52 protein-coding genes (1 of these 52 running past the window's edge) are annotated in these 57,671 nt (G+C 42.1%); 23 read left to right on the top strand and 29 right to left on the bottom strand.

All coding sequences use genetic code 11. From position 1 onward, the window contains the following. Positions 1 to 260: the 3' portion of a hypothetical protein gene (locus RMX89_RS21940; RefSeq protein ID WP_322690430.1), read on the top strand. The gene continues 67 nt to the left of window position 1, outside the view; the window shows 260 of its 327 coding nt (coding positions 68-327); its start codon lies off the left edge, out of view; its stop codon occupies positions 258 to 260. A gap of 108 nt (positions 261 to 368) precedes the next feature. On the opposite strand, the gene RMX89_RS21935 is transcribed toward RMX89_RS21940, so the two are convergent. The 4 genes from RMX89_RS21935 to hetZ all read right to left on the bottom strand — a co-directional run bounded on the left by RMX89_RS21935 (position 369) and on the right by hetZ (position 6,047). Continuing rightward, on the bottom strand, positions 369 to 1,109 hold the full coding sequence (locus tag RMX89_RS21935) for a Shedu anti-phage system protein SduA domain-containing protein (protein WP_322690429.1): 741 nt from the start codon (positions 1,107 to 1,109) through the stop codon (positions 369 to 371). A gap of 103 nt (positions 1,110 to 1,212) precedes the next feature. Then, on the bottom strand, positions 1,213 to 3,516 hold the full coding sequence (locus RMX89_RS21930; protein ID WP_322690442.1) for a DUF3488 and DUF4129 domain-containing transglutaminase family protein: 2,304 nt from the start codon (positions 3,514 to 3,516) through the stop codon (positions 1,213 to 1,215). A 355-nt stretch (positions 3,517 to 3,871) separates the two neighbouring features. After that, on the bottom strand, positions 3,872 to 4,849 hold the full coding sequence (locus tag RMX89_RS21925) for a PatU (protein ID WP_322690428.1): 978 nt from the start codon (positions 4,847 to 4,849) through the stop codon (positions 3,872 to 3,874). Then, positions 4,842 to 6,047 (bottom strand): heterocyst differentiation protein HetZ, encoded by a 1,206-nt coding sequence (hetZ, locus tag RMX89_RS21920; protein WP_322674232.1) that lies wholly within the window; start codon positions 6,045 to 6,047, stop codon positions 4,842 to 4,844. The genes RMX89_RS21925 and hetZ overlap by 8 nt, the downstream gene beginning before the upstream one ends. Positions 6,048 to 6,252: 205 nt before the next feature. On the opposite strand from hetZ, the gene RMX89_RS21915 reads away from it, so the two are divergent. Continuing rightward, the gene (locus RMX89_RS21915; protein ID WP_322690427.1) at positions 6,253 to 6,726 is read left to right on the top strand and encodes a hypothetical protein; all 474 of its coding nucleotides are present in this window, start codon (positions 6,253 to 6,255) and stop codon (positions 6,724 to 6,726) included. 553 nt (positions 6,727 to 7,279) lie between these two features. Here RMX89_RS21915 and sds read toward each other — a convergent pair. Next, a complete protein-coding gene (gene sds / locus RMX89_RS21910) occupies positions 7,280 to 8,251 on the bottom strand; it encodes a solanesyl diphosphate synthase (protein WP_322682950.1) in 972 nt (323 codons plus the stop codon). A 967-nt stretch (positions 8,252 to 9,218) separates the two neighbouring features. Between sds and RMX89_RS21905 the strand changes: the two genes are divergently transcribed. Further along, positions 9,219 to 9,371 carry a hypothetical protein gene (locus RMX89_RS21905; protein ID WP_322690443.1) on the top strand — a complete coding sequence of 51 codons (153 nt, stop codon included), beginning with the start codon at positions 9,219 to 9,221 and terminating at the stop codon, positions 9,369 to 9,371. Between the two features lie 72 nt (positions 9,372 to 9,443). Here the strand turns inward: RMX89_RS21905 and murI are convergent, their stop codons facing one another. The 5 genes from murI to RMX89_RS21880 form a co-directional block, all read right to left on the bottom strand. Continuing rightward, entirely contained in the window at positions 9,444 to 10,310 is an 867-nt protein-coding gene (gene murI, locus RMX89_RS21900; RefSeq protein WP_322674235.1) for a glutamate racemase, read from the bottom strand. A gap of 129 nt (positions 10,311 to 10,439) precedes the next feature. Beyond that, positions 10,440 to 12,353: an N-acetylmuramoyl-L-alanine amidase gene (locus tag RMX89_RS21895; RefSeq protein WP_322690426.1), complete on the bottom strand. Its 1,914-nt coding sequence runs from the start codon at positions 12,351 to 12,353 to the stop codon at positions 10,440 to 10,442. Then, on the bottom strand, positions 12,350 to 12,505 hold the full coding sequence (locus RMX89_RS21890) for a hypothetical protein (protein ID WP_322690425.1): 156 nt from the start codon (positions 12,503 to 12,505) through the stop codon (positions 12,350 to 12,352). The genes RMX89_RS21895 and RMX89_RS21890 overlap by 4 nt, the downstream gene beginning before the upstream one ends. A gap of 349 nt (positions 12,506 to 12,854) precedes the next feature. Then, positions 12,855 to 14,729 carry an N-acetylmuramoyl-L-alanine amidase gene (locus RMX89_RS21885; protein ID WP_322682947.1) on the bottom strand — a complete coding sequence of 625 codons (1,875 nt, stop codon included), beginning with the start codon at positions 14,727 to 14,729 and terminating at the stop codon, positions 12,855 to 12,857. Positions 14,730 to 15,349: 620 nt separating this feature from the next. Further along, the gene (locus RMX89_RS21880; protein ID WP_322690424.1) at positions 15,350 to 16,828 is read right to left on the bottom strand and encodes a cation:proton antiporter; all 1,479 of its coding nucleotides are present in this window, start codon (positions 16,826 to 16,828) and stop codon (positions 15,350 to 15,352) included. Between the two features lie 325 nt (positions 16,829 to 17,153). Here RMX89_RS21880 and RMX89_RS21875 point away from each other — a divergent pair, with 325 nt between their 5' ends. Then, positions 17,154 to 17,897, top strand: coding sequence for an SIMPL domain-containing protein (locus RMX89_RS21875; protein WP_322690441.1), 744 nt, complete (start codon positions 17,154 to 17,156; stop codon positions 17,895 to 17,897). Positions 17,898 to 18,035: 138 nt separating this feature from the next. Here the strand turns inward: RMX89_RS21875 and RMX89_RS21870 are convergent, their stop codons facing one another. Beyond that, entirely contained in the window at positions 18,036 to 18,398 is a 363-nt protein-coding gene (locus tag RMX89_RS21870) for a single-stranded DNA-binding protein (protein WP_322682945.1), read from the bottom strand. 375 nt (positions 18,399 to 18,773) lie between these two features. On the opposite strand from RMX89_RS21870, the gene RMX89_RS21865 reads away from it, so the two are divergent. The 4 genes from RMX89_RS21865 (at position 18,774) to ribD (ending at position 22,912) form a co-directional block, all read left to right on the top strand. Next, positions 18,774 to 19,781 carry a rod shape-determining protein gene (locus RMX89_RS21865; RefSeq protein ID WP_322674271.1) on the top strand — a complete coding sequence of 336 codons (1,008 nt, stop codon included), beginning with the start codon at positions 18,774 to 18,776 and terminating at the stop codon, positions 19,779 to 19,781. Between the two features lie 101 nt (positions 19,782 to 19,882). Next, positions 19,883 to 20,677, top strand: a complete 795-nt coding sequence (gene mreC / locus RMX89_RS21860; protein ID WP_322674239.1) for a rod shape-determining protein MreC — start codon at positions 19,883 to 19,885, stop codon at positions 20,675 to 20,677. A 25-nt stretch (positions 20,678 to 20,702) separates the two neighbouring features. Beyond that, positions 20,703 to 21,320, top strand: a complete 618-nt coding sequence (gene mreD / locus RMX89_RS21855) for a rod shape-determining protein MreD (RefSeq protein ID WP_322682943.1) — start codon at positions 20,703 to 20,705, stop codon at positions 21,318 to 21,320. A 350-nt stretch (positions 21,321 to 21,670) separates the two neighbouring features. Further along, positions 21,671 to 22,912 (top strand): bifunctional diaminohydroxyphosphoribosylaminopyrimidine deaminase/5-amino-6-(5-phosphoribosylamino)uracil reductase RibD, encoded by a 1,242-nt coding sequence (gene ribD / locus RMX89_RS21850; protein WP_322690423.1) that lies wholly within the window; start codon positions 21,671 to 21,673, stop codon positions 22,910 to 22,912. A gap of 130 nt (positions 22,913 to 23,042) precedes the next feature. Here ribD and RMX89_RS21845 read toward each other — a convergent pair whose 3' ends face one another. The 3 genes from RMX89_RS21845 to RMX89_RS21835 form a co-directional block, all read right to left on the bottom strand. Next, positions 23,043 to 23,261, bottom strand: a complete 219-nt coding sequence (locus RMX89_RS21845; protein WP_322674241.1) for a hypothetical protein — start codon at positions 23,259 to 23,261, stop codon at positions 23,043 to 23,045. 367 nt (positions 23,262 to 23,628) lie between these two features. Then, a complete protein-coding gene (locus tag RMX89_RS21840) occupies positions 23,629 to 25,443 on the bottom strand; it encodes a protein kinase domain-containing protein (protein WP_322690422.1) in 1,815 nt (604 codons plus the stop codon). A 270-nt stretch (positions 25,444 to 25,713) separates the two neighbouring features. After that, positions 25,714 to 26,763: a hypothetical protein gene (locus RMX89_RS21835; RefSeq protein ID WP_322690421.1), complete on the bottom strand. Its 1,050-nt coding sequence runs from the start codon at positions 26,761 to 26,763 to the stop codon at positions 25,714 to 25,716. 484 nt (positions 26,764 to 27,247) lie between these two features. On the opposite strand from RMX89_RS21835, the gene RMX89_RS21830 reads away from it, so the two are divergent. The 9 genes from RMX89_RS21830 to RMX89_RS21790 all read left to right on the top strand — a co-directional run bounded on the left by RMX89_RS21830 (position 27,248) and on the right by RMX89_RS21790 (position 37,231). Then, positions 27,248 to 29,176, top strand: coding sequence for an alpha-amylase family glycosyl hydrolase (locus RMX89_RS21830; RefSeq protein WP_322690420.1), 1,929 nt, complete (start codon positions 27,248 to 27,250; stop codon positions 29,174 to 29,176). Between the two features lie 154 nt (positions 29,177 to 29,330). Beyond that, entirely contained in the window at positions 29,331 to 30,005 is a 675-nt protein-coding gene (locus RMX89_RS21825) for a hypothetical protein (protein ID WP_322690419.1), read from the top strand. A gap of 81 nt (positions 30,006 to 30,086) precedes the next feature. Further along, positions 30,087 to 30,524, top strand: coding sequence for a DUF29 domain-containing protein (locus tag RMX89_RS21820; RefSeq protein WP_322690418.1), 438 nt, complete (start codon positions 30,087 to 30,089; stop codon positions 30,522 to 30,524). Between the two features lie 280 nt (positions 30,525 to 30,804). Further along, positions 30,805 to 32,379, top strand: coding sequence for a type II CAAX endopeptidase family protein (locus RMX89_RS21815; RefSeq protein WP_322690417.1), 1,575 nt, complete (start codon positions 30,805 to 30,807; stop codon positions 32,377 to 32,379). Between the two features lie 530 nt (positions 32,380 to 32,909). Beyond that, a complete protein-coding gene (locus RMX89_RS21810) occupies positions 32,910 to 33,035 on the top strand; it encodes a hypothetical protein (RefSeq protein ID WP_322690416.1) in 126 nt (41 codons plus the stop codon). 144 nt (positions 33,036 to 33,179) lie between these two features. Then, positions 33,180 to 33,455, top strand: coding sequence for a TM2 domain-containing protein (locus RMX89_RS21805; protein WP_289798872.1), 276 nt, complete (start codon positions 33,180 to 33,182; stop codon positions 33,453 to 33,455). Between the two features lie 179 nt (positions 33,456 to 33,634). Next, entirely contained in the window at positions 33,635 to 33,838 is a 204-nt protein-coding gene (locus RMX89_RS21800) for a hypothetical protein (RefSeq protein WP_322690415.1), read from the top strand. Between the two features lie 216 nt (positions 33,839 to 34,054). Further along, positions 34,055 to 36,544 (top strand): heavy metal translocating P-type ATPase, encoded by a 2,490-nt coding sequence (locus RMX89_RS21795; protein ID WP_322690414.1) that lies wholly within the window; start codon positions 34,055 to 34,057, stop codon positions 36,542 to 36,544. A 255-nt stretch (positions 36,545 to 36,799) separates the two neighbouring features. Then, a complete protein-coding gene (locus tag RMX89_RS21790; protein WP_322674251.1) occupies positions 36,800 to 37,231 on the top strand; it encodes an FHA domain-containing protein in 432 nt (143 codons plus the stop codon). An 80-nt stretch (positions 37,232 to 37,311) separates the two neighbouring features. Here RMX89_RS21790 and RMX89_RS21785 read toward each other — a convergent pair whose 3' ends face one another. After that, on the bottom strand, positions 37,312 to 37,659 hold the full coding sequence (locus tag RMX89_RS21785) for a hypothetical protein (RefSeq protein ID WP_322665545.1): 348 nt from the start codon (positions 37,657 to 37,659) through the stop codon (positions 37,312 to 37,314). Between the two features lie 422 nt (positions 37,660 to 38,081). On the opposite strand from RMX89_RS21785, the gene RMX89_RS21780 reads away from it, so the two are divergent. Continuing rightward, entirely contained in the window at positions 38,082 to 39,002 is a 921-nt protein-coding gene (locus tag RMX89_RS21780) for a TIGR01777 family oxidoreductase (RefSeq protein ID WP_322690413.1), read from the top strand. Positions 39,003 to 39,151: 149 nt separating this feature from the next. Here RMX89_RS21780 and RMX89_RS21775 read toward each other — a convergent pair whose 3' ends face one another. The 3 genes from RMX89_RS21775 to RMX89_RS21765 form a co-directional block, all read right to left on the bottom strand. Then, entirely contained in the window at positions 39,152 to 39,397 is a 246-nt protein-coding gene (locus RMX89_RS21775) for a hypothetical protein (protein WP_094352470.1), read from the bottom strand. Positions 39,398 to 39,553: 156 nt separating this feature from the next. Continuing rightward, on the bottom strand, positions 39,554 to 39,976 hold the full coding sequence (locus RMX89_RS21770; protein ID WP_322674253.1) for a hypothetical protein: 423 nt from the start codon (positions 39,974 to 39,976) through the stop codon (positions 39,554 to 39,556). Positions 39,977 to 40,062: 86 nt separating this feature from the next. Then, positions 40,063 to 40,419, bottom strand: a complete 357-nt coding sequence (locus RMX89_RS21765; protein WP_322665540.1) for an iron-sulfur cluster assembly accessory protein — start codon at positions 40,417 to 40,419, stop codon at positions 40,063 to 40,065. 319 nt (positions 40,420 to 40,738) lie between these two features. On the opposite strand from RMX89_RS21765, the gene RMX89_RS21760 reads away from it, so the two are divergent. From RMX89_RS21760 to RMX89_RS21745, 4 genes are all read left to right on the top strand, one after another. Further along, complete coding sequence (locus tag RMX89_RS21760) at positions 40,739 to 42,370, top strand: DUF6930 domain-containing protein (RefSeq protein ID WP_322690412.1); 1,632 nt, start codon at positions 40,739 to 40,741, stop codon at positions 42,368 to 42,370. Between the two features lie 2,185 nt (positions 42,371 to 44,555). Continuing rightward, positions 44,556 to 44,732 (top strand): CopG family transcriptional regulator, encoded by a 177-nt coding sequence (locus RMX89_RS21755; protein ID WP_322674255.1) that lies wholly within the window; start codon positions 44,556 to 44,558, stop codon positions 44,730 to 44,732. A gap of 276 nt (positions 44,733 to 45,008) precedes the next feature. Continuing rightward, positions 45,009 to 46,448, top strand: a complete 1,440-nt coding sequence (zds, locus tag RMX89_RS21750) for a 9,9'-di-cis-zeta-carotene desaturase (RefSeq protein ID WP_322690411.1) — start codon at positions 45,009 to 45,011, stop codon at positions 46,446 to 46,448. Between the two features lie 88 nt (positions 46,449 to 46,536). Next, on the top strand, positions 46,537 to 46,980 hold the full coding sequence (locus RMX89_RS21745) for an SRPBCC family protein (RefSeq protein ID WP_322690410.1): 444 nt from the start codon (positions 46,537 to 46,539) through the stop codon (positions 46,978 to 46,980). A gap of 156 nt (positions 46,981 to 47,136) precedes the next feature. Here RMX89_RS21745 and RMX89_RS21740 read toward each other — a convergent pair whose 3' ends face one another. From RMX89_RS21740 to RMX89_RS21720, 5 genes are all read right to left on the bottom strand, one after another. After that, complete coding sequence (locus RMX89_RS21740; protein WP_322690409.1) at positions 47,137 to 47,532, bottom strand: hypothetical protein; 396 nt, start codon at positions 47,530 to 47,532, stop codon at positions 47,137 to 47,139. A 169-nt stretch (positions 47,533 to 47,701) separates the two neighbouring features. Next, on the bottom strand, positions 47,702 to 47,911 hold the full coding sequence (locus RMX89_RS21735) for a type II toxin-antitoxin system HicB family antitoxin (RefSeq protein ID WP_322690408.1): 210 nt from the start codon (positions 47,909 to 47,911) through the stop codon (positions 47,702 to 47,704). 57 nt (positions 47,912 to 47,968) lie between these two features. Next, complete coding sequence (locus RMX89_RS21730; protein WP_322690407.1) at positions 47,969 to 48,205, bottom strand: 2Fe-2S iron-sulfur cluster-binding protein; 237 nt, start codon at positions 48,203 to 48,205, stop codon at positions 47,969 to 47,971. 167 nt (positions 48,206 to 48,372) lie between these two features. Continuing rightward, a complete protein-coding gene (cobQ, locus tag RMX89_RS21725) occupies positions 48,373 to 49,857 on the bottom strand; it encodes a cobyric acid synthase CobQ (RefSeq protein ID WP_322665527.1) in 1,485 nt (494 codons plus the stop codon). Positions 49,858 to 50,183: 326 nt separating this feature from the next. Next, on the bottom strand, positions 50,184 to 50,588 hold the full coding sequence (locus RMX89_RS21720; protein ID WP_322690406.1) for an Npun_F0494 family protein: 405 nt from the start codon (positions 50,586 to 50,588) through the stop codon (positions 50,184 to 50,186). 194 nt (positions 50,589 to 50,782) lie between these two features. Between RMX89_RS21720 and RMX89_RS21715 the strand changes: the two genes are divergently transcribed. Next, entirely contained in the window at positions 50,783 to 51,220 is a 438-nt protein-coding gene (locus RMX89_RS21715) for a peroxiredoxin (RefSeq protein ID WP_322674261.1), read from the top strand. 77 nt (positions 51,221 to 51,297) lie between these two features. Here the strand turns inward: RMX89_RS21715 and RMX89_RS21710 are convergent, their stop codons facing one another. The 6 genes from RMX89_RS21710 to RMX89_RS21685 form a co-directional block, all read right to left on the bottom strand. Then, positions 51,298 to 51,696 (bottom strand): hypothetical protein, encoded by a 399-nt coding sequence (locus tag RMX89_RS21710; protein ID WP_322674262.1) that lies wholly within the window; start codon positions 51,694 to 51,696, stop codon positions 51,298 to 51,300. 39 nt (positions 51,697 to 51,735) lie between these two features. Further along, positions 51,736 to 52,626, bottom strand: a complete 891-nt coding sequence (locus tag RMX89_RS21705; RefSeq protein ID WP_322690405.1) for an ABC transporter permease — start codon at positions 52,624 to 52,626, stop codon at positions 51,736 to 51,738. Positions 52,627 to 52,752: 126 nt separating this feature from the next. Then, entirely contained in the window at positions 52,753 to 53,772 is a 1,020-nt protein-coding gene (locus RMX89_RS21700; RefSeq protein WP_322674264.1) for an ABC transporter ATP-binding protein, read from the bottom strand. A 135-nt stretch (positions 53,773 to 53,907) separates the two neighbouring features. Then, positions 53,908 to 54,888 carry a choice-of-anchor A family protein gene (locus tag RMX89_RS21695; RefSeq protein WP_322690404.1) on the bottom strand — a complete coding sequence of 327 codons (981 nt, stop codon included), beginning with the start codon at positions 54,886 to 54,888 and terminating at the stop codon, positions 53,908 to 53,910. A 552-nt stretch (positions 54,889 to 55,440) separates the two neighbouring features. After that, a complete protein-coding gene (locus RMX89_RS21690; RefSeq protein WP_322690403.1) occupies positions 55,441 to 55,944 on the bottom strand; it encodes a DUF2059 domain-containing protein in 504 nt (167 codons plus the stop codon). 106 nt (positions 55,945 to 56,050) lie between these two features. After that, complete coding sequence (locus RMX89_RS21685) at positions 56,051 to 57,532, bottom strand: aminotransferase class I/II-fold pyridoxal phosphate-dependent enzyme (RefSeq protein WP_322690402.1); 1,482 nt, start codon at positions 57,530 to 57,532, stop codon at positions 56,051 to 56,053. Between the last annotated feature and the right edge of the window lie 139 nt (positions 57,533 to 57,671).

Here is a 57,671-nt window from a genome sequence, read left to right as displayed (position 1 = left end):
AACAGTGGCGAAATGCCATGCTTACCTTCAGTATCTATCCAGCGACTTTGGTTGAGGGAACGGTGAAGCTACTACTGTATAAGTTGATTCTATCTGGATTTGTGACTTATTTGCCGATTGAGGCATTGCGATCATTAGCTTTGATTCATTCTGTGCTAGCTGTGGCTGGGTCAACTACCGTGCTATTGGTTGGTGCAGGTGTGTTTTTCCACAGTTTACGTCGCTACTCCTCAGGCAATTTAATACAGATGCAGGGCTAAGTTCTTCCAGTGTTTAAAGTTGAGCTACCTTGAGGTAATTAATGAGACAATACACGATTTAACGTTTTAGAAGATTACTGATAAAGCAAAGTTTAGCCTAATGCTCATTTAAAATGGCGAATTTCCTTCATCTATATCAGTTTCTATTACATGGTACTGTACATCATCCCCAGGTTTAGTAGTCAATAAGTTTATTTGTAGTTTCTGTAACCAAGGCAGCTTGTAATAAATCTGCCCAGCCTCAGCTATTTTACGAATCAGAGCATCGTAGGTTCGGATTTGAAGATGAGGATTATTTTTATTATGACGTGCTTTTAATCTTCGTTTTTCTTCATTATTTTTAAACTCATGCTCCCTTCCAATGATTAAAACACCTTTCGGTTCTGTAAATGTAGTTATTCCATACGCACTTCTGATTGTTTCTTGATTAGTAGTGCAATAGTCAATGTATCTTGTAAGTTGATTAATTCCTCTATTCGCTGCATCTCCAAACCTGAAATCACCGTTTTTATCTTCAATCCAAATAGTCTCATTTGCTCCTTTTAACTCTAGAACCCACCATGTGATTCCATCGGAGTTCTCTCCTGCAAATAGATAGTCAGGTTTCAAACCTTTTGTTTGTGAGCCAACACGCGGACGAATAAGCTGTTGAGGAATAACCCAAGCGTTATGATGCCCTGTTAAAAAGAAAACAGAAACAAATGCTAGTATTTCCAGGTTTGCTCTCAAAAAAACATCGATTTCTGTCTCATCACAACTTCTGAATACAAGGAAGAGAAATTTATTTAATTGTTCTGGAGTAACGTCAAAACGATTAACTTGAAATTGCTCAGGTGGATAGACACTCATTACTTAGTAATTTACAATTTGAGGTTTGCTTCGGCTTCACTTCAGTGTTATTTACCACCAAGGTTGTCTAATGTACAACCTTTTTATATCATTTATCAATGAGTTACTTAGCAGCTTTTTTCAAACCTTGCCATCTTTGTCGCAATCGCTGCAAGTTAGGTGTATGACCGCCATAACGCCAGCCAACATAAGCTTGACAAATTTCATCTATGACCTCAGCAGTTGCTATAGAATGATGCTGGTATGAGACTTTGGCATACTCTAAAGGTGTTTGTGCTGGATGTTTGCCTAAACCTTTTTGGGTTGTCCATTGCAGCATTTGTTGATAAAGGCTCTCCATCGCTGGCAATTTCTTTAACCATCGACGATTGCGCCACTCTCGCCACTGACCCCAACCTAGCCAAGCGAAGAAAGCTGCTGTAGTTGACAAGATTAAGCCAGTCAATACACCGAACCAACCTTGGGAGAATAAAGCTAAAAACCAAGCGATCGCTCCGATCGCCCACTTAAATATTGTCTCAAATACATTATTCAACCAACCTGTCAGCGGAGAAGGTAGCCAGCCAGCAACCCAATGCCACAATTGGCGTAACACACTAAAAGTTTGAGTGTCTTCAATTGAAGGTGGTATCAGAGGATGATTGGGAATAGGGTCAAAGGCAAACCAACCATATTTCGGAAAATACACTTCCGTCATCGCATAAGCGTCAGTATTACGGACAACATATAACCCTGTAAATGGATTAAACTCTCCCGCACTAAACCCTGCTACCAACCGCGCTGGGATACCAATGGAACGCAACATTATTGTGAGAACTGTAGAGAAATGGTCTGGATAGCCTCCTTTTTGCTTAAACAAAAAAGTTTCTACCAAGTCTTCTTTTTCACTCAAATAAGGTAGTTCTAAGGGATTTTGGGGAACAGAGTAGCGTTGCTTTAAATATTGAGCTAAATAGAGAGCCTTTTCGTAGGGTGAATCCAGGCTTTTAGCAGACTTTGCGACTTTTTCTTGATTATAGTTAGCGAGGATTTCTTCGCTACGTTGCCGGACTTTTTCGGCAATTTCGGGAGGAATTTGTAGATAATGCTTTTTAATTTGTTCTGGATATTTAGTAGAAGCTTCACCTAATTTAGTGCGATCGCGATATGGTACTTCTGAAACTACTGTGTAGGTGAATCCTTCTGATAATTCTACAGGCGATCGCAATCCGTCTTCTTTATCAAGAGCGATCACTGGTGCTGGAAAATAAACTTCCTTGGGATTAGCCATCGCTGGAATTAGGTTAGGCAAATCCGATACCACTGTATAAGTTTGTACGACCTCTTGGGTTTTAGCAGTGAGTACAGATGGGGGAATAAAAATTTGGTAAGACCAAGGCGATCGCCTGATAGTTGTAACATTTTCATTCCGAGAAACCTCCCATCCCTTACCTGTATAGCGATCGAATCCTAATACTCGCCAAAAACCCTCAGCTTGCGATCGCACCCGCATGACAACCTTGGGTTTCATCTCGCCCCGCAGGTTTTGATTCATTTGGCTATTAAAACCGTAATAAAAATTATTATCTAATTTACCTGGTTCACCCGTTTTATTTTGTCCTGTACCACCGCTACCACTGCCTTGATTCTCACCTTTCCCTTGACGGACATAACCGGGATTAATGATACTACGACCTGTGAAATTACTTTTTACTTGAATAGCAGAACTTACAGGAAAATTCCGTAATTGATAGCCGGGAAATCTGGGTAAAACAGCAAAAATTGCCAGCCCCAGACCGACAATTAGTAAAAAAGTTAGAATTAAAAATTTAAAATTAAGACTTGAAGAATTCTTCTGATTAAATTTTTCCTTTTGAGTTTTTAATGGCTGCAAACCTAAGCGCGAGCGGTAATCTAGTACTAAAGTTGGCAGAGCGATCGCTAAAAATAACAGCAACACAGGTGCAAATGCTAAAGTCTGACTTAGGGTTGCTGCTACACCCAATAAAATCAGTCCGATCACAATCGAATAGCCCAAATTTTTCCGGCGCGGTGTATCAAAGCTGTGTAACACCTGGAGTTGAATTAATAACTCTGCCAAACCCAACCGCGTATCATTCAACTCTCCGACTAACCGCCCAAAGAAAGCACCCAGTGCTACTAACATTCCGATGGCGATGCAGAATTTAATTGCAATATTGCGATCGCGGCGACGATAATAACTCCAAATTGCACCCACAACACTCAGGGGTAACGCCCAAAAACTGAATGAAGTCTCAGCGGCAATATCCGTCGCCACAATTCCCAAAATAACCAACGCTAGCACCAGCACCCGCAATAAAATTGAATCTTCCACTTCAATCAAAGGCGACCCCTGCGGATTTTGCCGCCAGAAACTACCTACAGGGATACGCCAAAACCGATTCATCCTGGATAAGTTAAACATTTGAGTCTAGTAGAAGCAATGATGTAGATGCAAAAAACACAATGCGGGGGACGTAATTGCCTACCCTAGTACTGTGTCAAAAAAATTAATTATGGATAGGGGTAGAGATGGAGATACACGAGAAATGGGTGATACGGTGAATTGAGAAATAATCAAATACTTTCTCAATATCCCAATGTCCCCATATTCTCGCGTCCCTGTGTCTTTGTAATAACTGCTTCTCGTAGACACCCTAATGACCGCTTGTTGAAAAATAGGATGAGCTTCAAAACCAGGAAAATCCTCTTAATATATATCGGTGTTGATTGACATAGTGTGCTAGCGGTGGCAATTTCAACTAAATCGTGGGATTAATCACAAACAACAACGACTGTTCGTCTATTTCTGGAAATTCAACTTCTAGGGTATAAGTTGGGTTAAGTTGCTCGCAGCCTAACTCTACATTTAAATATCCCGAAGTCGAAGATGTTGTCATTGCTAAAGTGCCACTTCCTCGCAGCGTCAAAGTTCCTTTAACAGGTAACTCAGCTTGAACAAGCAACTTCGTAAGTTTACCTAGAGACTGGTATTCTACTCTGATGTTCAAAGCACCAACACTGGTTAGCCACTGTCTTTCTACTACCGGACTGGTTGCTGAAACTGGTAGAGTCAGATTTTCCAGCAGTTGTTTAGCTGCTAGCAACGACAAAGCCATCTGTTGACGCGGTTGTAAATCTGAGTAATCGCTCTGAATAGCGGGCATTGTCTCCAGAGTACTTGCAGACCGATAAGTGCTTCTTAGCACCAATCCAGCTATATCATTTAGTGCTTGAGACTCATTGGGAAAAAAGTTCTCCACCACTTGAACTAATTTTGCCCCCAATGGCACTGAAGATGTCACTAAAGCCTGACATTGTTCTAGCAATTGCTGGAAAACTCTTTCCGGTAAGCGGGTTGGCAAAGTCAACTTTGACTGTTGTACCATCCATCCCCAGCTAGGAACGAGTGTCATTGACGGCTCATCAACAAAATCAGGATATTCGATTAATTGTGTTTCCCAAGGAAACAATGGTGGGTGTTCTTGGGCTTGAATTTGTAACCGATGCTTAAGGACAGCTTGAAAACGATCTTGCACAGTAGGAATTTCTCCCAATTGAAAGGTCTGGGGCGTTCCTCCCAATTTTGGCTCACTGCTTTTTGAAGCAGTGGCTTCCTTGAGGAGGTTTTTTACCCCGTCATTTTCCTCACATTCTACCGATTGCTCGTTATTTTTGACATCATCTGTCAATAACCAATCGAGACACCGGTGTTGTAAGGATTCTGAGTCACTATTCATGAGTAGATGCACCCGATCCGGAAACTAATGAGTTACGAATTTCCCAAGCTTGCTCAAGAATCTTAAACCATCGTTTTTGCAGTTGTGCCATTGACAGCCCTAAAGTTTTTGCTATTTTTTCATCAGCTTGTCCTTGTTGCTTCAACTCTAATAAAGACCGTTGCTTATTGTCCAGCTGTGCTGTATATACTTGCCATTGCTGAGGAGTTAAACCCAAGTTTGTGTGTAAAGAAGCTTCCAGCCACTCGTGAACTAATTCCCAACGGTGCAACAGGGCGAAGCGAATCAAATGATACTTAAAGCGCTGCTGCAAATAATCTCTCTGACGAGGAGTTAAACCTAAAATCGACTCAATTTCCTGTGCTGATAAATCTTGGAGGCGGAGGGAAAAATAATCAGCGCAGTCAGATTGTTGTCGTTGTTCGAGATAATTCATTAATTCCGTAACCACAACGGAGCGCAAGGTGTCTTCTTCGGGTTCGGGTTCGGCTTGCGTTGCCATTGTCGAGCGCAATTGGTGAATTGCTGGTTCTTCCCAAGAACCGTCACCTTCATTATTGCTACCTTCTGCGGCTTGTTCTATATCTACGCTGGTTTCTGGAGGTTGCTGTTGGGAAAAAGTTTGTGCCCGGAGGATAATTAGCTGTTGCTGGCGACCTGGTAAGGGAATGCGTCGCTTGCCGTAGCGCTCGGTAAATGCCATATACTCGGACAATTCCAAGAGTGTCTGAGGGCGATAAGTGGCACCAAGCTGATTTTCTCGCCGGAAAGCATTTAATGCCTCTAAATAAAAACTTTGGAGAAAATCTTCAATTATCGTCAGCCGCCCTTGATAGCTCAATTGCTTCTGAGGAGGATTAATATATCGATAAATAATTGCACTCAGAGTACTGTGTAATTCGACTCTGCCCCGATTTGAACCCAACTGATAGTACCTGAGACACTGTTGCAGCCGATGCCGAGCCAAGGTCATCGCCGAGCTTTCTACAGATCCAGAAGCTTGGATACGTTTACTCTCATGACAAATCCGGTAGACTTCGGTGGTAATACGTCTTGCTACATCGTGGCAATTCTGTTCCGAAGCTTTAGTTGACTGCTGAAACTCCTTGGACAGGAGTTGAAAGATCGCCTCCACGCCTGTAGAATTTTCTCCCAGAATAGTTGCAGATGGAATAGTTGCGGTTGCGGCTGAATTCATAGTCTCGGTTTTCAAAAGACCCTAACTTAACTTAAATACAACCTGTAGGACTGTGGGTATTGGCTAGTTTGGTTTTACGTATAAGCTAAACGCAGGCCAATCCTATATTGAGGATATGGCTGATTTTATTATTCCCAATTCTGATGGGATTGTTCACACTTGATAGATGTTATTGCCATTACCCAGGAGCCGTATACAAGTCATTATGGATTTAGAAGCACAAATTCAATTGCTGATTGACAATGCACCCCGCGATGGTATGACACCACACCTTGTTGCAGCAATTGCTCCTGCCCTTAGAGCGATCGCTCAAAAATTACGCTACTCCCAGTACTATATTCTCCAAAATTCGGAGTCAAGCTGGGTTTTAACTACATTAAGCAATCGTGCTAACCCAGGATTGGAAAAACGTGTGATTTACGCTTTCCCTACCATACAGGATGTCTCTCTAATTTCCCCTGATGGGCTTGACCCTCAAATGCTAGCTAAAATTACTCCTGTCACCCATATTTTGTTCCAATTGGTGGCATTAGAACCCGTAGATAGTATCGTTTTTTTGGAGACGCCGGGTAAGACCACTCATACCGTCGAAGTTCGGCGAACTGAACTAGAAAAACTCATGCAGAAACAGTTACGACAACAGCGATCGCCTAAACAGATCCCCCCTGATATTGCATAGAAAAAATTTGGATGTGGGGTTTTTTAGATACAATCCCACATCCAAATTTTTAAATCTCAAATTTCTTTAAAAAAGTTTTTTAAATCAGTGAAAAAAGAAATTTTTTCTTTCCGTTACACCATACGATTGACTCAACTTTCGATGAAACCTAAAATTGATTAAAAAATAGTTATCAGTGAACATTTTCCCTTTTCAAATTTTAGTTTCCTAGTGAAGCAGAGTTTTATACTTAAGAACTTTCACATAAAAAATATCCCATTTTTGATTGGGAAGTACCCAGTAACCAAAAACGGGTAAGTCTTTAGAGTGAGCGCTCAGTCAAACACTATTCACTCCCCAAGTAGTAATTTATTTTTTGGAAATCCTTAAGAACCTCCAAATAAAAACCCCACTTTCTAGCTGTTCGATAAGTGGATTGAATTAAACATAAAACTGCTTTAGTGCATTAAAGCGTTAACACAACACAACATTTCAGGTTTTCGGTACGTTATGTAAGCCACAACACACCTACATCTAAATCCCCACTTTCTACCTGAGAACTTTGATAACTGATTTAATAGAGGCGACTCAGTGTGTACTCAGCGATGTTAATCAATGCCTGGTGTGATTCTGAGAATGGCAGAACTGCAAGATGTTCAATTGCCAACTTAGCATGATGAGCAGCTAACTCTCGCGCCTGCTGTATACCTTGACTATCTTGAATCAATGCTAGTGCTTGCTCTAAATCTCCTTCTTGAGCAAACTTTCGTTCAATCAGCACTTCCAAGGATGGTTTTTGGGCTAAAGCAAATAAAACAGGTGCAGTTAAATTACCACTTTTAAGATCCGACCCCACCGGTTTACCCAAGGTATCTGCTGTACTGGTGAAATCTAGAATGTCATCAACAATTTGAAATGCTATACCAAAATGACGACCGTAGTTATACAGATGCTCAACAGTTTCTTGTGAGACTTCACTGAGTAACCCAGCAGCTTTAGAACTGTTAGCGATTAATGAAGCTGTTTTGTAATAACTCTTCTGGAGGTAAGTATCAATAGAAATGCCAGCATCAAAACGATTTAATCCCTGCTGGATTTCCCCAGTAGCCAAATCCATAATTACTTCTGAGAGGAGTTTTACCACCTCCAAATTGTCCAAGTTTGCTAAATACCAGGACGATTGAGCAAAAAGAAAATCTCCTGCTAATATGGCAATGCGATTACCGAACAAACTATGAACGGTAGGAACGCCTCGCCGCGTATCTGATTCATCTACCACATCGTCATGTACTAAGCTTGCTGTGTGAATCATTTCTGTAATCTCAGCTAGGCGGCGATGACGCGGTGTAATCTCTTGAGCTAACATTGTAGCCCGCGATATTAGCAGGACAATTGCTGGTCTGATACGCTTTCCCCCAGCTCCGAATAGATGTTCGGCTGCCATAAACAGGATGGGGTGGCGATTTCCAACTAGCTGCTTTAGGTTATCTGCTAGTAGTCGCAGGTCTGCTTCCACAGGGGTAAACAGGGAGGTGGCTGGGGTCATGGATGGGCGGACTCTGACTTAGGTTACGAAAGTTTACATATCCTATACTCATTTTAAGATAACCCTGTGCCAGCGCAAAGTTTTCATCAGGTAATCCCGTTTTTATGAGTCTATGGGTGATAATTAAGGTTGCCAAGATTTTTGTCAATAAGCAATTGTACTTAATTAGTGGCTGCTCAAACTTTAAACTAACTTAAAACAAGAATTCTCAGTACACGACAAAAATGTTAGATTAAATTGTGTTAAGTAGTTTCTCATCTCACCTTTCTCGTCACAGTTCTGAAAATATTCAAGCAATATTACTTATTGACAAAAATGAAGTGATTTAAATTCGTCGCCAAGAGTAAGGCTAAATTTCTCCAGATTAAGGTGTAGCTCTTCAAAAAATTTGAAATTTAGCAGCCGAATAAGCTCAAAATTCAGGGTCGTTGTGTTACGCTAAAATATAGGAATTTTAAATTTTGTAAGATATTCGCAGCCCAAAAGTTAAGTCAGCTACTAGTTGATTTTACTTAATTGGTGCTGTGAGCCTAAAATAAATATTCGTCGGTTAGATTAAGGGAATAAATTCTTTAATTTTTCCTACGATGGGTAAAACTCCTGGTTTGGAGCTATGTGATATCCCTATGGGAAGCCGCTACACGTACTTAGCGCACGTAGAGCGCAAGCATTGCTCTTTATTGCAGCAGTTTAAGCAAAAATAAAGCAGATCGAGTAGACCGCTGAGAATCGTAGTTTTAGATTGCTAAACGGCAAGCTAACTGCTGTGGGATCTATGGTTTGCAAGAAGTCGCATTAGGTCATAAATTCTTTGTCCGTAGAGGATTTTATCTCTATAAGTAATTTTACCATAGGAAACTACAGTCATCAAGAATGTACTTGCTTGGCTGAGGTTCTACTAATTTTATGAAATTTTATATTCGTTTAGAAGGGTGCTAGTAGAACAATGATTTACGGAAGTATACCTATGATGATTTTTATTTTAGCCTCTGGATATTTGTTCACAGTCTACCTGTTATTAGCACTGGCGAAGCGAACGGGTACAAAGACTGTTCCTACAAGTTTTTCTTCATCTACCAAAGGAAAACATAAGCAGGAGATATCAGTTAATAGTCAATAGTCATTTGTCATTTGTCCTTAGTCCTTCGTCATTTGTTTCGATAAATGACTAAGGACTAGGGACTAATTAGTTTTATTGGAGTTGGGAAATAGCGATATCGGTGAAAGAAACCTCTTCAACCATTGGTGTATAGCCTAGCCACTGCACTCCTGACTGAGAAAACTGTTGCGGACAACCGCTGACGGCGAAGCGAGTTGGTAATGGTAGATGAGTATTTCTTAAGCCTAGTAAGTCTAGTTCTTGCGCACAAGCCGCCACAACATGAACAGCTGGATCGACCAACTGGACTTGAGAGGGGAGGAGCGATCGCAGTACTGGTGTAAGATGCGGATAATGGGTACAGCCGTGAACTAGGGTGTCAATTTCCTGCTCTAATAAAGGCTCTAGGTAGCCTCGTGCGACTTGTGCAGTGTAAGGATCGTGAATGCGGTTTTGCTCAATCAATGGCACAAACTCTGGACATCCAACTTGCCAGACTTGGACATCGGGAGCAATTTCGAGAATAGCGTGCTTATAAGCATTACTTTTAGCTGTAGCTGGAGTGGCAATTACACCAATCCGCTTTCCTTGTTGCACCGCAGCTTTTGCACCCGGTAGGATTACTCCCAAAATGGGTATGCTAAATTCTTGACGCACGGTTTCTAGGGCTAAGGCAGAACTGGTGTTACAAGCCATAATTACCATTTTTACCTGCTGCTGTTGTAGCCAGGTAATAATTTCACGTGTAAATCGTAAAATTTCTGCTTGTGAACGAATTCCGTAAGGAAGTCTAGCTGTATCCCCAAAGTAAACAATTGATTCATTGGGGAGTTGTCGATATATTTGTCGCAGTACTGTCAGCCCACCCACACCACTATCAAAGATGCCAATTGGGGCACGTTGGGGTTCTCGCTCGGAAAAATCGTCAAGATTTCCTTCAAAAATGGAAGATGAATACACAGGCAGATATATATTTAGGTTTTGGGATTTAAAATACAGAATTTAGCAGACAATCTCTAATTTGACTACTAAATTCTGCGCGTCAAAGAAGTTTAAATACTACCTCTTTAATTAGTAATTTGTACTATATTACCTCTGCTGTAAGTATTTTAGAATGCCACGAGCGATCGCTTCTGCCATCCGATTTTGATATTCTGGTGTTCCCAATCTGGGATTATCCTCGTAACCAGTCATATACCCTGTTTCTACCAAAATCGAAGGCATGGAGCTTTTCCTCAGAACATAGAATCTCGCTTTGCGGGTTCCCCGATCTTTAATAGTACCGATGTCCTGGAGAATGGTTTTACGAACTACTTCAGCCAGACCATAACCACTATCGAAATAATATACTTCTAACCCATTGACATCAGGGCGATTATCAACGGAATTAGCGTGAATGCTGACAAACAAAGTTGCATTAACTCGCTTGGCAATATCTACCCGTCCCTGAAGTTCTACGAAAAAGTCGGCATCCCGCGTTAGTACCGCTTGTACACCATTTTGCTCTAAAATTGCTCCTACCCTTTTCCCAATAGGCAAAATTACATTCTTTTCTAAAAGTCCTCCCAAACCAGGGGCACCTGAGTCTTTTCCACCATGTCCTGGGTCAATAACTACTAGCAATTTCCCTCTGGGAACTGAAGGGCGTGGCTGTGGCTGGGAGATTGGACGGGGATTATCTATGGGATTTGGTAATTGTCCTTGGTCTGGTAATGGCAGAGGAGGTAAAGCAATGGGTGGTGTGATGCTGCTACTACGTCGTAATTCTAAAGCTAAAAGCTGGTCGCCAACCTGGTTGAGTTCCCCAATTTGTACTCCGGCTGCTGGTTGAACCAAGACGGTGACAGTGTTGGATTCTTGTGGTTGCAGGCGTACCCGCAAAATCGGGCTATTAGGATTAAAAGTGGGGCCTGTGACTTTCGGAGCTAACTTAGCATTGTTGATAGTGATGCGGAACAGACCAGAGGTTCTATCCCAGCCTCCTGTAGCAGACAAAGTTTGGTCGGCTCGAATCAGCAGTTGTGTGCCATTATTAGCCAGTTGTACAGACTGAATGCTAGCAGGTGTGTTACTTGGTGCTATGGGACGTGGACTGTTACTTCCAGGCAATTGGGCAACTCCACGACTGGGTAGAATCACAAAACCACCAACACTGCTAGTGGTTGCTCGCCAATTTGGACTATTTTCATCTACTTGTAAAGTCAGGCGAACAACAGATGGACTAGTTTGCAGCTGGCTGAACTGGATACGGCTAACACCATAGCGATTAATTGACAAATCTCGCTGTTCTAAACTTGGTGATAGAGTTGCGCCAGCAATATCGATGTTAATTGCCTTTTGATCGTTGCTACGATTTACCTGAATCTGAGGATTACCACCATTGGTACGGACAAAAAAACCATCACCAGTGACTTGTAAGTTCTCAATTTGAGTAACTTTGGCGACAACCATTCTGTTGTTCAGCGCTCTGGTATTCAGTGGATTTACAGAGCCGCTTGTCACCACATTATAAATATTCCTTGAGGGAAATGTTGGTGTAGATGTTCTGGGTGAAGTATCAGAGGCTATAGCTTGTTCTGGTTGCCCTTCAGTGTTTCTTGCAGGTACATTGTCGGCTTCTGGTCTAGGTAATTGCACTGTCCAGCGATCGCCAGTTGTACCCACAAATTGCACTCGTTTGGGGTCTAAACTATAACCAGGAGTTAGTTCAACCACTATGCGCGTTGTTTGTTCGTCAAACTGTCCAACACGGATTGAACGAATTGCACCGCCCACTTGTTGGGTTAGCTGCGGGCGGCCAAATGTGGTTCCTGGTAAATCAATTACTAGACGAGTCGGGTTAAATATTAATTGTGCTTGGGGTTGAACATCCCCTTGAGTATTAATTTCCAGCTTGTTTTGATTGACATCAAAACGCCAAGATTCAAGTCTCGCGGCCATTGCCGGCGACGATAGCATGAAGATGGTTCCAATAGTACTGGATAGTAACCAGCGTAATTTCACAGTCTTTTCTCCTGATTCACATTTATGGGAGCCGTCAACATCTCAACATATTGGCTAATCCTCACACCGTCACCGCGCACACTTGAGTTTTGCGCTGTTATTAAGACACAGCTAATGGCGTAAAATATAGCACGCTCCTCTGATTTTGCCATGCCACTAGCCTATATAAATTTGACTGCCAATTTTAGATTTTAGATTCCCGATTTTAGTTTTCTGCCAGACTAGGGTCTTGCTACACTACCACCTGTTGTAGGTGATACAAATCCAAAATAGTTTGACTGAGTGTAGCCGTACCTTCCAAAGAAGCAAGCTACACATAGCGTTCCGCAGGACAATCTAAAATCCAAAATTTGTTGAATTGCAAAGTATCAAATGACAATAACAAAGAAGCTACTCTTATTCCGCCGCAAGAATACTTAAATTGTTTTACTACTAAATTGGATAAAAATGGTAAAGATTAGATGTACTTACTCAACAATTTAGAAATTTAGACTAAATTACTTATCTTCTCTTTAGATACTGAAGAACCCCACGAGCGATCGCTTCTGCCATTTGATTTTGGTAAGCTGAGGTTCTGAGCCTAGCCATATCCTGTCGACCAGTCATATAACCCGTTTCCACGAGAATAGAGGGCATAGAACTTTTTCTGAGGACATAAAATCTGGCTCGCCGCACTCCCCTGTCTCTGACATTCAGGCTTTGGAGAATACTGTTATGGACAATGCGAGCTAGACCCAAACCACTGTCGTAATAATACGTTTCTAACCCATTAACATCGGGACGACTCGCACCTGCGGAATTAGCGTGGATGCTAACAAATACATCAGCATTAGCTCGCTCTGCTAATTGCACCCGTCCCGGAAGAGTAACAAAATAGTCAGAATCGCGCGTCATAATAACCTGTACGCCATTTTGCTGCAAAATCTCACCTAGCCTTTTACCAATAGGCAAGATAACATCTTTTTCGCGCGCCCCACCTATGCCAAGCGCTCCTGAGTCTTTACCACCATGTCCGGGGTCAATAATAACTACCACTCGCCCATTGGTAACTCGGCGCTGTGGTTGTATTAGGGGTCGCGGATTTGGATTGTTTGGGTCTGGGAATGGCCCGCGGTTCGGCGGTGGTAGCCCAGGTAAAGCATAGGGTGGTCTTCCGGGAAGGGTGACAACTCGCCGAGAACCTTGTATTGGTACCAAAAGCTGGTCGCCGATTTGCTGGGGTTGCCCAATTTGCACTCCTCCTGCGGGTTGAACCAAAACAACCACTGTATTGGATGCTTGAGGTTGCAGACGTACCCGAAGAATAGGGCTATTGGGAGCAAAAGTAGGCCCTATAACTCTGGGAGCTAACTTGGCATTGGTAATTGTGACTCGGAAAATACCTAAGGATCTATCCCAGGTTCCCGTAGCAGATAAAGGTTGGTTGCCTCTAATTAGCAATTGTTTGCCATTATCAGCAAGTTGCACAGATTCAATTGTTGCTGGCGAGTTATTGGTAGATGCTCTACTGGGAAAGGAAACGGCTTCTGACTGATTGTCCGAATTATTACTTCTAGGCAATCTGACAACCCGACTAGGTAAAACAATCAAACCACCATCGCTACTATTAGTTGCTCGCCAATCTGGGCTATTTTTATCTACTCGCAAAGTTAGGCGGACACCAGGAGGTTGGCTTTGCAATGAGGTGAATTCGACGCGGCTAATACCATGTTTGTTAACGGGTATATTACTCTGCTGCGTCAGACGTGGTGATAAAGATGCACCAGAGATATCTAGAAAGATGGTAGCGCGATCGCGGCTACGAATTACCTGAATCGGAGGATTACCACCACTGGTACGAATGAACAACCCATCACCTGTTACCTGTAAGCTCTCAATTTGAGTTGCCCCTCGTGTAGTAGTAGCAACCCTTGAAATATTAGATTGACGTTCGGAGTCTGGGGTAACTACACTGTAAGCACTTCTAGGAGATGAAGCTACTTTTTCGACTTCTGGTTTCGGTAATTGCACCGTCCAGCGATCGCCAGTTGTACCAACAAATTTCACTCGTTTCGGGTCTAAACTGTAACCAGGAGTCAATTCGACAACTATGCGTGTTGTATCGATATCAAACTGTCCAACACGGATTGAGCGAATTCCACCACCCACCTGTTGAGTTAACTGCGGACGACCAAATGTAGTTCCCGGCAAATCAATTACCAGCCGAGTTGGGTTGAAAATTAGTTGTGCTTGGGGTTGAACTGCTCCCACAGTATTAATTTCCAGCCTGTTTTGATTGGCATCAAAGCGCCAAGATTCAAGTCTCGCGGCCATTGCTGGCGACGATAGCATGAAGATAGTTCCAATAGTGCTGGCTAATAACCAATGTAATTTCACAGTCCTTTCTCCTAATTCACATTCATGGGAGCCGTCAATATCTCAACTCATTGGTAAATCATCACACCATCACCACTTAAACTTGACTTCTGAATCCCTTGTTTGATTTTTAAGCCAGTATTTAGACACACTTAAATCATCGATCGGGTTTCAAATTAAGTTTAAATCCCCATGCGAAACCTTCCACCTTTACAGGTGGAGAACTCTGACTCCCAATAAAGCTAGAAAACTGATAATTGATAGCTGTTTACTGATAAGTGTTTGTTCTTTGCTGCCATCGATGCACTGAATAAATAATTCCCATTACTGTCAAACGATCTAGCAAAATTATGGGTGTTACTCCCCAATTATCTGGAAAATATTCAGATAAAGGCTCACAAGCCCAGGGAGACTAGAAATTAAGTAACATTCTGAATGCTGGTAGAAATTATAAACAAATGATTATTCTACAATCACACGGGACGGAGATTTGAGGATAGAAGTTTCCACTGCACAATTGGAGCAGAGGGGCAGGGGAGCAGGGGAGCAGGAGGAGAATAACTCCTAACTCCTAACTCATTACTCATTACTCATTACTCAGAACTCCTAACGCCCCATTCCCCATTCCCCATTCCCAATAATTAACGATCGCCAGAATCTGGAGTTACTCCCAAATTGCTGCTGTCATTTGATGCTGGCACCCTCGACTGAGGTGGTTCAATTACCAACGAAGTCCCAGAGGAACCGTCTAAAATTAGTTGCTCTGAATTTCCGTCCACGGTTTTTGGATCTGGAAACACAAATCGTAACAATGGAGGAGCTAAAAAGGTTGTCAAGATAACCATCATGATAATTGCTGCCCCTAATGGTTTCGAGAGAGCGCCACTGGCAGCGCCGACACCAGCAAACACTAACCCAACCTCGCCTCTAGGAATCATCCCCACACCGATCGCTAAACGGTTGATTTCCGGTTGACCAAACACGCTTAAACCTGTGATTACTTTACCGAGAATGGCTACTGTAATCAGGAAAGTTGCCATAATTAGACCTTCACGATTGTCGGGAATTGCTGGGTTTAATACTCCCAAATCGGTTTTTGCGCCAACAGTCACAAAGAAAATTGGCACTAATATATCGGCAATGGGACAGACTTGCCTTTGCAGTTCTTTACGCTTATCTGTTTCTTCTAGAACTAAACCAGCTGCAAAAGCTCCTAAAATTGCTTCTAACTGGATGACGGCGGCCAAGTATGCCATAGCAAAGGCGAAAATGAATGCTGGGATTACTAGTCCACCACGTGTTTTGAGTTGATCGGCGATCGCTACAAAGGACTTATTGAAAACATTCCCTAGTAGGATTGCTCCCAAAATAAAACCAGTGGCACTGATAATCAAATAAATCACTTTGCTGACATCCACCACGCCGTCTTTAGCTAAACTGGCAACTACCGCTAAAACGATGATTCCTAGTACGTCATCAATTACCGCAGCACCCAAAATAATCTGCCCTTCTTTAGAATTGAGCCGCCCCAATTCTGACAGCACTTTGGATGTCATCCCAATACTAGTGGCAGTTAAAGCTGCCCCGGCAAAAATTGCAGGTATAGCGCTAATCCCAAACAAAGTCATCAGTCCCACAGTCCCAGCAGCAAAGGGTACTGCTACCCCAACTACTGCGACAACAGTAGCTTGAATACCAACTGCCATTAAATCTTTTAAATTCGACTCCAAGCCGATTTCAAACAGCAAAATGATCACACCCAATTCTGCCAGAACGGAAATGACCTCGGACTGGGCTGCAAACACTGCTGGAGCGGCTTCAGGCGTTAAACCAGCAGTGGTTTGAAGGAAGGACACAATCAAAGAATTAGAACTGTCTGTGCCGCCTTCTGGAAACACTAAAAGATGGAAAACAGAGATGCCAACTACCACACCGCCAACGAGTTCGCCTAAAACAGGCGGCAAACCCACTTGGTTTGATAACTCTCCACCAACTTTGCTGGCGAGATAAATGACTACTAAGCTTAGTAGCACTGCTTCGACTACCATTGAACTGTCTGCGGCTTGTGTTGCGCTAGCCAGCAGAGGAAAAGAGAAGTTGATTGGTTCTAACAAATGCATTAGGTTCTCTGAAAATCCTTCTCTTTGATTTTGACGCGTTTCTGAAAAACATCCTATGGAGAAGCAATCCGAATTCAAAATGAATACGGCGTAAACGTTTCATTTAGGCTGTGCAGTACTAGTGTAATTTTTTTAGTTTCAAAAAATGTAACCATTTCAGCTTTTGACGATCGCAGTGTCAAAGTAAGAACATACGAATCGTATCTGGCGATCGCACTTAAGTTGTGAAAAACTTGTGGTGGCTGTTGGTTCTCAACGACCAGCAGCAGATTGCTATATACCTTTATTTAAAACATCTGTGGATACTTTGAGGAGTGCAAATATGATGACTAGAGCCGCTTTACCCGGTTCTCATTTTCCATCGGCAAACCTGTGGAAAATACTGCCTTTAGCAATGCTTGTATGTGCAACTTTTGCACTACCTGCATTCGCACAAGAAAAAGATAGATTGTCACGAACCCTTAGTGTCAGTGGTCGCGGAGTCGAAACAATTCCGACAACTCTGGCACAAGTTAGTTTAGGAGTGGAGATTCAGGGGAAAACAGCTCAAGAGGTACAGCAAGAAGCCGCTCAGAGGTCATCGGCGGTGGTTGCGTTTCTCAAGAGCAAAAATGTTGAAAAATTACAAACTACCGGTATCCGTCTCAATCCGGTTTACAGCTACACCAATAATGTCCAGCGGATTACAGGCTATGCTGCCACTAACACTGTGAGTTTTAGTATTCCTGTTGAGCAAGCTGGGACATTATTGGATGATGCAGTCAAAGCCGGTGCAACACAAATTAACGGCATTACTTTTGTTGCGAAAGATGAAGCGATCGCAGCTGCTCAAAAGCAAGCATTAAGAGAAGCTACTCAAGATGCACGGCAGCAAGCTGATGCCGTTTTTAGTGCTTTGGGTTTTAAATCCAAAGAAATAGTCAGCATTCAAGTTAATAATGCCAGTGCGCCACCACCACCACCAATGTTTTTACGGGCTGAGGCTGCGAAATCAGCTGATGCTTCCACCCCGATTGTTGGTGGTGAACAGCAAGTAGAAGCATCGGTGACGTTGCAAATTAGTTATTAGTCATTTGTCATTAGTCCTCTCTTACAAAGTTCTGATCGCCGGAAGCCGGCGCTCAGACTTTGCGCTTTGTCATTTGTAAAGGCAAAGGACTAATAATCAATGCCCACTTGCCCTGAGCGGAGCCGAAGGGATGCTCAATTAAAAATGTTCTGAAGACATATCTCCTGTACCGCCTTCTGCATCTCGCTTAGAGCCTAATAAATCAAGTTGATCTACTTGAATCACTGGTGAGGAGCGGTTTGCTCCTGTTTGGCGATCGCTCCATGTGTCAAACTTCAAAGAACCTTTGACAGCAATTTGCCTGCCTTTACGTACATAATTGCCTGCCACCTCCGCCGTTTTTCCCCATAGTTCCAAATTAAACCAGTCGGTATGTTCACCTTCTTTTGTGCGACGATTAACAGCTAGTGTTAATTTACACTTCACACTACCAGACTCAAAATACTTAATCTCCGGGTCGCCGCCTACACGACCAATGAGGGTGACAACATTGATACTCATCGTGTTACCTTTCAGTACAAACGTACTTAGCAATTTCGACTTTCATCATAGCGAATTGTGAAAGACTTGAAAATAATGTGTTAAACAGTTAACAATATAATTGACTTGAAAATTTATACACATTATTTGGAGTAAACACATAAAAGTATACGGATATACTAAGTTAACCAGGGAATATCAAAAAGTACGGCGCTTGAGACATACTAAATATTTCTGGGAATCATATAAAAATATTGTCTAGTTTACTCAACTTAGGATACAAACATAATCGAATCAAGCACGATTAACTCTTACCGTTGTAGTCAAAAAAAGTATCGCACATAGGGGGCTTACAGACGCGTGGGTATTTTTAGGAACTTTCGCACTTCATGGGATATGGGTATCGACCTTGGTACTGCAAACACCCTGGTTTATGTATCTGGTAAAGGTATTGTACTACAAGAACCTTCTGTAGTTGCTATCGATGTCAACGAAAAGGTTGCACTAGCAGTAGGAGAAGAAGCCAAAAAAATGCTCGGTCGCACACCGGGAAATGTGATTGCTTTGCGTCCTTTGCGGGATGGTGTAATCGCTGACTTTGATATAGCCGAGCTGATGCTCAAAAGCTTTATTCAGCGTGTAAATGAAGGTAAATCTCTAATCCTACCCCGAATTGTCATTGGTATTCCCAGTGGCGTTACAGGAGTAGAAAGACGAGCGGTGATGGATGCCGCTCACCAAGCAGGAGCCAGAAAAGTCTATTTAATCGATGAGCCTGTAGCTGCGGCTATTGGTGCAGGACTACCTGTTGCCGAAGCAACTGGCAACATGATCATCGATATTGGTGGTGGGACAACAGAAGTTGCAGTGCTGAGTCTTCAAGGTACGGTAATCAGCGAATCAGTACGCATTGCTGGAGATGAACTGACTGATGCGATCGTTCAGTATATTAAGAAAGTTCATAATTTAGTCATTGGTGAACGTACTGCCGAGGAAATCAAGATTCGGCTTGGTTCTGCCTATCCGACTAATGATGATAATGACGCGATGATGGAAGTCCGAGGCTTACACCTGCTTTCGGGTCTACCGCGAACTGTAACCATCAAAGCCCCAGAAATCCGTGAAAGTATGATGGAACCGCTATCAGTAATTATCGAAGCTGTGAAGCGGACACTAGAACGCACACCGCCAGAACTGGCAGCAGACATTATTGACAGAGGGATTATGTTAGCTGGTGGCGGTGCTTTGCTCAAAGGCATAGATACCCTTGTTAGCCATGAAACAGGGATTATTACCCACATTGCTGCCGATCCTTTGAGCTGTGTTGTGCTGGGAACAGGTCGTGTGTTAGAAAACTTTAAACAGTTGGAACGAGTTGTTATCGAAAGCTCTCGCAATATGTAACAAAAAAAATATCAGACTTGAGTTCTATTTGAGTTCTATTTGGGTTCTATATACATAGAATCCAAGTAGAACTTAATTTATATAAGTACATGTAGGTATATATGGTGACAATACGGCGTTGGTGGGATCGTAAAGGGTTGCAAATTGGCTTGTTAGCTTTAGTAGTTGGTAGTGCTTGGATATTGCGACAGACTCAAGGAGAACTAGTGCTTGAGACATATCAGGCAATTACCCGTCCATTAGAGATGTTGCAGTCAGGGCCAACTCCAGAAGAACGTCTTAGAGATGCCCGGATAATGGAATTGCAAACCCGTATAGTAGATTTGGAAAGTCAAAAGACAAAATTACAAGATTTATTAGGCTATGTGGAAAAAGAGCCACTAGCATCACGGCCAGTTCCAGCACGGGTGGTGGGACGTAGTGCTGACCAATGGTGGCAACAAGTGACGCTGAATCGCGGTGCAAATGCAGGGATTCAGGAAGGCTTCATAGTCAAAGCAGAAGGCGGATTGGTGGGTTTGGTGGAGAGCGTAACTCCTAATACTAGCCGCGTGTTGTTAATCAGTGACCTCAAGAGTCAAGTGGGTGTATCGATTAGCCGCACAGCAGCTAAAGGCGTTTTACGAGGAGATTCTTCTGCTGAAGCTGTATTGGAGTTTTATGAAAAAGTTCCAAATGTGAAAGTAGGAGATTTAGTTTCCACATCTACTTATAGTCAGAAATTTCCCTCCGGTTTGGCAGTAGGACGAATTAAGTCGCTGGATTTAAAGAAACTCCCAGCATCAGTGGCGAAAATTGAGCTTTTTCCGCCAATCCGTTCTCTTGATTGGGTAGCTGTTTATCCCAAACCAGAAAACCAAGAGTCGGCAAATCAAGTGCCGCAAAAGTCTAAGTAAATTCTTTGAAAAAATCACTAGAAAAATGAAGATTCCTGCATTTGGTGGTAGCAGGCAGAAAAAGCCAAAATCGTCAGAGCGAAAATCGAAATTCCGAATCCAGCCGCTGGCTCGTTGGCATCCCGGTATACGTCAGTTGTTTGGTTGGATAGTGACGGCTAGTTCTGTACTGTTATGTTTGCTGTTATTACCAACCCGATTCCCAGGTATGGAATTGTTAGGAATTGGCCCTAACTGGCTGTTAATTTGGGTGGTAGCTTGGAGTGTGAAGCGCACAGTGTTTGCCGGAGCATTAGCAGGTATAGTTCTGGGGCTACTCCAAGATTCGATGACATCACCTAGCCCGACTCATGCCATCAGTTTAGGGATAGTGGGGGCTTTAACTGGTCTGCTTCAGAAACAGCGTTTTATCGAAGAAGATTTTATTTCGATTGCTGTAATTGTCTTTGTTTTGGCAGTTTTGGCAGAAACTATCTTTGGGTTGCAATTAACTTTGCTGGGCAATGAGCGTAAGGTGACAGATATTTGGACATATTATCAGCGCGTCGCTCTTGCCTCTGCCATTCTGAGTAGTCTGTGGGCGCCTGTCGTCTATTATCCGTTGAATCTTTGGTGGCAGCGGATGAAATTATTGGAGCAATAGTAAAGTTAGAGACGCGATTAATCGCGTCTGTACAAGAATTAGGAGTAGAGACAGGATTAATCGCGTCTGTACAAGAATTAGGAGTTAGGAAGGGAATAGGTTACAGGTGACAGTAAAGAAAATTATCTTTTGTACCCTGTAACCTAAATCTTTATGAATTTGAGCAACCTCTGGCAATATGGATTCAAGTTACAGTGAACTGTAAGTCTGAATATTACAGACTCATGTAAGTTGAGACAGCCAATAATAGCGCCTAGATATTACTGTTTAATTATCAGGAGCAAAGCGCGATTCTCTTGTGGAGAGGCTGCGCGATCGCGTGCAGAATATTTACAGTGTTGCCTAAAATTATGGATAATTCCCCAGTAATCGCTCAAGCAGATGCATCCTTACCAAATTACACTCAGGAAAATACACCAATAGTGGAGTCAGCAGCTGGCTCGAATTCACCACCGAAGCAAAAGGTAGGAACTGACTTTGACTCTCGTATGATGCTGCGGTGTTTAGAACTTGCCCGTCGCGCTTTAGGGCGGACTTCGCCAAATCCTTTAGTGGGAGCAGTGATTGTCAAGGATGGCGAAATTGTCGGCGAAGGATTTCATCCTCGCGCAGGTGAGCCTCATGCAGAAGTGTTTGCCTTGAGGGCAGCAGGCGTTGGCGCAGCCTCTCCTCAGGAGAATCGCGCTCGTGGTGCAACAATCTATGTCAGCCTCGAACCTTGCAATCACTACGGACGTACTCCCCCTTGTTCGGAAGGATTGATCGAAGCAGGGGTGGCAAAAGTAGTAGTGGGTATGGTTGACCCCAATCCACTGGTGGCTGGAGGTGGCATCGCCCGTTTACGAGCGGCAGGAATTGAAGTATTGGTTGGAGTAGAAGAGGAAGCCTGTCGTCAGCTAAATGAAGCTTTTGTGCATCGCATTCTCTATAAGCGACCTTTGGGAATTTTAAAATATGCCATGACTTTAGATGGCAAAATTGCTACTACCTCTGGTCATAGCGCTTGGGTGACAAGTCAAGAAGCCCGCAGTGAAGTACATCTAGTGCGGGCGGCTTGTGATGCCATAATTGTCGGCGGTAATACAGTCCGACAAGATAATCCTTACTTAACCAGCCATCAGGTGGGGGCACATAATCCCCTACGAGTGGTGATGAGTCGCCATCTTAACTTACCGGCCAGTGCCCATCTGTGGCAAACCGCGGATGCTCCAACTTTGGTGTTGACACAGAAGGGTGCTAACCCCGATTTTCAAAACCTGTTGCTCAACCAGGGTGTGGAGGTGGTGGAATTAGCATCACTGACACCGGATAAGGCAATGGAGTACTTATATGAACGAGGTTTTTGTAGCGTGCTGTGGGAGTGTGGTGGTACTTTAGCTGCTAGTGCGATCGCTCAAGGAGCAGTGCAAAAAGTTTTGGCATTTATTGCCCCAAAGATCATTGGTGGTAGTATTGCTCCCACACCAGTGGGCGATTTAGGTTTTACTACCATGACTGAGGCGTTGTCTTTAGAACGTGTTCGTTGGCGTGTAGTAGGCTCTGACTGCTTAGTGGAAGGTTATCTTTCCCCAAAAGCTAATAGTCAACACTAATAACACTTGACGATCGATCTATTTATTTATCTTGATTTTGCGTTGGCGTAGCCCGCACTTCTCTGCGAGACGCTGCGCGTAGCTTGCTTCCACGAAGTGGTACGACAAAGCTCAGTGACCGCCGTAGGCATCATGAACACTGCCGTTCATGGGCAAGATCGCGTATGAGGGCTAGTCGAGATTGAATGTAGTGGCTAAGAAAATCAGTTTCGTTAGAATCTAACAACACTTGCGTTTCGGTTTGTTTCACTAACCACTGCACCAAGCTAGCATCATCCAGTTGTAAAAGGAGCTTGGCTTGAGCGGTTTCAACCACTGACCAAAGCTGACGTATGATTGTAGGAGTCATCAGACCTCAATTGAATAATTTAGCTTTGCTGTCTTCAGATTACACAATTCCAATCGAACTTTACGACATGAATGTAGAAGCTGAGACAAGTATTATTAAAAACTTAATAATGGTATTTATAACTTTATGAAGATTAAGAATTGAAAATAAAGAATGGGGAATGGGAAACACAGATTTTTATGGATTTAGTTGCAAAATCTAGCGAACAAATGCACTAATTCTAAAAATTGGGTTTTTGTGTTTGGGAAGACTGAAATTATCTTGATTGTAGCCGAATAAAGTCAGTTTTTGAATCACTATGTTGAATACTGAGTCTGTCTTGTAGGATACAAAAATCTAACTTTTGAGAATAATGTTTGCCAGAAAGTTAACACTGTTTGGCTGTAGATGGATTTACAAAATCATGTAAATCTGCATCCCAAATGCTGATGTAAATAAAATCACATTGTTGGCGGATAATTTGACCCTTGACTGAGCCATTTTTAAAACTAAAATTATCAGATTGACGCTGTTGTACCTGTTTGAGTCCCTGCTTAATTTCTTCAGTGGCTTGCCCTGCTAACATTCCATTCAAGGTAGTCTCCATTACTTCTGGATCTACCGATTGAGCAAAAGATACCTCAGTTTGACGCAGCGTTTTAGAATTGCGATCGAATAAGTAGCCAAGGTCAATTTTGTTTGGCACTAGTTTGTAAACGACAGCACGAGTTTTGCCCCATGCGCCTCTTAAATCTTGATTTGGTTTGCCGAGGGTAGCTTCTACGATGTTTCTTGTTGTACCTGTAGGGAATGCGGGAACGCTTTCTCTACTGGCAGTGGCAGCTAATTTACTGCGCGGCTTATTTTGTGGTGTAGAATGAACTTCTGGTTTAGGAACTGCGCTTACCTCATCCTTTGGTTCTGGCTGTGGTGTGGATACTGCTATCGGCGCTGGAGTATCTAAAGTGACAGGCTCTTTTTCTGGCTGTGGTATGGGTACAACTGGGGAATTAGAGGTTGGTCGCCGTTGTGGTGGTGAGCTAGGGATAACTGGAACTGGAGACGTTTGGGAGGAAACGGGCGGTTCGGTAGATGCAGAAGTAGGAAAAGATTCTGGCGATGGCGTGGGATTTGTGCCAATGGTTGTTTCTGGTTGTTGCTGACGAATGATGCTAGGAATTGCTACTGCACCAATCAAGCCGCCTATCAACAAACTACCAACAATCACAGCAGGTTTTTGCCAGTTTCCAGGATTGGAAGACTCTGGAATCGCAGAATTGTTTTGTGGAGAATATAATGGCTGAGTTTGCCGAGTCGATGCGGTGGGAGAAAAACTAACTCTAGAAGGATTTGCAGTTAACTCAGTAGGTATATTACTAGCAGATTGCAGGGCGTATAGCATTTTACTAGCAGTGCTGTAGCGATCGCCAGCATGAGGCTTAATTGCCTGATTGAGTACCGCCGCCAATTGGGCAGAGACGTTAGGGACGTGCTGCTGCCAAAGTATTTCCCCAGTTTTTAGATCGGTTACTAGTTCTTGCGGGTGTTTGCCAGTCAGTAGATAAATTGCCGTTAAACCTAAGCTGTAGATATCAGTGGCGTAAACTGGGCGACCAACGGCTTGTTCGCTAGGCATATATCCCGGCGTACCAATGACAAGCGATCGCGTGGGGTATCCTGGAGAATTCACCACTGAACGGATTGTTTCTTTGACTGCACCAAAATCAATCAACACTGGCTCGTTATCAACAGAACGCAGAATAATGTTATCTGGCTTGATATCCCGGTGAATAATGCCTTTACTGTGAACATAATCTAAAACTGAAAGCAGACTCAAGAGAATTTGCCGAACAGCAGTTTCACTCTCAAATCCTTTGGCTTCGACAATTTTTGTCAGAGTTTGACCGTGAATCCATTCTTGGACGAGGTAAAACTGTCCATTCTCAGAAAAGTAGGCGTAGAGTTTGGGAATTTGGTGACTACTTTCACCCAAATACTCCAAGGTTGCGGCTTCCCGTTCAAACCGTTGTTGGATAAGTTGGTAGGTTTGCGGGTCATTATTGGTTATTGGTTTTAGTTGCTTGATTACACAGCGACGGCGAGAAGGCATGTGGACATCTTCTGCTAGAAAGGTTTCGCCAAACCCACCAGCGCCGATTACCTGGATAACTTGATAGCGATTGTTCAGCAGGGTTATTGTCATGAAAAATTATAAGCGTAGACACCCAGTGCGGAGCCTGAGACTTCTTGTCTTCTCCAAACTTGTCGTCAGACATCGCCCTTTCCAAATGTACATCACATAAGCGAAGGCAAGGCGAATATACTCTGGTGAAATTAAATATGCGTTATCCAGAATCCTTGTAGAGACGTAGCAGTGCTACGTCTCTTCATTCTTATGTCTAATGCCAGCCAATGCATTGGTATTGCAGAATCCTGCCAAATTTAATTCGCCACGAATGAATGAAATACTGTACTAAGTGAACTCTATAGTCTCAACAAACTCTAAAATACTTTCTTTGATGTCTTCAGCCTCTTCCTCAACAGAATCAGGAGTTTCGCCGTTAATAAAGCTGTGCTGACTACTAACTATATACAAAAATTCACCACTGATAAAGGTGAGCAACCCCCGGTACGCATCTAATCTGATCGCAGTTCCATTATTTTCTTGCTTAGAAATTGTCGAACCTTTGGGCATATCAATTAACACGTAGTAAGCGCCTCGCAAAGTATTTTCCAGATATTCGGTATATTCCACAGAAGCTTCTGGTACATTAACGAAAATCGCTTGGGGTACATACTTGTCTACTAAAATTGTTTGTAAATATTCTTCTTGTCCAACAGACTCCAATTCCTCTAACTGTTCTAAGGGGAAAGGATAATAATCGATTCTCAGTAAAGTACCGATGTCATCAGAAAAGCCAACTACTCCTTCCTGGCTTTGAATTCTACCGCCTTGCTGCGGATCGACCGGAATCGGCACGGTAAAATTACCTAAAGGGGATTGATAGGTCTGTTCGCTAAAATCTTCGATGACTACTGTCTCATCTTCATCGTCTGCATATTCTTCATCTTCTGCTTCTTTAAAGGCTGCAATTACCTCCTTGATGATTTCCTCTGCTTCTTCATCTTCAAGTTCTAAAGCTGCTTGTAGCTTTTTCAGGTAGATTTGTTTCGATTTGGGGATGGCGAGGTCATCGTCTAAAAGCACTATTACCCCAGCTGCAAAACCATCTAGCACTAATTCGTCTGAGAGAGATACTTTGGCGGCATTAAACAAAGGCCCAATTCCCTCTTCTTCGGCAATGGAGATGAGTCTATCAACTATTTCTGCAATGTCATCTTCTGAGTATTCCTCGAAAACCTCGAATTCCCAGAGGATACCCGCTAAACTTTCTGCATCTACCTCTTCAATAAATGAATCAGCGATCGCAGTCACAGTTGCGATCGCCGCCACCGCTTCCTCTGGACTTAGTGATTCCTCTGATGTCTTTGGTGAGTTAAAAACCTTGTCATATTTAGTCATAATTGCTACCTAAATTAATTCCTTGATAGTAATAACAGATTGAAAGTGACAATGGTCAGTTTACCAATGGAGCGAATCTTCTAGAGAAAAAGTTGGCTGATACGTGGTTTACTCAGTATTACTCAGGTGTAACAACTAAACCTTATTGACAACTAATATCATCTAAGGAGTTGAGGTGTTCTAAAATCTTTTCTCGAATATACACCTAAGTACCGGACAAACTCAGTATTTACTACAGGTTAATTTAATTAAATATTGTAAATTTTTGTAACCCAGCAATTATCTTTAATAACTGCTATATTCTTTTATTTTTATCCTCTAGCAGATGAATTATATCTACCGATAGAATTATAAACTAGCTAGCGATAGATACCTACACCGTAAGCAGGATGTCACAATACCCAAGTTTGTAGTGACACACAATACCTGAAACGTTGTACTGTTGGTTCTGCAAGTGTGAATTAGATGAAATTTTGAGTTTTTTATGGTACAAACCCCACCATCCCAGTTTTCACCGGATCAATATAAAGTAGATCCTGCAAAGGAAAATGTAGAAGCTCTTATACAAGAACCGCAGTTAGATATTGAGATTGCTCTAGAGTTCCTTTACACCAGAGATATTGAATTTCGTCAGGAAACAATTTATTTTCTCGTAGTCGATCGCTTTTATGATGGCGATCCAGATAACAGCGAAGGTGCAAACTCAGAACTTTACGATCCAACCAGACAGGATTGGGGTAAGTACTGGGGTGGCGACTTGCAAGGTGTCATCGATAAATTAGATTATCTCAAAAATATGGGAGTTACCGCTCTTTGGTTAACTCCCCTGTTCGAGCAGGTTGAGGAGTTATTTGTTGGTAATGCAGCAATACATGGCTATTGGACAAAAGACTTTAAACGGCTTAATCCTCGATACATTGCGGAGGGAGATAACCCTTCTTTAAACGCAACTCAAGAAGAAAAAAATACGACCTTTGATCGGTTAATTACAGAAATGCACAAGCGCAATATGAAGCTAGTGCTGGATATTGTCTGCAACCATAGCACACCTGATACTAGCGGTAGTAAAGGTGAATTATATGATGATGGTGTCAAAATTGCTGATTTCAATAATGATGTCAATAATTGGTATCACCACTATGGCGAAGTGCAAAATTGGGAAGACGATTGGCAAGTACAAAACTGTGAATTATCTGGTCTAGCAACCTTCAATGAAAATAATGCGGAATATCGGGAGTATATTAAGTCAGCAATTAAACAATGGCTAGACCGGGGTGTAGATGCACTGCGGGTGGATACTGTCAAGCACATGCCGATTTGGTTTTGGCAAGAATTCACTGGCGAGATGACCAATCACAAACCAGATGTATTCATTTTTGGTGAATGGATTTATAGTAATCCCAGTGACGATCGCTCAGTGGAATTTGTTAACCACTCAGGCATGACACTTCTAGACTTTGGCTTGTGCGTGGCAATTCGAGCCGCACTAGGACAAGGTTCAGAAAACGGATTCCAAACAATTCAATATATTTTTGACCAAGATCATCGCTACAACGGGGCAACAGAGCTAGTTACCTTCATTGATAACCATGATATGTGCCGTTTCCAATCGCTGAATCCCGATCCAGCGATGCTGAAGGTTGCGATCGCCTTAATTATGACCTGTCGCGGCATTCCCTGCATATATTACGGCACAGAACAGTATCTGCATAACGACACTGATGGCGGCAACGACCCGTACAACCGCCCAATGATGGAAAATTGGGATACTGAGAGTGAGATTTATCGTTGCATCAGACTGCTGTCTGGCTTACGGCGACTGAATCCAGCCGTATCAATGGGTAGCCACTGGCAAAAATACTTAACAGCGGATGTTTACTGCTATGTACGCCGTTATCGTGACTCTGTGTGTTTTGTCGCTTTAAATCGGGGAGGAGAAGTTACTTTACCAGAAGTAGAAACAGAATTGCCCGATGGCGAACATACCTGCGTAGTGACTCGCAACAAGTATGAGGTGAAAGATGGCAAGATTTATGACCTAGTACTAGAAGAAAGGGGAGTAATTGTTTTCAGCCACGTTGGCGAACGGTTAAAAGCACAAACAATTGTCCGCGTCCAACTCAATGGCGTAGAGACCCAACCTGGTGAAATCATTGTGGTGACAGGAGATTGCCCAGAGTTAGGTAACTGGGATATTGGCAAAGCGTATCCTTTAGAGTACATCAACACCAATACTTGGTTTGCCGAAATTCCCTTTGATGAAAGTGCTGGTAAGCTAATTGCTTATAAATATGCCATGTGGCGGGAAGGGCGATCGCCTCTACGCGAAAATCTCGTAAATCGCCGCTGGGTGATTGCGAAAGAAGGTACTGTCAAATGGCGTGATACCTGGGCATCGGGAAGAGAATCTTAGAAATATAGAATAAGGTAGAGTGAAGGATTAAAATTTTGATTCTTCACTCTTCATTATTTATAAATTTTGAGTACTAAAAAATACACAACTAAGGGTATTAAACCGCAGTGTGCGCCATAGTGTAGTAGTTAGATACTTTAGTAATTTTGTACTCATGAAACTCTTCTCTTACTGCCTACGTTATGATGATGGCGCGGCTCCTAACCCATTCTGGGAACTTTGCACTCTCGCAATTTGCAAGCCTGTTATCCGACGAGTCGCAAATATTGGAGATTGGGTTGTAGGACTTGGTTCTACACAGTCACCAATTGGGAATATCGCCGATTACGTTGTATATGCAATGAAGGTAACGGACAAGATGACATTGCAAAAATACGACGAGTTTTGCCGATTTCATAGTCCTCAGAAAATTCCAAAGTGGAACAGCGAAATATTTGAGTATCGTGTTGGTGATTGCATCTACGATTATAGCCAAGGAGAACAACCAATATTGCGACCAAGTGTTCATGACATCAGTAATCAAGAAACAGATTTAGATGGTAAAAATGTTTTGATATCACGGCATTTCTACTACTTCGGTGACAAGGCTGTTCATTTACCTGCTTCGCTCACTGCACTTATTCATAAAAACCAAGGACACAAATCGACAGCAAATCAGCCATACGTAATACCATTTGTAACTTGGATCGATAATTTAGGGTATACGCCTAATCAAGTACATGGTGAACCTCAACTCAAAAAGGAATTTATCTTCAACCCAGATATCAGCGGTTTCTGTGCCCAACACAACCTGCAAGATGACGATGCTGATGACAGGAGTAATTGCTAGATTACTTTTGTGAGATTATTCGTGGGTCAACATTGAGCAAAAATAGGCAAAATGTTGCTGAAAACAAAGGGGTAACTGTTGATGAGTAAAACGACACTCTACAATCAGGACTTTCTGATGTGGACGCAGCAACAAGCTGAATGCCTGAAGAAAGGACGCTGGGCTGAGTTAGATGTGGAACATTTGGTAGAGGAACTAGAGGCTTTGGGTCGAAGCGAACAAAAGGAACTTGGAAGTTATTTACAAGTGCTTTTAATGCACTTACTCAAATGCCAATATCAACCAGAGCGAAAAACTAAAAGTTGGGTTAACACAATTTCAAACTGCCGAAACCAAATTCAAGATTGCTTGGAAGATACTCCCAGTTTGCAGCGCCTTCTAGAAAACTGGGAGTGGATACAGAAATATTATCGCCGCGCTCGTCGAGATGCCGCAAATGAAACTCAAAAGCCAATAGAGACTTTTCCGCTTGAGTGTCCTTTTACTATAGAACAAGTTCTTAATTCTGAATTCCTGTAAGTTAAACTGCTGAGACTCAGTAAGTAGGCATAATTAAACATAAAATAAAATCCTAGTTCGTAGTGAGTGATAATCACTCAAAACAAAGATTATCAGCTTCCTCAAGGTAAGAGAACACCATTGTAATTTAACATCGTGGGTGCATAGGCGAGCATTTACCGCAGGTACCGCACATTCATTGCAAACTTATAATATTGATGATATCTATCCACCTCTGACTTTTTATTGCGATAATTCCCAAGGGGGACGCGCTCTCCACTGGTCAGTTAAAGGGGGATAGATGACACTCAAGCGGTTGGTTTTATTTTTTGTGATGACGCCGATAGCAGTTCTGTTGGCAGTTTCGGCTTTATTTGGTAGTTGGCAAGAACCTCAATTTCAAAGTAGTTTGGAACTATACCAAACAAATATTGCTTTACAAGCCCAAGCTTGGCAATCAGAAGATAGCAATGATGATAAACTCCAGGCGATTCGGGAAGCAATACTTGGTGAGCAACCTCTAGAAAGCGCTACAAAGCAGTATCAGGAGGCGCGTCAATCAGTTCAAGCTAATTTAGACAAAGTTAACAACAAACTTGCACAATTACGCTCTCAAGCTGAAATAACTCCCACGCCTCCGAAACCTCTACCGGATGCTCCTCCCACTATTGAAACGTCTAAACAGGGACAGCAACAGTTACAGCAGTCTTTTGAGCAATTACAAAAATTACTGGCTGAATTAGACCTGCGCTTGGGAATTTTACAAGCACAGCAAGGACAGACGGATACAGCCTTTAAGACTTGGAGCGAATTACAACAACGCTCAGATATTAATTCAGGGTTTTGGGAAACCGCCGCTGTATTGACTGGACTGTGGAGCAATCCTCCTCGTATCCTCCCAAATGCTCAAGAACCAATTCAAAAGAATTTAGAAGGTTGGTTTCGCTCTACTGCTTTGGTTAAGTTATACCAACTCCAGCAACGACAAGATGCGTTATCAGCAGTAAAAGCCGCACAACAAGAATCTTCTGCTCAAGCAGTGATTAAATTGGCAGTTATTGGCACTATTCCCACCTTGGCAGCTTTAATTGGTCTAATACTGCTGATTTTATTATTTGCTCAACGCTTGTTGAAAGGAAAAGCCTCGTTATTAGCTCAAAATGCTGATATCCCCTGGTCAACCCCTTGGGGTGGTGAAACGGTTTTGCAGGTTTTTATCATTGGCTTTTTCTTTATGGGGCAAATTTTTGTGCCCTTAGTAATATCGTTGCTACCCATCCCGCGTCCCATTGTGGATGTGCGACTTCAGGCATTTTCTGTGTTGGTTAGTTACTTTTTAGTAGCATTAGGTGCGCTGTTAGTACTGTATTTCTCTCTCAAGCGCTTTTTTCCACTACCGGAATTCTGGTTTCGCTTCCGTTTTCAAGATAACTGGTTTTTGTGGGGACTGGGAGGCTATTGCACGGCTTTACCTGTAGTTGTGGTGGTATCTTTGATTAATCAGCAGCTATGGCAAGGACAGGGTGGGAGTAATCCTCTGTTGCAATTAGCCCTGGAAAGCCAAGATGGTGTAGCGCTAGGTATATTTTTCTCCACAGCAGCGATCGCAGCTCCATTTTTTGAAGAAATCCTCTTTCGCGGTTTTTTGTTACCCTCTCTTACTCGTTACTTACCCGTGTGGGGAGCAATTCTGATCAGTAGTTTGTTGTTTGCGATCGCTCACCTCAGCTTATCGGAAATTCTCCCCCTGACCGCATTGGGCATTGTCTTAGGAGTAGTTTACACGCGATCGCGCAATCTCCTCGCTCCTATGCTCCTCCACAGCCTTTGGAATAGTGGTACACTATTAAGTTTATTTGTTTTAGGTAGTAGTTAATACAAATATAGTACTGTTGCCAAAAACAAAAATATCTGATTTTATCTCTTTAGATAGAGACAATTTACTAGTAATAATTGGTTACAAGCATAAATACTAGCTGAAAACCCAATTACGATAATGGCAAAAGCAAATTAAAGAATGCTATTAACATAGACAACAAACTATCTAGTTAAGCATTTATTCTCATTCAGGTAGATTTTAGCCATTTTTCGAGATGTTAATTGTCTTCTTGAACCATTTTTAGCTGTCATAAATTGGAATGCAATTCCGGTTTGCGCTCATGGAAGTGGGGATCGGTAACTAAAAAGCGGTTAGAAAGATATGGAAGATGCCTTTTGCGCTTCTAGATTCCCACTAGCCACGTAATTGTCTTGCCATTGGTGCGATGTCTACGGTGTCACTGAGCGCAGCCGAAGTGCGGGCTACGCCTACGCAAAAACATCCGGAAATAATACTGATGGACTTGTAAAAAGTGGTGTATGTAGCAGCTTTTGCTGATTATTTAAGATTGATTCTGCTCAAGATAAATGTCTGAGCTAAAAATCTGCAAAACTGCTGCACCAAGGTTTGCGATCGTCAAATCCAGCAAAAGTCATCAAGGAGCGCCAGTTCGGCCTAAACAGCAAGACATCTTGGCGTCTCCTTTGGAATAGAAGCACGCTGATTTTAATTATTCATCTTGAGATTTACTCAGACTGAAAAAATTAAAAATCTATTTATTAAGCAAGTAAATGTATTTGCTTCCATTACAATAAAGACTTTATTTTTATACTCACTTATCGAGGAGCAGCACTTATATGGCAAATCTTAACCCCAGTCACCCTACCAAACAACTTCTAGCTGGTTACTGTGGCATTATCCTGGGAGCATTCGGGGTTCATAAGTTTATTCTAGGATACGCTTCGGAAGGCTTTATCATGTTAGTGATTTCTGTAGTTGGGGGTTCTTTTACCTACGGCGTTGCTTTGTTAGTTATGCAACTTGTAGGTCTAATTGAAGGCATGATTTACTTAAATAAATCCCCTGAAGGATTTGTAAATACCTATTTTGTGAATAAGCAGGGCTGGTTCTAGTGCAAGAATAACTTTCTTACTGGAAGCAGAGAATGATACTCCCTGCCAAGTTTAGGATTGCAGCAAAAGCGCAGGGATAAAGAGCAACCAAAGAAACATCCTTTTTCCCTTCCGCTTCACCTTTTACCTTTAACAAAAGTTATACAGCACTTTTACTTTCTATATTTATTTTTAATAATATGCTTATTTTCAAACCTAAACAGCTTAACTGGACAATGTTCTTCTTGTTAGGCTTAGGATATTTCAGCGTTATATCTCATTTAGAAATCAACTATTTCTTCAAAAACCTGATTGCGATCGCGCCAATACAAGTGGCAGCTGTTATTTATGTCACTTATCGACGTTGGAACTGTCAACCCCCTGTAGGGGAATTTAAAATTTAAAATTAAAAATTTAAAATTCAGAACCCTACAGAAAAATCTGAGAACTTGGAACGTTGAATTAAAATGCAGCGATAGTCTTGATGCTCAACGAAGTACGATAAATTAATAATTTTAATATGGTTGACATTGAGTCATAGTTCCATATTTAGCCTACGCTCGAATTAGAGACGCTTTTAGTCAGGCGTTGAATTTCTGTAGCGAATCTAAACACAAGCCATGCAACTCGTCCCGAAAACTAAGCCAGCCCTAGAACCTGACCCAATCCTAGAGAAGATTATTCTAGATGTTGGGGGTATGAAGTGTGCTGGGTGTGTGAACGCTGTAGAGCGACAGCTGACCCAACATCCAGGAGTCAAGAGTGCCTGTGTGAACCTGGCCACAGAGGTAGCAGTTGTAGAGTCAGAAGTTGGTGCAATAGATGCAGATGCACTGGCACAGCGATTAACAGCCGTTGGATTCCCGACTCAACCCCGAAAAGCTAATGGCACAGTAGCAGGTGAAATATCAACCTTACCAGATCCAGCAGAACGACAACGCCGAGAAATGCGTTCTTCTCTATGGCAGTTAGCGATCGCAGCGGTATTGCTGATATTGTCGGGAAGTGGACATTTTGGTAATCTTGGTAGCTCAGTGCTGCCAGTGCTAAATAACATCTGGTTTCACTGTGGACTGGCGACAGTAGCGCTGTTAATTCCCGGTCGCCCGATTTTAGTAGATGGCTGGCTGGGCTGGCGGCGAAATGCGCCTAACATGAACACCCTAGTGGGATTGGGAACGCTGACAGCCTACATTGCTAGTTTACTAGCGCTGCTTTTTCCCCAATTGGGTTGGGAGTGCTTCTTTGACGAACCAGTAATGATGCTGGGCTTTATTCTCTTAGGAAGGACATTAGAGCAACAAGCTAGAGGTCGAGCGGCTGCTGCATTTAGGAAATTGCTAGCACTCCAGCCACTCTTAGCGCGATTGATTGCCAACCCAGAGAAAGCTGGAATGGGTTCTTCTAGTGTTGAGATTCCTGCTGAACAGGTTCGTGTCGGTGAATGCTTACAAGTGCTGCCAGGTGATAAAATCCCCGTTGATGGTGAAGTGGTGGTTGGTCAAACAACGGTTGATGAATCGATGCTAACCGGGGAAGCAGTGCCAGTAATCAAGAAACCAGGAGATACAGTGACAGGGGGAACACTAAACCAGTCAGGAGCGATCGCTATTCAAGCAACCCGGATTGGAAGTGATACAACTCTAGCTCAAATTGTTGCCCTAGTAGAAGCCGCCCAAACTCGCAAAGCCCCAGTACAGAAATTAGCAGATACAGTAGCTGGTTACTTTACTTACGGGGTACTAACAGCATCTGTCTTAACATTTGGATTTTGGTACTTTTTCGGCACTCACATTTGGACTGATATCACCATGTCTGGTGGCATGGAAATGATGAGCCACGCTCACCACTCCACTCCTCACTCTTCCCTGTTAATTAGTTTAAAACTAGCGATCGCAGTTATGGTAGTCGCTTGTCCTTGTGCTTTGGGACTTGCCACACCAACAGCCATTTTGGTTGGAACTGCTATGGGCGCAGAAAGAGGTTTGTTAATCAAAGGTGGCGATGTTTTAGAAAAAATACACCAGTTAAACACCGTAGTATTTGATAAAACTGGCACTCTCACCACAGGTAATCCCATAGTCACAGATTGTCTGTTAATTGAGGAATCGGGGACTAGGGACTGGGGACTGGAAAAGAATAATGCTCAATCCCTAATCCAACTAGCAGCAGCCGTAGAAAGCGGTACTCACCATCCCCTAGCAAAAGCGATTCAGCAAGAAGCACGGCGGCAACAGTTATCTATTCCAGAGGGTGTAGACTTTCACACGGAACCAGGGCTAGGGGTATCTGCTGTAGTAGAAGACACAGTTGTATTGTTGGGTAACTGGGAATGGTTGAGTTGGCACGGCATTGGCATTAACGAAACCGCACAACAATTAGCACAGGATTTAGCAACAAATGGTAAAACAGCCGTTTATGTAGCAATTGGGGGAACCTTAGCCGGACTAATTGGTGTTTCTGATACCCTTAGATCGGATGCTCGATCTACAGTAGACAAGTTGCGTCAAATGGGCTTACGGGTAATGTTGCTCAGTGGCGATCGTCTAGAAGCAGCTAGCGCCATAGCTAAACAACTAGGATTAGATAGCGCTGATGTAATAGCAGGTGTTCCCCCAGCTAAAAAAGCAGCTGCAATCCAGTCTCTCCAGTTAGAAGGGACAAGGGGACAAGGGGGACAAGGAGACAAGGGGGACAAGGGGACGAAGAAAACTCTTCACTTCTCACTCAGCACTCAGCACTCAGTAGTCGCAATGGTAGGAGATGGAATCAACGACGCTCCAGCTTTATCTCAAGCTGATGTCGGGATTGCTTTACACTCCGGGACAGATGTGGCGATGGAAACTGCTGAAATTATTTTAATGCGCGATCGCCTAAACGATGTCGTCGAATCTATTCAGCTTAGTCGCGCCACATTCAACAAAATCCGCCAAAATTTATTCTGGGCTTTTGCATATAATACACTTGGCATTCCTTTAGCAGCAGGTGTTTTATTTCCTAGTCTGGGTTTTGTACTTAACCCATCTGGTGCTGCTGCATTAATGGCTTTTAGCTCTGTTAGCGTCGTCACCAACTCAATATTATTACGGCGATTCGCTCATCGCCCGTAGAATACTCCTTTACACGTCCAAATTGCCACCACAAATTTTGGATTGTCAAAACACAATTCAGGAGTCAGTCGTCAGATTTAAGACACTTACCAAAGCTATCATAGCTACTGGAGTAGAACGGATATGTTCTACTCTTTCAAGGTATTATGCAATTTTAAAGCTTATTTAGATTAGCACCACAAACTTTTGGTGCGCAAAAATGGCAAGATACGATACTAAACAAAGTTTAATCAATTACAGTTCCACGATTTGTCAATGGCAGCAGAAACCAATGAAAACCATCTACTAATTATTGAAGACGATCAAGGTCGCAAAGAATTTTCTCTGGAGCACCCCGTCTACTCTATTGGTAGAGACCGCGAATGTAATATCCGTTTGATGTCGCAGTTTGTCTCCCGCCGCCATGCCACATTAGTGAGATTGCCACGAGAGCATAATAGTCATAGCTACTATTACCGGATTGTAGATGGCGATGCCAAAGGTAAGCCTAGTTCCAATGGTTTGATGATTAATGGACGTAAAATACCAGCCCACGATCTCAGAAATGAAGACGAGATCGTTTTTGGGCCTCAAGTACGTGCCATTTATTACCTTTTAAGAAACACTCAGCGTTTAGGACAAACGGATTCGAGCGAGTACGACATTACACTAATAAACCCCGGTATGGCCGAGGATTTAGAGGATTAAGAGAGTGAATTATAACTACCAATCACAGTCTGATACTTCCACGGCTTCAAACCGTGGAAGTATCAATTCAATCACCAAAACTATCCTGCAATACTTTCAATCAAATGCCAATGGCGGCTACTTTCAATAGCTTGCTTGATTAACTCAAACATTTGTCGGCAGTAATTATCTAGGTGAATTGGTAGTTCTTCATTTTTAATCACAATACTCATCCGAGTTTCTGTTTCGGTAGATTTTGATTTGTCAATCAGTACTTCTACTGTTATTAATTTAGGAAAAGGAACATTTCCAGGAACCTCACGACCGATAATATATTCGGCTGTGTGATATTGAATATCCAACTGACAGTCCTGTAGAAGTTCTACAAGTAACGGCACCAGATGGTCACTAGGAACAGAAACAATAAATGAACAGGTATAGCGAGCCATAATAGCCCCAAGCCTTGCAACACTCCGTCCATCCTATAATACCGAAGTATCTAAATATAAAGTCATTAAAAAATCAAAGTTTTTGAGAGCAGGTATTACCAGATATACAGTCAATGAAGAGGCAGGGGGTAGGAGGTAGGAGGTAAACGTCATAAATAATTTAGGCGTTCCGTGAGTGTCAGCTGAATGGGGTTTCAATAAGGACGCAGTGTTTTTTGTGGCACTTTCCGCTCGAAATATATACTTTGTTCTTTCTTCTCTAAGATACGCTTCGCGAACATAAATAAATTTACTCGATCTAGAAGAAAGTGGTAGAGGGCAAAAAATGTGTTTTCTTCCTCCTGTCTCCTGCCTCCTGCCTTCTTTGGTAAGCTGAAAGTTTGATCGAAAACTTTACAATAAAGGTTTGGCTAAGGTAGAAAATGAAAGTCGCAATTACTGGAGCAACAGGATTTGTCGGTAGTCGTTTGGTACAACGATTACACAAAGAAGGTCATAAAATAGTAGCATTAACTCGAAATACCGCTTTTGCTCAAAAGGTTTTTCCATCTGAGGCTTTCCCTAATGTAGAAATTGTTGCCCATACACCAAATGCATCTGGTTCTTGGCAAAGTATCATTGCTAATTGTGATGGCGTAGTTAATTTGACAGGAGAACCTATTGGTGAAGGGCGCTGGACACCAGAACGGAAACAAGAAATCCTCAATAGCCGAAAATTAGGTACACAAAAAATAGTTGAAGCAATAGCCAAGGCGAACCCTAAACCATCAGTGTTAATTAACGCTTCGGCTATTGGCTACTACGGCACCAGTGAAACGGCTACCTTTGATGAAACCAGTCTATCTGGTAACGATTTTCTTGCCCAAGTCTGCCAAGCCTGGGAAACTGAAGCGAGAAAAGTAAAAGATGCTGGTGTGCGACTAGTAATTCTGCGTTTTGGGATTGTCCTGGGCAATGGTGGTGCTTTAGGTAAAATGATTCCGCCTTTCAAACTCTTTGCTGGCGGGCCTATTGGCAGTGGTCGGCAGTGGTTCTCATGGATTCACGTAGACGATTTAGTTAACCTGATTTTGCAAGCTTTAACTAAACCGGAAATAGAAGGCGTATACAATGCCACTGCCCCTAACCCAGTTAGGATGGCAGATTTAAGCCAAACTTTGGGACAAGTGATGAATCGCCCTTCTTGGTTGCCTGTTCCTGCTTTTGCGATCGAAGCTCTTTTAGGAGACGGGGCTATAGTAGTTTTAGAAGGTCAGCAAGTTATCCCAAAACGCACCGTGCAAACAGGCTTTGAGTACAAATATCCTAATTTGCAATCGGCATTAACACAAATTCTTAATTAAAAGGGAGTGGGGAGTGGGGAGTGGGGAGTGGGGACAAGGGCACAGGGGCAAAGAGGCTTAGGGGAAAGACTTACTGCAACTTCCTTCCCCTCTGCTCCCCTGCTTTTTTCCAGTCCCCAGTCCCTAATCCCCAGTACCCAGTTCCTTGACTATTGACTAGAAAGAAATTTTTTGGAAACCCAACTGATAATACCGCTGAGAATTGCACCGCCCATGAGAATGCCAATTGCGGGGTTAAACAAGGGTTGCCACAGTTGATGCCACAAATCCAAACCCAGGTTTACTCCAGCAGCATCACCGATCGCAGCGATCGCTAACCAGCCAAAGCCAAACAAAACTAAAAAAACATCTGCGACTAAAACCATGTTTAGCCAATTTAACAATTTATCTTTCATGATTGGAGTGGGTACTGGGCATTGGGCATTGGGCATTGGGCATTGGGCATTGGGAATTGGGCATTGGGAAGAGACAGCCTAGAGAGTTATTTCAATAAATTCTCCCTTCTCCTCGTTGTCCCTAACCCCCAGTTCCCAGTTCCCAGTCCCCATTTTTTACTTTTCAAACAGCCAATTTTTGACTTTTGTTAAACTCTGCCAATCTGGTTTTCTACTTAAACCGTCCTCAATACTATTTTTTATTTCATCACTCCATTCTTCATTGACAAAAATTAACTGCTGTGCTATATCAATATGTTCTCGCAAGCCTTTTTGCTTTGTTTCCAGCATTGCTAAGGCAAGATTGATTCTAGCTTGGGGATCTTGTGGATTTAACTTGACTGCCTTCTGTCCGGCTTTGTAAGCCAAATTGGGTTTGTTATCGAGTAAATACAACCACGCTAAACAAACCCAAGCTGCACTAGTTTTAGGAGCGCGATCGCACACTTCTTTAAATACAGGGATTAAAGATTCTGCTGATTCTCCTGCTTTATAGCGTTCTAAACCTGTATCAAACAGGGATTCAACTGTTTGAGTCATAGTAAATTAATCATGAGTCATTAGTCATTGGTCAATTGTCATTTGTCTTTCGTCCAATACTCAGGGACAAATGACAACTGACAATATTACACCCCAAATGACTTGCCGCAACCACAAGTTTGATTAGCATTGGGGTTAGTAAATTGGAAACCACCGCCAATCATAGCATCGCTGTAATCGAGCATTAAACCGTAGAGATATAACAAACTCTTGCGATCGCTGACAATTTTGAAGCCATCATAATCAAAAACTTCATCATGAGGGGTTATTTTGCTGGTATCTTCAAAGTCCATCATGTAAGACATCCCAGAACACCCACCCTGACGCACCCCTACCCGTAAGCACAAGTCTGTGCCTTGCTTGTCCCGGAGGGATTTTACCTGGTGCAATGCGGCTTCGCTCAACAGAATTCCGCGTTGTTGAGCTTCAATTGCTTGTGTCATCTGCTTTTCAACTCCTTAATTAGTATAAGCGTTACCCTATATCGGCTTGTAATGCTTCTGGGTTGCTCGTTAAGTGTTTTTGTATTCATTCTAGCGGCTTAGATGTTGCTAGATACCAAATTGTAAACACTCCGTCAAAAGTAGCCAAAGATTTTTATTCTAGAATTGAGAGACTCAATGTGTTTATACATTCGGTATTCTTAAAATTCAAGCCTTACGGCAGCAACAGAAGCAACCACCCTTCAGGTGCAGCCATAAAAATTTAATCCGAGGCTAGCTAGCCCCCAAAGTTTACTTCCAAATTGCTTCTTTTGATTCTATGACAAGTTTTAATCGCTCTACCAGTCGTCGGTTGAAGAAATTAACTCAAATTCCTTCTGTATGGGAGGGCGATCGCCGTCCGTTGTCATCACCAAACCAGGTGTCAGACTCAGAGGCAAAGGGAGAATGCATTCTTTGGGTAGATTACTCCCAAGGTGTTGTTCGCGGAATGGACGTGGTAGCTTCTGATACCGGCCCAGAAGCAATAGTTCGCACCTTAATGCAAGCAATGGAGCATCCCCAGAGTCCGGCAAGACCTGCTAGACCCCAAAGAATTGTAGTCAAAGACCGCGAGATCCAATTTTACCTGCGGGGAGTGCTGCAAGATTTGGATATCGCCATTGACTATGCACCAGAACTACCTTTAATTGACGAACTATTTCGGGGATTCGCCGACATCCTCGATAGTCAAACCCCCGACTTACCCCCACAGTATGCACAAATCTTGCGAGAGAAAGCATTTGCAATTTGGCAAGCAGCACCTTGGGAATTTTTGCAAGAACAGCAAATTTTGTCAATCGAGATTAATAGGTGGGATGTTGGCACACTCTACGCCTCAGTTATGGGAATGCTGGGAATGGAGTATGGGATTTTGTTCTATCGCTCAGAAGAGTCTTTAAAACAGTTTCGCGCCGCAGTTTTAACGGATGAAGAATCAACAGAGCATTTAGAAGAAGCGTTCCTCAAGCAAGATTGCTTGTTTCTCACTTTTGAGAGCGTTGATGAAACCGATGAAGATGACGATGAAGAAGATGATTTGGCGGATCTGCCATTATCAGAAATTGACCCTACTTTTGGTAATATTCATCCTTTAGAAGGACTACGGTCTGTTTTGTATGACGAAGAAGCATTGGTAATCTTGGTTGCGATCGAAAGCCTGAGCCGCTTTATTCGCGATCACCGTCGCCAACTTCATGAGGACATTTTCCCAACTCTGAGCCGTCGCTATCGCATTTCTCTACCGCAGTCCGAAGAATCAACTAAATCAGTGCCTGTAACAGTCTCTACCATGCCGCAGTTAGCAGCAGAATTAGAGGAAATGGCAGGCTTTGGTATTGACGATCGCGAGATTGACAACCTTGATTTCCAATCATTGCAAGATGACTTGATACCAGACGATTCTTTCCTCAGCTTAGGTGTAGTGTCCTGGGAAATGTTGGAGTCCCTGCGAAAGGGAGTCAGCCACCACCAGGCTAGTGAAATCAAACAAGTAGGTGACGGTTTGCCGGTGATTTTAATTCAAACTTCCCGGCCCAAGGCGAAGACTGTAATTGAAAGAATTGAAGCAGCAGGCGGACTGAGAGCAATTTGCTTTAATCCAGGTGCCGATCCTTTTGATGGCGATCGCTACGACCTGGGTTTATTGCAAACTCAAAATGGCGAATTGTTCCTATTCGGTGAATTTTTAGATGAAGATCCAATTCATGTCGAAGCCCGAAAAAAATGGAATCAGCGGTGTAAAAATACTAAGGGCTATTGTGGCTTAATCATTGCTAAAGGACTAACGGGAGCCTCCCGTGGCAATCCTCAGTTACGAGATATGATGGCTTTGTTTGAAGGGCGATCGCTTTCACCTAAAGATTTAGGTATTGGCACTCTCCAACTTATGCCCCAACTGAAATTTGAATAATTGCATGAATTGCCGCAATCCTCAATCTCAAATCATCGGTATGAGAAGTTAAGTTGATGTGTATTTGATTGATTAAAACTGCATTTGAGAGGAAAAAAGGGAAGGCTTTGCCTTTTAACGTTTACCCCTGTTCTCTTTATCAATGGAGTGTTGATTCACCAGTGCTGAGTACTGTCTTACCCCATAGCAAAATGTGGGGATGGAAGTAAGGGCGCATCATTGACAGCAGATTTCAAGGAAAGTGAGTTACACAAGCTAAGTCTGTTACCTAAATATAAAGCGTGTTTTACTCCTTAATTCAGAATTCTGAATTAAAGAGTAACTGTTTCAGGCAAGTAAAAAGCAATACAGTTCAGTTAAGAAAACTGCTTTGTTGGGTTGCGCTTTGCTTCACCCAACAAAGCTATGAAAGTGTTGGGTTTCGTTCCTCAGCCCAACTTACACAACTTAAGGTTTTTGGCACTAACTGAACTGTATTGAAGTAAAAAAGACTCAGGATTTTCACTTTTGTATATACCCCAATACAATTCAGAATGGGCAACCAAACCCAGATGTAGACAGGCGTTTTGTCGCGTCTTGAAAGACCAATTGTCTATACCAATAACCCTTAACTAAATCCTATTGGTATATAACCCATCTCTGGTAGGTAGTCTTTTAAGTAGAGGCAGAGTATTTCCGGTTCTACTCAGTCTTCGCGATCTGCGTACCTATCAGCGTGCAGCACTTTTTCATGAATATTCATGTATATGTCAATACGAATACGCGACCAATCTTGAGAAGCTAACTTTACCTAAATTTCATGAAGTACCTATAGTTTCATAGTTTTCTAGTTATTTTATCTCAAATTTTTAAGTATAAATAACTACAATAACCTAAGAATTTATCTACAAAGACTGCTTGAATCAAACCTTACTGACGCACTGAGATATTGGAATCTTTTTTTTAATAAGCTTTTGAGTTTAGCCTTCTGTTATATATCAATATCATTAAGCAAAAGTTCAGATAATATATTTTTCTTTGTAATTTTTTTATAAAGGAGGAAAAATAGCTTTGCTAGTGTCTAAATGAAGATTATTTAAAGCGCGTAAATAATAGCTATAATAAACACATTGCCGAAAAAATTAAAATATACGATTCTTTTTATGGGTATACTTACCAGATAAAAATAGTTGTAATAAAAATTTTATTGGCAGTAATTTATATTTTGACTTAAATATGAGGAAAAATTTTTATGTCAAATTTATAACGCCCTACTTGGCTAAAAATGATTTATATAACTTCCAGATAGATGAAGACGAAAAATCGTCAAAATATTGCTGCTTTCAAAGCAAGCTATATCGCTAGAAAGAAGATAAAAAAGATGCAATACTTTATTGCATTCTGACGATAATTTATTGTAGAAGTATGAAACAAAACTAAAATATTATCGGCAGCAGTCAAATAACATCACATATATTCTGGATGAATTCGTCTGTGTGAAATTACAGATGTTGCTGTCAAAAATTACCAAGATAATTGGCAATTTAGACTCAGTAGACTGAGCGTTGTCCCTTTTTTTCGGGCTACTATATTGGCAGTGAAAAGCAATCAGCTTGATCGAAGTAAGCCAAAATTGATAACAGTTCAAGTAGCTCTTAAGTTCTTGGTTACAGTCTGGTTAGATATAGGTGTTTGTTTTAAGGCGATCGCTTATTTGTCTACTTTCTAAGTCACTATTAACGCCCTATACACACCACTTCAACCCTCCTGTAAATCAGCATTTCAGTATGATAATGATTCTGAAGCTTTATTTTTTGATGTTTTAGCAGATATTCTCTCCAACTGGGTTTGACGAACTTAGTTAAGAGAGAAGGTCAAATGCTTTCAATGGAGAATAACTTTGGAAATCTTCATTGAGTCAACAGTAGGTATCTTGAATTTCTTTATAAAATTTCATTGTTAGGGTTTACTCATGCTGTTAGTAGGGTTATTATCTTCAAAAGCAACGATGTGCTATTTATGCTGTCACAATAGTAACAAATAAAGTGTAGTATTTTGATTTTTTTAGAAAATGATCGAGCCTTTGACAAAACAAACATTCTTAATATTAATGGTATTACTTGTTTCGTGAGACAAACTCTGATAACCTTATCGGTTCCCTCTTTAATTTAGACTCTTTCGACCATCTAAATATACAGCAGATAGCATGATAATGACAAATAAAAAATGGGCAGTTAAACGCATAACAGTTAATCTTGCAACGCAGGAAGCGGAAAAACTAGAAAAATATTGCCAACAAACAGGTAGACCTGCAACTGATGTGATTCGTGAACTGATTAGAAGTTTGCCTGTCTCCGACGACGGTAAAGATGCAAACAACTAAGAAGTGACTTTCACAACTTATCCAGAAAACTGCTTTGCCACCAAAAAAATATCTCTGATACTTTTGAGAGTCCGCTGCTATGGACAAAAGTTTGTCTAGATGATACAGACGCGTTTTTATCGCGTCTGGTCATTTACCGGGACTAAAAGAAGTAATCAAAGAGTTTTTAGTATCGATATTGGCAAGCATTAATATGCTGCTGGAGTTGATATTAAGTAGCAAATTCCGACACCAACCCAGTTACAATCTGTAAAGAAACTGAAAAGGAACGACGGAATGCGTGTTGCAATCGTAGGTGCGGGACTGGCTGGGCTAGCAACCGCAGTGGATCTAGCTGATGCTGGTTGTGAAATAGAGATTTTTGAATCTCGTCCGTTTGTCGGCGGTAAAGTTGGCAGTTGGGTTGATGGAGATGGCAACCATCTAGAAATGGGGTTGCATGTATTTTTCGGGTGCTACTACCAACTATTTGACTTAATGAAAAAAGTGGGGGTGTTAGAAAACTTACGCCTCAAGGAACATACCCACACTTTTATTAATAAAGGGGGGCGCACTGGTGCTTTAGATTTTCGTTTTATTACAGGTGCGCCTTTCAATGGGTTAAAGGCATTTTTCACTACTTCCCAACTATCGTTGCAGGATAAATTGCAAAATGCGATCGCTTTAGGTACTAGTCCGGTAGTTCGCGGATTGGTAGACTTTAATGGGGCGATGAAAACTATCCGCAATTTAGATAAAGTTAGCTTTGCCAATTGGTTCCGCAGTCATGGTGGAAGTAATGGGAGCATCAAGCGGATGTGGAACCCCATTGCTTACGCATTGGGATTTATTGATTGTGAAAATATGTCTGCCCGTTGTATGTTAACCATATTCCAGTTATTTGCAGCTAGAACTGAAGCTTCAGTTTTGCGAATGCTGGAAGGTTCTCCATCTGAATATTTACACAAGCCGATTCTGGAATATCTGGAAGCTAGAGGCACCAAGGTTTATACGCGCCGACAAGTTCGGGAAATTGAGTTTACTGAGTCAGCTGAACAAACCCGTGTCACTGGTATAGTAGTTGCCCAAGGTGATGCAGTAGAAACTATCACCGCTGATGCTTACGTTTTTGCCTGTGATGTTCCAGGAATTCAACGCATCCTACCCCACGAGTGGCGTAAGTGGTCAGAATTTGACAATATTTACAAACTGGATGCAGTGCCAGTGGCTACAGTGCAGTTACGCTTTGATGGTTGGGTAACAGAACTGAACGATGGAGAGCAACGTAAACAGTTAAACCATGCGGCTGGAATCGATAATTTACTTTACACAGCCGATGCTGACTTTTCTTGTTTTGCCGATTTAGCGTTGACTAGCCCTGCTGATTATTATCGCCCAGGACAGGGGTCTTTATTACAGTTAGTGCTGACACCGGGAGATCCGTTTATTGCCCAAAGTAATGAAGCGATCGCACAGCATGTTCTCAAGCAAGTCCATGAACTGTTTCCTTCGTCGCGAGAGCTAAATATGACTTGGTACAGTGTTGTAAAGCTTGCTCAGTCTCTCTACCGAGAAGCGCCAGGGATGGATGCATACCGCCCCAACCAAAAAACACCAGTAGATAATTTCTTCCTTGCTGGGAGTTATACTCAGCAAGACTACATCGACAGCATGGAAGGTGCTACTATTTCTGGACGGCGTGCGGCAAAAGTGATTTTGGAGAGTTTAAAGAAATAACGTAGACACGCAGTGGCTTGCCCCAGGCTACTCCAAAGGGTGCAAAGAACGCGATCGCAAAGCATCTCCTAGAGAAGGAAAAAGAGAAATGCCAGACTGGTTAGAGCATACTGTGCAGGTAGAAGTAGAGGCTCCCATAGATTTAGTATGGAGCCTCTGGTCTGATTTAGAGCAAATGCCCCGGTGGATGAAGTGGATTGATTCGGTGAAAATTCCGCCAGATAATCCAGATATATCTCTTTGGAAATTAAAAACTGGCAGTCTAGAATTTTCTTGGCAATCCCGAATTCTCAAAGTTATTCCTAATCAAATTATCCAATGGGAATCTGTTGATGGTTTGCCGAATCAGGGAGCGATTCGCTTTTATGATCGCCACAATAGTAGCATTGTCAAAATGACCATTTCCTATGCTATCCCCGGCATTCTTGGCAAAATTATGGATAACTTGTTTTTGGGGCGGGTGGTTGAATCGACAATTCAAGCTGATTTGGAAAGGTTTAAAGAATACGCGCTGAATGTTAAAGGTAATTGATATAGATAGAAAAATCAGGCATTAGGAAACAATGTATAAAAGTTTCTTGCTGTCTGATGAAAAAATATGGATTTTCTAAGGGTTGGAGAATGTTCTATCTTACACCCTTATAAGGTCGTTGTGGTTACGATTGTAACACTCTGCACATTATTGTTATCAGAAAGTTGTGTAAGATGGTTTAAAATTGCTAGCAATAGAACACAAAACTTTATTAATTGCTAAAGGTATATCATCGGGAACATCAATATATTCAGTACATATATTTTCATTTTTAAGATTCCTTCCCAGGCTATCACAATAAATAACAATCCTTACACCTGTAGGACTGTTTATAGAACTATTTTCAATATGTAATTCATAAATATCAGTTTCATCAAAACTCTCATCAGTAGTCTCATAAATTGAATAAAATTTTACTGGGACATCAAAACTAAGGATTCCTGTATCGACATAGTTGATACGATTACCGTTTTCATCTTCAAACCAAGAATATTCAAAGCCATAATCCTTTAAATGTTGAATAAGTTTTGGCTTGATTAATTCCTGAGACATGATTAAATTCCTTTTTGTTTAGGACAAACTCTATTTGATTCTTATTCAATAACTATAAAAATCATCTATGTATAAAAAAAGAGTAATAACACTTAAAAATATTATTTCAACCAAAATAACCTGCGATCGCGCAAATTTTGCAGCATTAGTTACCACCTACTCAATTGCCTTAACTTACTGTTGGTTCTGGAAGTGAATCACCCGTAGCTTCGTAAGCAATAATTAGAGACTCTAAGGCTTCAATCCCATTTGCCACAGCTAACTCATAAGTATCCCCATGAGTCCGCCAGCGTTGTCCTAGAAAATCAGGGAATCCTACCAAAAAACAATTATCTTGTTCAGACCATTGAATAAGCATTTGGTATTTAAGTTTACTCATCTTGTTTCTTTTCCTCTACTTCCTTATCTGATATTTTGAACTTAGAGGATTAAAAAACTACCAAGTTGGGTCGCTAAACAAATTAATCGTCAATTCTTCGCGTGGCGGTACTCCGGTAATACAAGCGCGAACGATCTCTCCATCCTCTAATTCGACGGTGCAAGCGTGACAAGACCCCATGAGACAACCGGTGGGAATAAATACCCCAGCCCGGTCTGCTACGTCTAAGAGGGCTTCTCCCACTTCGGCATCTACTGTGACATCATCTGGTAAAAAGCGGATACGAACAATCATCAATGTTACGCATTTAATAGAGTTGTCATTTGTCAGTTGTCCTTTGTCCTTTGCAAATGACCAATACTTCTCTACGAGAGGCTGCGCCAACGACTACGCAGTAGTTGAGCGCAGTCGAAACTCTGTACAAGTGACCAATGACTAATGACATTTCAACGCATTTTAGCTTAAGACAAAAACAGACTTAAGTCTAAATGGCTCTCAACTTCAATGGCTAGAGAGTCTAAAATTTGCTCTCGCTGTTCTCGATAGTTAGCAACACCGGTGGGCAAAGATTTTAAACCCCGCTGTTGACGGAGGCGATTTAACCAAGCGCGTCGCCAAGGGCCATTGTCAAAAAGTCCGTGGAGGTAACTTCCCCATACTGATTGACAACTATCTACTAACCCTAAATTAATATCGTCAAATAGGGCATGGTAAGATTGGGGATCTATACCTTGCTGTTCAATGCGCGATCGCCCTTGGTGGATTTCAAAGCCATTTACTGGTAAACCTTGTTGGGGATAATTTGAGCTAACTTGGCGCTGGCGGGCGATTTTTTGTCCTGTAATCACAGTTCTGATTGGTAAAAGATTTAACCCTTGAAATCTGCCAGCTTGTCCCTCTATCCCCTCTGGATCGGCGATGATTTGACCGAGCATTTGATAGCCACCGCAGATACCTAAAACCGTTCCCCCAGAAGCAGCGTAGTTTTGGATAGCTTCTGCCATACCGCTTTTTTGCAACAGTAGCAAGTCAGCAATTGTGGTCTTTGTACCTGGGATAATTACGGCATCAGGATGTCCCAAATCTTGCTTAGGACTTAAGTATTTAATTGAAACTGTACTTTCTGATTCCAGTGGGTCAAAGTCGGTGAAATTGGCAATTCTTGGTAAGCGGATGACAGCAATGTTGAGGTCAGTTTGGGCTTTATTTGACGACGATTGACGTTCTAGCAAGTCAAGTGAATCCTCGGCTGGAAACATCTGTTGCAAGTAGGGTATAACACCGATAACGGGGATACCTGTGCGTTCTTCTAACCATTTTATCCCCGGATCTAAGAGCGATCGCTGCCCTCGAAACTTGTTAATTACTATACCTTTAATTAAGGCGCGTTCATCTGGTTCCAATAACTCTAGGGTTCCAACAACATGAGCAAAAGCACCACCCCGGTCAATGTCAACTACTAATATGGTTGGTGCATTTAAATGTTTTGCTACCCGCATATTAGTTAAGTCGCGGTGCTTGAGGTTAATTTCCGCTGGACTACCAGCACCTTCACAAACCAGCATGTCAAATTCTGTTCCTAAATGCTGTAGCGATTCTTCAATTGTCCGCCACCCCAGTTCAAAATATTGCTCGTAGTAATCTGAGGCACTGACTTTACCTACAGACCTACCTTTAATAATTACTTGGGAAGTCATATCCCCTTGCGGTTTGAGTAAAATGGGATTCATTTCTACCCAAGGCACGACTCCCGCTGCCCAAGCTTGCACTGCTTGAGCATAGCCAATTTCTCCACCACTGGCAGTAACATAAGCATTTAAAGCCATATTTTGACCTTTAAAGGGAGCCACTCGCCAACCACGCCGCGATAAAATGCGACAAATAGCTGTAGTTAAAAGTGATTTCCCTGCATGGGATGTTGTCCCCACTACCATAATTGATTTCATAGTTGCTATCACTTAGTTTTTCAAGATACAGATTTAATTTTTAGGAGCGAACAACAAGGGAGCAGGGAAAGTGGAAAAGCGGGGGAGCAAGGGAGCAGAGGAGAAAGTTGCAGTAAGTTTTTCCCCTCTGCCTCTGTGCCCCTTTGCAACTCTAGCTTTTGTGCTTAATACCCAATACCCAATACCCAATGCCCAATGCCCAATGCCCACTATAACCATCACAAATAGCAGTTGCACGGTTATGGTAAAGACTTCATGAATAGATATGATGTTTCCGTATATATTGTTCCCTTTGATTCCCTAATCCTAACTCTTAGGTTTTTATTCTAAAAAGGTATCCGTAACCAACGAATCACAGCATCATAAAAACGATCGCGCCATGAAGGAGTACGCCAATTTTTCCCTTGGTATTGTTCTACTAACTGGCGTCCCAAGGGAGTGAGACGAAAACTATCTGTAATTCCCTGACCATCAACTTCTCGGCGCAATACACCTACTTGAATCAACCAGCCCAAAGCGTCATCACAAGCTAATTCTGATAAAGGGCGTTTAGTATAGCCCTGCTTGAGTCCATTTTCCAGAGCGATCGCAGTTACTGATACACTCTGGTGTCCCATCAGTTCAAATAAAGATACATTAAAAGGCGAACACACTAGCGATCGCTCGGCTCTTTCTACTGTGTTTTGAGGATAGACAAAAATATTTGGGTTTTGGGAATCAACAGCAGCCATTGTGTATTGGTAGAAATTTTTCTTCTAACAAAGATTAATTTAAGAATATATTTTTTCTTGTACCAAATACCCCATTAAACCAAAATTAGTTACCTAAAGTGTATTTATCCGATTTTTTAGTAATTATATTTAAACATTATAAATTAATGTAAAATTTCAAGTGCATCAACAATCTGAAACAGGAAAAGTTAATTATGCCTCTAGCAGTTGGTACGGATGCACCTGCATTTACCGCCAAAGATACAAACGGCAACACAGTTTCGTTATCTGATTTGAGGGGGAAGACGGTTGTTTTATACTTTTACCCCAAAGATGACACGCCAGGCTGCACCAAACAAGCCTGTAGTTTTCGGGATGCCCAGTCTCAATATCAAGGTAAAGATATTGTAATCTTGGGAGTCAGTGCAGATGATGAAGTCTCCCATCAGGCATTCACCCAAAAATATAATTTGAATTTTCCCCTACTGGCTGACACCGACAAATCCCTCATCAAAGCTTTCGATGTGGATGGCGGCGGTTATGCCAAACGCGTCACCTACGTAATTGACCCCAGCGGTAAAATTACCCATGTTGACGCTAATGTAAATACCAGCAACCATGCTAGCGATATTTTAGCTGCACTTGGGTTGTAGTTTTTTACCCGATCATTCAGGTTTTTTTTATAGTTTCAACCCCAAGCCTCTAGAAGCTTGGGGTTCTTTGTTTGAATTCAGTTACCTGATGGTGTCACCGATGGCGATGTAACTGATGGTAGTATAATCGTTGGCAAATTATTGGGGGTTGGTTGCTGTTGTTGACCTTGAATTAGTTTTTGTTGCCTTGCTTTAAAGGCTGCTGCTGCTGAGTTTAGTTCTTCGTTCTGTTGGTTAGAATCCCAGTTGAGATTCCCGAAATTTGCCCGATGAATCAGATCGAACATATTAAAATTGTCTGAGTTGGAACGGGCGAAAGGATCGGTATTTTGGTCTGTTGTACTATTGCTGGGGAAAGCATCCGTTGGGCTGCTGATTTGAGCGGAACTTGGTTGAGCCATGAGCAAGGAAGCAAAGCTAATTCCTGCTGCCGTAGCTAGAAAGAGTCTAGTAATTTGTAAAAATGGTTTTTTCATGGGTTTTGACCCTAAATAAAATTGATCTATTTTATCTTTTTAAGCCAGAGTCCGCCGCAGTTGGGGTTGAATACTCAGCAACGCGACTAGGGCAAAGCCAAACAACACCAGCAATGCTCCCCCAAAGGTAACATCGCCCCAAGGAGCCTGCATCACTATACTACCTAGTTCCCAACTACTGTGGAAATAGAGATAGCGAATTGGTTCGATCGCATAACTGAGAGGATTCAGGGTAGCTACAACCTGCAACCATTTAGGCATGAAGGATAGGGGTGCTAAAGCAGTACTGGCAAACAATAGTGGTAGGTTAGTGACGAAAATCACTGCAATCAATTCAATGTGTCCGGGTAGAGCAAAAGCTAAACCGAGGGAGATGGCTGTTACACCCAAAGCTAAGAGCAAAACAATTAGAGCGATCGCACTTAAACCAGCTACATCTGGAAGTCCTGCGCCCAAAAATGCTGCTGCTGCAACAATTACGGCTGCTTGCAACAAACTTTGGCTGATGATAAAAATGGCTGAGGCAAAAACAATGGAAAACCGCGATGCTAAGGGTGCTACTAGCAAACGATTCAAAAAGCCGAACTCGCGGTCAAACATTACGGGTAAACCAGCATTCAGCGCCCCAGCAAAGGCTGTAAACACAATGATGCCAGCAGCTAAAAATTGTCCGTAATTTGTTGCTGTATTACCAAATATACCCTTGGGGGCATTTTGGAACAAAGCGCCAAATAGCACTAACCACATTACTGGCTGAATAATTCCAGCAACCAAAGATGAGGGACGGCGTTGCAACTGAATGAACAAGCGACGAGTTAAAGCCAACGTCTCTTGTACCAATTCACCGAAAAAGTTAGGTGCAGTATTAACATCTGCTTGCGGCGATGCTAGCGGCTGCCAATTGATATCAGATTTAGGAGTAACACTCATGGCAATTTTGGATTTTGGATTTTGGATTTTAGATTGGGGATTGGGATTAGGGGAGAGATGACAGGTGACAGAGAATAATCTGTACCCTCTAACCTGTCACCTATTCCCTTCTTCACTCCCCATTCCTTATCTCATATTCTGCTTCTTTTCAGCTTTGGGATCGCGGGTGGCGACGGCTGCGAGTTCTGCATCCAGTAAGGTGCGTCCTGTGGCAGCGAGATAAACGTCATCGAGGCTGGGGCGAGATTGGGCGATGCCAAATATGGGCAAGCCAGCGGTATTCAGCGCTTGCTGTATGTTAATCAGAACATCATTCTGAGGTGTCACTACCAAGTTGAGTGAATTACCTTGAGCGCTGTTGATGATGACTTCTTGGACAAAAGGTAAAGGTTTCAGGAGGTTTTTAGCTTTTTCAGCTTCTTCAATGGGGGAAAACTCGCGGATTCGCAAGGTGATGCGATCGCCCCCTACTCGATCTTTCAATTGCGAAGGTGTATCGCTGGCAATGACAACGCCGCGATCTATAATTGCCACGCGATCGGCTAAAGCGTCAATTTCTTCTAAGTAATGGCTGGTAATTACTACCGTCGTCCCAGAAGCGCGTAATTTTTTGAGGAAATCCCACACCACAAAACGGGTTTCTATGTCAAGCCCTACAGTTGGCTCGTCCAATACCAGAACATCCGGTGCATGGAGCAATCCAGCAGCCAAGTCTAGGCGCTTACGTAAACCGCCTGAGTAGGTTCCTGTCTTTTTGTTGGCGTATTCTTGCAAACCGAGTAAGTCTAATACCGTCTCAATCCGCTGTTTGGCTATTGCCTTTGGAAGGTGATAAAGTGCTGCTTGCAATTGCAGCAGTTCTTTTCCAGTCAACACCTTATCTATAGCGACTTCCTGAGCTACGTAGCCTAGTCGTTGTCTTGCCACTTTCGGATTATCTAACACAGAGATGCCAGATACTTCGATAATGCCTGCATCCGGTGTGGTTAGCGTACACAAAGCACGCAAGGTTGTAGTTTTCCCCGCACCGTTGGGGCCAAGTAAACCAAAAATTTCTCCTGATTCTACCTGAAAAGAAACATCCTGGACGGCAACCACTGTACCGTAACGTTTTTGCAGATTTTGAATTAAAACGGCGGGAGCCATGACAGCCGATCCCCAACTATACAAATCTCAATAAAGTCTATCTTTATTGTAGAAGGTAGAGAGCAAGTAAATAGCGCATGAGCGAAAATCTGTAAACAAATTCCCGTTATGCGCTATGCTGCCAAAAATTTTTAATTATTCTAAACAAGTTGCTTGATTGCGTTTGTAGCGAAACAAACCAAATACGACAGCAACTAATCCTAAACCTGGAAGATTTCCAGGCTCTGGAACTTTACGAATGGGAGGCTTAGGCGGAGTGTAGTACTTTATTGGCACATCTGGCAGATCGCCATTAAATAGATAGTTGTGAGACTCACCATTTCCTGTCAAAGAAGCTACCACGACATTGCCGTTAACTTGACCGTTATTGAAATTGAAATTAGCCAAAGGCGCAAGAATACTACCTTGGATGCCAATTCCACTAGCAGTTAAGTTAGTTGCTTCATAAAAGTTGTAAATTACCTTTTGTTTATCTGCACCAATGATATTAAACCCAAAGTTTTGCAGCGACACATCCTTACCGCTGATATTGACAACGATAGTTGAATTTGCGTCCCCCTTAATTTCAAAATAATTTGTCTTGGAGACAGATGAGCCTGCAAGATTAAAAACATTGAAAGCAGTACCACTGCCACTAAGGTTAATAGCACCCCAAGGTTGAACTGTTGTGTTACCAGTAGGAGTCAAGGTTGCCAAATATTCAGATAGTCCTCGCAGTTGTTTCCCTGCTTCATTGAAGTTGATGGGATTTCCCTGGCTGAGAGTTCCTTGGGGAAATCCCACATTGCTGGATACATTGGCACTGCCTCCATAGACAGCATTACCGTGGTAGACTTGACCGTTGCTCAGAGTTAAATTCTGTCCAGCAACTACTACGTTGCCGCTATTACCAGAAAGTCTGCTTCCAAGTCCGCCGACGAAATTTATGTTACCGCCAGCAGCAACTTTTCCTTCGATATCTGTATATTTTTGAGAGATATCTCCCAAAACAAATACATTGTAATCAGAGGCAGCGCCTAACTCAACTGCGTTCGCTCTTGCTGAGAAACCCAGCGCTAGAGTGACTACAATCGGAACTGTTACTAACCCCCAAATATAATAGGTTTTTGATTTCATCTTCTAGTTTAGGAATCATCAAGACGATCCTATGGGTATAAATCAAAGATTGCACTAGTTAGCTAGCTATTTTTATTGAAGTTTCACATTAGTATAACTACTATATACTTTTATCCAAATTATCTGCTCAACCGCATATTTACTGTTGACTGCATGAATTAAATTTTTATCAACAATAATTCAGGAGTTAGGAGTTAAGACGTTATTTCAAAACTTTCAAAGTTTTGAGGCTAGTATGATTGTAACCACTGATAAATCCCTCCATCGCCTGGATGTGTTGCAGGTAATCAAGAAATCAAGAATGGATTTCTTGATGACTTCTCCCGGCATTAACAAGGGAATTCGTGGAGGATAGGGATCTTTATTGTAGAAGGTGGAGAGCAGAGTTGATCTGAGTTTAAAGTTGCTCGATCGAGGAAGTAAACAATAGACAGAGGGAGAGTAGGGGAGCAAAAAGAATCTTTTTCCTTTCCTGCTTTTTGGCAGGATTGGTAATTGAGCAAAACCTAAAAATTACCCATTCCTAAATTCCAGTTAACATCATAGACCGTTTTATCGACTAGGGCGGATATATCCTTCTGCTTCCAATTTTTTTAAGGCACTTTGGGCTGCTACTTTTCCATATCTTATACCAATAGCAGTAGATTCCTGACTGATTTGGGGAATAACGGTAATTGTTTTTTGTCCTAAAGGTGTCTGATAAAATGCAATGATTTGTTTGATTTCCTCATTAGTAAAGTATTTATTATAAATAGGAATAATCTCATTTACAATATCATCTATCTTGAGTTCAGCAGCAAAAGTATCCCAAAATTTTTGAGGAACTTGGGGGTATTCGGACTTGAAATCATTTAATAGTTGAGTGATAATCTGTCTAGAAAGATTTTTCGCGCCAGTTATCTCTAACAATTTCTTGATATTATTATTTTTTTCTATTTCTTGAGCATTGTTACTTGGTGCAATAGTATTAGTTGGACTTTGAGCAAAAGTAACTCTATTGAAGGTCGTTACTAAGGAAAGTACAACTGCTGGTACGAACAAAAAATTTATCTTCATTGATTTAAATTTATTTTTAAGAAAGGATTATTTAGGTAAGTTTGACAAAGGAGGAAAGATTGTGAGTAACGATCTCAAATTATTATCCTTAAATTTACCATATAAGTCATTCTTTTACTACCTTTAGGGTGCGGAAACTACTATCAGCACAACCACCGATCAATCCTCCCATTGCCTGGATTTGTTGCAGATAGTCAAGGACGGGTTTGGCGATCGCTTCTCCCGGCATTAACACAGGAATTCCTGGGGGATAGGGACAGACGATTTCAGCACAAATGCGTTTATTGGTTTGTGTCAAAGGTAGGATTTCACTGACAGCAAAAAAAGCTTCACGGGGAGAAAGTTGGAAAGCATAATCTAGTGTTTTGTCTAAATTTAGCCAAACCTGGTTTTTAACAGTCAAGTTGCTTCGGCGATATTCTTTGGCGAGGGTAGTGAAAGCTTGCACTAATTGTTCAATATCGGCTGGGGTGTTGCCTAAACTAATGATAAAGGTGAGATGTTGTAGTGAGGCAAATTCAGCAGTGACAGCAAATTTTTCATCTAGAATTTCATCTGCTTCAAATCCGGTTAAACCTAAACCAGAAACAGTGACAGTTAGTCGCGTTTTGTCTAAAGTTACAAAGCCGGGAGATCCCCCCAACCCCCCTTTTAAAGGGGGGCTTAAAAATGATAATCCAGGAATTTGACTGATTCTGGTTCTAGCTTCTTCAGCAAGTTGCAAAGTGCGAGACATCAACATTTTTCCGTGGAGTGCCATTTGCTGACGCGCTGCATCTAAAGAAGCTAAAAGTAAATAACTAGGACTGGTAGATTGTAAGAGTTGCAAAGCTTTACTGATGCGATCGCCATCTATCCTATTACCCTGAATATGCAGCATCGATGCTTGTGTCATCGCACCGAGTACCTTGTGGATGGATTGTACAGTTAAATCAGCACCTACGGCTAAAGCTGGAGTGGGTAATTCTGAATGAAAGGCAAAGTGTGCGCCGTGTGCCTCATCTACGAGTAGAGGGATATTATATTGATGTGTAATGTTGGCGATCGCACTCAAATCTCCACAAACACCGTAATATGTTGGATAAACTATTAATACTGCTTTCGCATCTGGATGTTGTTGGAGTGCAGCTTGTACAGCATTGGGTGTAATGCTATGAGCAATATCTAAAACTGGATCGTATTCAGGATTGAGAAAAATTGGTATAGCACCAGAGAGAATTAAACCTGCGATCGCCGAAGAATGTACATTCCGAGGCAGAATAATTTTATCGCCTGTGCCACAGGTAGCCAGAATTGCCGCTTCAATTCCACAGGTAGAACCATTGACAAGGAACCATGTTTGCGAAGCACCAAATGCCTCAGCTGCAAGTTGTTGTGCTTCTTGAATAACGCTTTGGGGTGCAAAAAGATTATCTAAATTTGCTAATTCGGTTAAATCAGCCTGAAAGACGGCTTTACCAAGTAAGTCAGCCAAAGGTTGAGAAATTCCCTCACCTAGTTTATGTCCTGGAGTGTAAAAAGGCGCATGAGGTCTTGCTCCATTCGCTTTTAAGGCATCTAATAAAGGTATTTGGTTTTGATTGAGCATTTTTGGGAAAACGAACCGTTAATGATAGAATCTTAAATCTGCTAGGGCATATTGAGTACTCCGAAATAACAAATGAGTACTCCAAAATAACAAATGAGTACTCCGAAATAACAAATGAGTACTCCGAAATAACAAATGA

The sequence above is a fragment of the Nostoc sp. DedSLP04 genome (genome assembly GCF_034530775.1).
GTDB lineage: Bacteria > Cyanobacteriota > Cyanobacteriia > Cyanobacteriales > Nostocaceae > Nostoc.
The sequence above is the reverse complement of the archived record's forward strand: the minus strand, read 5'-3'. Positions and strand labels throughout refer to the sequence as shown.

What these genes read in the sequence shown, in the direction of transcription:
- RMX89_RS21935 (WP_322690429.1), bottom strand. Translation starts at nt 1,109, where the DNA reads ATGAGTGTCTATCCACCTGAGCAATTTCAAGTTAATCGTTTTGACGTT.
- RMX89_RS21930 (WP_322690442.1), bottom strand. Translation starts at nt 3,516, where the DNA reads ATGAATCGGTTTTGGCGTATCCCTGTAGGTAGTTTCTGGCGGCAAAAT.
- RMX89_RS21925 (WP_322690428.1), bottom strand. Translation starts at nt 4,849, where the DNA reads ATGAATAGTGACTCAGAATCCTTACAACACCGGTGTCTCGATTGGTTA.
- hetZ (WP_322674232.1), bottom strand. Translation starts at nt 6,047, where the DNA reads ATGAATTCAGCCGCAACCGCAACTATTCCATCTGCAACTATTCTGGGA.
- RMX89_RS21915 (WP_322690427.1), top strand. Translation starts at nt 6,253, where the DNA reads ATGGATTTAGAAGCACAAATTCAATTGCTGATTGACAATGCACCCCGC.
- sds (WP_322682950.1), bottom strand. Translation starts at nt 8,251, where the DNA reads ATGACCCCAGCCACCTCCCTGTTTACCCCTGTGGAAGCAGACCTGCGA.
- RMX89_RS21905 (WP_322690443.1), top strand. Translation starts at nt 9,219, where the DNA reads ATGATGATTTTTATTTTAGCCTCTGGATATTTGTTCACAGTCTACCTG.
- RMX89_RS21890 (WP_322690425.1), bottom strand. Translation starts at nt 12,505, where the DNA reads ATGGCAAAATCAGAGGAGCGTGCTATATTTTACGCCATTAGCTGTGTC.
- RMX89_RS21880 (WP_322690424.1), bottom strand. Translation starts at nt 16,828, where the DNA reads ATGCATTTGTTAGAACCAATCAACTTCTCTTTTCCTCTGCTGGCTAGC.
- RMX89_RS21875 (WP_322690441.1), top strand. Translation starts at nt 17,154, where the DNA reads ATGACTAGAGCCGCTTTACCCGGTTCTCATTTTCCATCGGCAAACCTG.
- RMX89_RS21870 (WP_322682945.1), bottom strand. Translation starts at nt 18,398, where the DNA reads ATGAGTATCAATGTTGTCACCCTCATTGGTCGTGTAGGCGGCGACCCG.
- RMX89_RS21865 (WP_322674271.1), top strand. Translation starts at nt 18,774, where the DNA reads ATGGGTATCGACCTTGGTACTGCAAACACCCTGGTTTATGTATCTGGT.
- mreC (WP_322674239.1), top strand. Translation starts at nt 19,883, where the DNA reads ATGGTGACAATACGGCGTTGGTGGGATCGTAAAGGGTTGCAAATTGGC.
- mreD (WP_322682943.1), top strand. Translation starts at nt 20,703, where the DNA reads ATGAAGATTCCTGCATTTGGTGGTAGCAGGCAGAAAAAGCCAAAATCG.
- ribD (WP_322690423.1), top strand. Translation starts at nt 21,671, where the DNA reads ATGGATAATTCCCCAGTAATCGCTCAAGCAGATGCATCCTTACCAAAT.
- RMX89_RS21845 (WP_322674241.1), bottom strand. Translation starts at nt 23,261, where the DNA reads ATGACTCCTACAATCATACGTCAGCTTTGGTCAGTGGTTGAAACCGCT.
- RMX89_RS21840 (WP_322690422.1), bottom strand. Translation starts at nt 25,443, where the DNA reads ATGACAATAACCCTGCTGAACAATCGCTATCAAGTTATCCAGGTAATC.
- RMX89_RS21835 (WP_322690421.1), bottom strand. Translation starts at nt 26,763, where the DNA reads ATGACTAAATATGACAAGGTTTTTAACTCACCAAAGACATCAGAGGAA.
- RMX89_RS21830 (WP_322690420.1), top strand. Translation starts at nt 27,248, where the DNA reads ATGGTACAAACCCCACCATCCCAGTTTTCACCGGATCAATATAAAGTA.
- RMX89_RS21825 (WP_322690419.1), top strand. Translation starts at nt 29,331, where the DNA reads ATGAAACTCTTCTCTTACTGCCTACGTTATGATGATGGCGCGGCTCCT.
- RMX89_RS21820 (WP_322690418.1), top strand. Translation starts at nt 30,087, where the DNA reads ATGAGTAAAACGACACTCTACAATCAGGACTTTCTGATGTGGACGCAG.
- RMX89_RS21815 (WP_322690417.1), top strand. Translation starts at nt 30,805, where the DNA reads ATGACACTCAAGCGGTTGGTTTTATTTTTTGTGATGACGCCGATAGCA.
- RMX89_RS21810 (WP_322690416.1), top strand. Translation starts at nt 32,910, where the DNA reads ATGTCTGAGCTAAAAATCTGCAAAACTGCTGCACCAAGGTTTGCGATC.
- RMX89_RS21805 (WP_289798872.1), top strand. Translation starts at nt 33,180, where the DNA reads ATGGCAAATCTTAACCCCAGTCACCCTACCAAACAACTTCTAGCTGGT.
- RMX89_RS21800 (WP_322690415.1), top strand. Translation starts at nt 33,635, where the DNA reads ATGCTTATTTTCAAACCTAAACAGCTTAACTGGACAATGTTCTTCTTG.
- RMX89_RS21795 (WP_322690414.1), top strand. Translation starts at nt 34,055, where the DNA reads ATGCAACTCGTCCCGAAAACTAAGCCAGCCCTAGAACCTGACCCAATC.
- RMX89_RS21790 (WP_322674251.1), top strand. Translation starts at nt 36,800, where the DNA reads ATGGCAGCAGAAACCAATGAAAACCATCTACTAATTATTGAAGACGAT.
- RMX89_RS21785 (WP_322665545.1), bottom strand. Translation starts at nt 37,659, where the DNA reads ATGGCTCGCTATACCTGTTCATTTATTGTTTCTGTTCCTAGTGACCAT.
- RMX89_RS21780 (WP_322690413.1), top strand. Translation starts at nt 38,082, where the DNA reads ATGAAAGTCGCAATTACTGGAGCAACAGGATTTGTCGGTAGTCGTTTG.
- RMX89_RS21775 (WP_094352470.1), bottom strand. Translation starts at nt 39,397, where the DNA reads ATGAAAGATAAATTGTTAAATTGGCTAAACATGGTTTTAGTCGCAGAT.
- RMX89_RS21770 (WP_322674253.1), bottom strand. Translation starts at nt 39,976, where the DNA reads ATGACTCAAACAGTTGAATCCCTGTTTGATACAGGTTTAGAACGCTAT.
- RMX89_RS21765 (WP_322665540.1), bottom strand. Translation starts at nt 40,419, where the DNA reads ATGACACAAGCAATTGAAGCTCAACAACGCGGAATTCTGTTGAGCGAA.
- RMX89_RS21760 (WP_322690412.1), top strand. Translation starts at nt 40,739, where the DNA reads ATGACAAGTTTTAATCGCTCTACCAGTCGTCGGTTGAAGAAATTAACT.
- RMX89_RS21755 (WP_322674255.1), top strand. Translation starts at nt 44,556, where the DNA reads ATGATAATGACAAATAAAAAATGGGCAGTTAAACGCATAACAGTTAAT.
- zds (WP_322690411.1), top strand. Translation starts at nt 45,009, where the DNA reads ATGCGTGTTGCAATCGTAGGTGCGGGACTGGCTGGGCTAGCAACCGCA.
- RMX89_RS21745 (WP_322690410.1), top strand. Translation starts at nt 46,537, where the DNA reads ATGCCAGACTGGTTAGAGCATACTGTGCAGGTAGAAGTAGAGGCTCCC.
- RMX89_RS21740 (WP_322690409.1), bottom strand. Translation starts at nt 47,532, where the DNA reads ATGTCTCAGGAATTAATCAAGCCAAAACTTATTCAACATTTAAAGGAT.
- RMX89_RS21735 (WP_322690408.1), bottom strand. Translation starts at nt 47,911, where the DNA reads ATGAGTAAACTTAAATACCAAATGCTTATTCAATGGTCTGAACAAGAT.
- RMX89_RS21730 (WP_322690407.1), bottom strand. Translation starts at nt 48,205, where the DNA reads ATGATTGTTCGTATCCGCTTTTTACCAGATGATGTCACAGTAGATGCC.
- cobQ (WP_322665527.1), bottom strand. Translation starts at nt 49,857, where the DNA reads ATGAAATCAATTATGGTAGTGGGGACAACATCCCATGCAGGGAAATCA.
- RMX89_RS21720 (WP_322690406.1), bottom strand. Translation starts at nt 50,588, where the DNA reads ATGGCTGCTGTTGATTCCCAAAACCCAAATATTTTTGTCTATCCTCAA.
- RMX89_RS21715 (WP_322674261.1), top strand. Translation starts at nt 50,783, where the DNA reads ATGCCTCTAGCAGTTGGTACGGATGCACCTGCATTTACCGCCAAAGAT.
- RMX89_RS21710 (WP_322674262.1), bottom strand. Translation starts at nt 51,696, where the DNA reads ATGAAAAAACCATTTTTACAAATTACTAGACTCTTTCTAGCTACGGCA.
- RMX89_RS21705 (WP_322690405.1), bottom strand. Translation starts at nt 52,626, where the DNA reads ATGAGTGTTACTCCTAAATCTGATATCAATTGGCAGCCGCTAGCATCG.
- RMX89_RS21700 (WP_322674264.1), bottom strand. Translation starts at nt 53,772, where the DNA reads ATGGCTCCCGCCGTTTTAATTCAAAATCTGCAAAAACGTTACGGTACA.
- RMX89_RS21695 (WP_322690404.1), bottom strand. Translation starts at nt 54,888, where the DNA reads ATGAAATCAAAAACCTATTATATTTGGGGGTTAGTAACAGTTCCGATT.
- RMX89_RS21690 (WP_322690403.1), bottom strand. Translation starts at nt 55,944, where the DNA reads ATGAAGATAAATTTTTTGTTCGTACCAGCAGTTGTACTTTCCTTAGTA.
- RMX89_RS21685 (WP_322690402.1), bottom strand. Translation starts at nt 57,532, where the DNA reads ATGCTCAATCAAAACCAAATACCTTTATTAGATGCCTTAAAAGCGAAT.